The organism is Azotosporobacter soli (assembly GCF_030542965.1).
Taxonomy (GTDB): domain Bacteria; phylum Bacillota; class Negativicutes; order SG130; family SG130; genus Azotosporobacter; species Azotosporobacter soli.
The window spans coordinates 1-57,671 of record NZ_JAUAOA010000010.1 but is presented as its reverse complement, the minus strand read 5'-3'; the positions used below and the strand labels follow the sequence as shown (position 1 = coordinate 57,671).

Genomic DNA, 57,671 nt, shown 5'->3' with positions numbered 1-57,671 from the left:
AATTATAAAGAAAATTTACGTCAAGGAAGGGCAGCGCGTTTCCGCCGGCGAACTGCTGCTGGAATTCGATACGACAGTTACCGCGGCGGATTTGGAGCGTCTGAAGAAAGAAAGCGCCTATCTGCAGCTAGAAATCGACCGCTTGCTGGCCGAGCGCGACGGTTTGCCGTTTGTGCCGGATATGCAAAAATATCAGGGGATTGAAGCGAAAGATCTGGCCTATCAGCAAAGCTTGTATGGAAGTCGGCTGTCCGAGTACCGGACAAAGATGATGTCGGCGCAGGCGAACCTTGCGCAAAGCGAAGCGGCGCTACGTTCTGCGCTGGCTACACAGGATAAACAGGTCGGCTTATTCGCGATTGCGCAGGAAAAGGAACGGCGGATTGAGAGCTTAGTCAATGAAAATGCGGTGGCTACATTTACGCTGTTTGACCATCAGGCGAAACGGTTGGAGTTGCAACAGGACATCAGTGCGCAGGCATCAGAAATCAGCCGTTTGCAATGGGGGATTGTGCAAAGCCAGGAAGCGATTCAACTGACGCAGGCGGAACGAATGCGTGATGTGACGACGAAATTGGTCGATGATCAAAAGCAATTTCAATCCTACAGCGAAGAATTGAAAAAAGCTCAAAATAAAGATCTGCTGACACGCGTGGTTGCGCCGATGGACGGCCGCGTCAGCCAGTTGGCGCTGCATACGGTCGGAGGAATCGTGACGCCGGCGCAGCCGTTGATGGACATCGTGCCGGAAGATGCCGAATTGCTAGTCGAGGCTTGGGTTGCAAACAAAGATATCGGCTTTGTGCAAATCGGTCAAGCGGCGGAAGTGAAAATAGAGACGTTCAGCTTCCAAAAATTCGGTACGCTTGATGCAGAGGTAACGGACATCAGTCCCGATGCGACCGAAGACAAGGATAAAGGACGGGTGTATCGCGTGCTGCTGAAGCTGAAACGGGCCTGGGTTGAAGTGAACGGTAAAGAAGTGGCATTGACGTCGGGGATGACGGCGACCGGCGAAATCAAAATCAGGCAGAAGCGCGTGATCGAGTTCTTCCTCGATCCGTTCCGGCAGTACAAGAGCGAAGCGTTACGGGAGCGATAAAAATTGGCAGATGAAAATAATAAACAAGAAAAACTGATTGATACCGGTCTCAGCTGCCTGGTCGTTGCTGCAAAATACTACGGCATTCCGGCCGACGAGCAGCAGCTCAAACGGGCTTATGTTGTAGCCGGCAGCATGGATGCGCTGGGGATGGCGCGGGCAGCCAAAGAAATCGGCTTGAAATCGAAACCGATACAGACGGATCAGCGCCAGTTCGAGCGCTTGCCGTTGCCGCTCGTCGCACAATTGAAAAACGGCAATTATGTGGTAGTGCTGCGGCGCGAGGAAGACGGCAGCTTGGTGCTGTTCGATCCGTACCGGCCGACGCCGTTTTTGCTGCCGGCGGCGAATTTTGCCGGTGCCTGGAACGGCACGGTGGTGTTGTTCACGCGGCGCTGGACCGAAGAGGCGAAGAAGCGCTTATTCGGGATTCGCTGGTTCTTGCCGATTGTTTGGCGATACCGGCAGCCAATGTTTCAGGTGTTGTTTCTGTCGTTGGTGCTGCAGCTATTCGGTCTGGTCAGCCCAATGTTTACGCAAATCATCATTGACAAGGTACTGGTGCATCGCAGTGCGCCGACGCTCGATGTTCTGGTTTGCGGCATGGTGTTCGTGTCGCTGTTTCAAACCTGGATTCAAGCGCTGCGCAGCTATTCGTTTACGCATACGACGAACCGGATAGACGTGATTTTGAGCACCAAGCTGTTTCGTCATATCACGGCGCTGCCAATGAAATATTTTGAACAGTGGCAGGTTGGCGATATTGTGGCGCGCGTGCGCGAACTGGAGAACATCCGCCAGTTCATTACCGGCACGGCGCTGACGGTCGTGCTGGATGCAGTGTTTGCTTTGATTTACATTGTGGTGATGTTTACATACAGCAGCTATCTCGGGCTGGTTGCGCTGGTGATTTTGCCGGCGTATGTGCTGCTGAACCTGGTTGTCACGCCGATCTACCGGACGCGGCTCAACGAAAAATTCAACGCGGCCACTGACAGCCAAAGTTTCATGATTGAAGCGGTGACTGGGATTCAAACCGTTAAATCGCTGGCGATTGAGAATCAATTTATCCAGAAGTGGGAACGGCTATTGGCGCGTTATATCAAGAGCGCGTTTTCCACTGCCAATCTGGCCAATGTAGCCGGCAACATCGGCTCGTTGATTCAGCAGATTTTCACGTTGGCCATTCTTTGGCTGGGCGCGTTGCAGGTGATGCAGGATAAATTGAGCGTCGGCGAATTGGTTGCATTTCAAATGCTGGCCGGGCAAGTTGTCGCGCCGATTCTGCGGCTGGTCAATCTGTGGCAGAATTTCCAGCAGACGCAAGTGTCGATTGACCGGTTGGGCGACATTATGAATGAAGGCGCGGAGCCTTCGTTCAATCCGAACCGGACGACGCTGCCGGCGATCTCCGGCGAGATTGTATTTGACCGTGTCGTTTTTCGCTATCGCAGCGATCTGCCGGAAGTATTGGCTAATCTCAGCCTTCGAATCAAAGCCGGTAGCCGGATCGGCATTGTCGGTCGTTCCGGTTCCGGCAAAAGCACGCTGACCAAACTGATTCAGCGGTTGTACGTGCCGGATTCCGGCCGTGTGATGATTGACGGCGTCGATCTGGCACAAGTCGAGCCGGCGTGGCTGCGGCGCCAAATCGGCGTGGTGTTGCAGGAGAATTTCTTGTTCAACGGTACAGTGCGCGACAACATTGCGGCGGCGCGGATCGGCGCAGCGGACGAAGAAGTGACGCAAGCCGCAACCATCAGCGGCGCGCACGGGTTTATTGCCGAGATGCCGGAGCAGTATGGCGCGCTGGTTGGCGAACGCGGCGCGGCGCTGTCCGGCGGACAGCGGCAACGGGTGGCGATTGCGCGGGCACTTCTCACCGATCCGAAAATATTGATTTTCGACGAAGCGACCAGTGCGCTGGACTGCGAATCAGAAAAAATCATCATGGACAATTTGGCACAGATTGCCGCGGGTCGCACGCTGATTATGATTGCGCATCGACTGGCAACGGTGCGCGATTGCGATACGATCTTCGTAATGGAGCGCGGCCGGTTGGTCGAAGCGGGAACGCATGAAGAGCTGCTGGAACTGCGTGGCTATTATCACGAGTTGTATATGCAGCAATTTGCGTAAGCTATGATGCTGTCTCAATGGGCGTTTGCCGGTTGGGACAGCGTTCTTTATATGCGGATGCGAACGGTGCGCTGACTGTTTATGGAAGCAGGCAAGGCGTGTTATGCAGAAGAATAGGAACAAATGGGATGATTTGTTATGAAAATAACACTTGCCAGTTTCAGGGAAATTCTTTATAATCAAAATGTAAATTCGAAATAAACGGACAACTCGGAATTGTTTGCGAGTTCCGACAGACGCAAGCGCCTGTTGCTTTTTGCTCGTGAAAGACTGTCTGGTCAGTCAGTTTATACTCTCAACTACATACATATACAAGTGCAAGAGAACAAGAAGTGTGCGCAGGTTCATTCGGGCGGCGCGTCCAGCGACGACGCCGACAAGGACCTGTTTTTTTTGCGCCCATTTTCATTGTTGTTCTGTTGCCGAATGCTGTTGTTTTGTACGCGGCGCCGCGTTCAAAATAGAAAATGACGAGGAGTGAAAGGGGAACGAATAACGCGTAGGGGTTGGGTTGCAAAAAAGAGAGGAGAGTGCGGGATGATTATTAAAAGTTTGGCGGATCGCTTGTTTACGGATTTTAAAAGCGATGTAAAAGGGTTGGCTGAAGATTTGGGCGACGTGGTTGGGGGCCAGGTTTCCCGGGTTGTGCGGCAGGGCCCGGTCAAAGTGATCAAGGATGTGGTCGAAGATGCCGGTCATGCCATTTTCGGTCAGGACGGGCCGCATCCGATTCGCGACGCGGTCAGCTTTGTCGAAGGCGTCGGAACGATTGCGGCCGATACCGCGATCAATATTTTCAATGCACTGCCGGGACACGGCAGCATGCCGGTTGTCGAGACGCTGCCTGGCAGCATCAATGCGGAACCGAATAAGGTGATTGCGGACGCTCACTATCACAGCGAAGCGTCGCTCGGCGATCTGTCCTGGCTGATTTACAAAGCGAAAATGGTGACGAACACGCAAATTACTGATAAATGGAAACTGTACAATGACGTCGAAACGAGTCATGGCTACAACAGCCGCACCTACATTGACGAAGCGAACAAACAGGTTGCTATTACGCTGGAAGGGACGCAGCCGAACAGCAAGCTGAGTCCGCTGTGGCTCAGCAAGGACGGCTTGACGGATCTGGAGATCGGTCTCGGCGTGATTCCGCCGCAAATGCGTGAAGGGTACGAGGCATTCAAAAAAATCGTTGCCGATGTGGAAAACAAATTTGTTGCGCAGGGCTACGGTCTGTCGGTGGCCGGCCATTCGCTTGGCGGCGGACTTGCGCAGCTTCTGTCTGGTATGTACTTCATCGATACCGGCAAAGCGCTGCCGACAGTTGCGGAGGCCGGCCCCGGCATGTTGCGGCAATTGGAAATGTATGCAGAACAGCAATTGTTGGCCGGCGAAACGATTCATTTGCCGACTGGTGGAACTTACAAACTGCATGCCGGAACGCTGCTGCAGCGCGCCAACGAGGCAAAAGCGCTTGTAGCCGGATTTAAATCGGAAGACTTCAGTAATGTGGTAAATCTGATTACCGATCTCGATCCAGTCGGTCACGTCAACTATAACGTGGATCCGAGCAAAGACGGCCATGTCGGCGTCGATATCATCGCACCGCATTTCCTGACCGCGCGTGAAGATTTGCAGGACATCGAATACGTTGCGCTGAAGCCGGTCAATGAACAAAACATTACGACGCCGTCGACGATGCCGCATGATCCGTTGGGGATTATGGATGGACTTCATGACATCAGCGCGACGCGCTTTGATCGCCATGAACCGGATCAATCCGATGCGCTGTGGTCCGGCACTGCGGTCGGTCTGAAGGATTTTGACGGAGATATCGGTCTCGGCACAGCGGTATTTCGCGATTACGGGCCACCGAAGAAAGTATGGACGGGGTCGGATCTGACGATTGCCGAAGTGAAGCTGTTCGCCGATAACAGCAACAGCGTGATCAACGTGAAGAATGCGGTGCATGGCAAACAAAACGCCGCTGTGTTTACGCGCGACGGCAATCACATTGTGTTCGGCAGCGACAATGGCGATCAGATCGTCAACGGTGCCGGCAACCAGACGATTTATGCAGGCAAGGGTGACAACTACATTTACGGCGGCAGCGGCAACAGCCTGATTTACGGCGGCGGCGGTCACGATATCATTTATGCCGGCAGTGGCAATAACGTGATTGTCGGCGGCAGCGGCGACTCGCTGTTGTTTGGCGGAACAGGCAACAATACGTTTGTTTGGTCGGCCGGCAACGACATCATTCGCGGCGGAAGCGGCAATGACACGATCACAGTCAAAGCCGGCGCAAGCGGCGACACGCAAATCAAATGGGAACGAAATTTCAAAAATTTCGGCAACGATATCGTGAGCATTGAAGGGGCAATGGAGAAAACAGGTCACCTGACATTTAATTTTGTCGATGAGATTCGCTTTGGCGACATGCAGTGGTCGCAAAATGGCGCGGACATTGTGATGACCGACAACAAAGGCGACAAAACGGCGACGGTTACGTTCAAAAATGCGCTGGACATGTTTGCGGCAAATGACAATCAACTCGACTTTAAATTTACAAATGGCCGGTTGTATCAAGATGATGAATTGTATCATGTGCGGGCCGGCAAAAATGTTGCCGCCGATGCAAGCGGCGCGTACAAGGGCAGCATTTTGATTGGCACGGCGGACGGCAGCGTGCTGACGAGCGGCAGCGGCAATGATTTGCTGTTCGGCGGCAAAGGACACGATGCGTTCGTATTTGAAAACAATTTCGGACATGATCAGATCGCGGTCAGCGATGCCGACGATACTGTGCGCTTCAACCAAGCGTTTAATGTCGATGAGTTTTCGCTATTGAAAAAAGGCAATGATCTTGTCATCGATTATCAACAGCGCGGTTTGCCGCGCGTCAATGAATTGATGATCAGCAATTGGGCCGTCGGCGATAAAGTAAATCAATTTTCATTCAGTGACGGTCTGTACAAAATTGATCACAATCAATTCGTAAAAGTGTCGTAAGAGAACTGAATGGTGCGGCAGGCAGGCGGATTTGCCTAGATGCCGCACCATTACTGTTTGTGTTTAATGAAAAGACAAATGCTTTCGTGTTAGCGTGATTACGAGACAACCAGGCAAAATACCATTGACAAAGTTGACGCTGCGTGATAGCATACTACTCAAGGAAACTGAATAGCGCCTTTAAACTGGTCCTGTGAGGCCGGAAAGGAGACATACTTCAAGGGAATTTTCTATGCCTTCTTGTGCCGCACGCGCCAAGAAGGTATTTTTTTATGCCGCCGCGCTGTTGATTGACAATGACAGCGCGAACCTGATAGTATATATATAATCTGTTTTTGTATAAATAAACAGCTTATGGCGACAGGTCGGCATGAAAGACCCTTCATATTAAGTCGTTTAAGGTGATTCGGAAAGGTCGGGGAGGATGTTTATGCAAGGTGTCTTATCCGGCTGCAAGGAGTTATTCATATTTTAGGAGGGGTTGGCATGGCAAAAGGTAACGTGTCGCTGCGCGGCAAAGACATTCTGGGATTGGAGACGATGTCGCAGGCTGAAATCGAATTGGTGTTGGATACGGCAAAGGAAATGAAAACGATCATTGACCGCGATATCAAGAAAGTGCCGACATTGCGCGGCAAATCGGTCGTAAATCTGTTCTTTGAACCGAGCACGCGTACGCGCACCTCGTTTGAACTGGCCGGAAAATATCTCGGCGCTGATGTGGTGAATATTACGACGAGCGCCAGCAGCCTAGTCAAAGGCGAAAGCTTGCGTGATACGCTGTATACGGTTGAAGCGATGGGCGTCGACGCGATTGTGATGCGTCATGAAGCCGAAGGCGCAGCGCAGTTTGCGGCGGGGATTTCAAAAGCGGCAATCATCAATGCCGGTGACGGCGCGCATGCGCACCCGACGCAAGGATTGTTGGACATGTTTACGATTCGCGAGCAGAAACAATCGCTGAGCGGTTTGAAAGTTGCAATCATCGGTGATATCCGCCATAGCCGCGTAGCTCGTTCGAATATCTGGGGCTTGACGAAAATGGGTGCCGAGGTGCATCTGTTCGGGCCGCGCACGCTGCTGCCGCAAGAATTGGAAGCCTGCGGCGCGCACGTACACAAACGAATTGAAGATGCGCTCGACGGCGCGGATGTCGTCAATGTGCTGCGCATCCAGCGCGAACGGCAGCAAAAAGGGTTGTTTCCGTCGGCGCGCGAATATGCGCGGCTGTTCGGAATCAACCAAAAGCGGCTGGCGCTGGCAAAAGAAGATGCGATTGTCATGCATCCGGGACCGATGAATCGTGGCCTGGAAATTGCGCCGGATGTGGCGTATGGTGCACGCTCGCTGATTCAAGAACAGGTCAAAAACGGCCTGGCGGTACGGATGGCGCTGTTATTCTTAGTACTGATGGGAGGGAAACAAGTTGAAACACTTGCTTAAGAACGCAACGATCATTAATCCGGCCGGAGAATTTTCCGGCCGCGGCGATATCCTGATTGAAGACGGAAAAATTGCGGCGATCGGCAACGCGCTGCAGGATGCTGCGGCGACGGTGATCGACTTGGACGGGAAAACGGTTGTGCCGGGCTTGATCGACATGCATGTCCATCTGCGCGATCCGGGGCTGGAGGCGAAAGAAGACATTTATACAGGCACGCGTGCGGCGGCCGCCGGCGGTTTTACCTACGTCGCCTGCATGCCGAACACGAAGCCTGTTGTTGATCAATCGATTCTGGTTGAAGGGATTTTGAGCCGGGCGGCGGAATGTGGCGCAGCCAAGGTTGGCGTGATCGGTGGCTTGAGCAAAGGGCAGTGCGGTCAGGAACTGGCGGAAATTGGTGATATGATCGCATCCGGCGCGGTGGCGATTTCCGATGACGGCCATTGCGTCGGCAACGCAAAATTGATGCGTACGGCTCTCGAATATACCAGCATGTTTGACAAAGTGATCATTTCGCATGCCGAAGAAGAATCACTGGTCGAAGAAGGCATTATGCATGAAGGAGCGGTATCGGCCAAACTGGGGATGAAAGGCCGTCCGGCCGTGGCCGAAGACATTGCGGTCGCCCGCGACGTATTGCTGGCCGAATTCGTCGGCGCACCGGTGCATATTGCGCATATCAGTTCAAAGGGTGCGGTGGAACAGGTGCGCAGCGCAAAACAGCGCGGCGTGGCGGTGAGCGCGGAAGTGACGCCGCATCATCTGGCGCTGACCGACAGCGAAATAGAGCGCTTCGACACGGCGTTCAAGGTGAATCCGCCGCTTCGTTCGCTCGATCATCAAGACGCGCTGATTGCCGGACTGAAAGATGGTACGATTGAAGTAATTGCCTGCGACCATGCGCCGCATGCATTTGAAGAAAAAGACGTCGAATTCAAGACGGCGCCGAGCGGCTTTACTGGTCTTGAAACGTCTCTGGGCGTGGTGCTCGAAGAATTGCATCACAAACGCGGTTTCAGCCTGGAAGACATTGTGCGCTGGATGTCGGTCAATCCGGCACGGGTGCTCGGAATCGACGGCGGAAAAATCATTGTCGGCGCGGCGGCGGACTTGACGGTGATTGAACCGGATACTGTCTGGACGGTTGAGCCGGAGAAGTTTTATACGCGCGGCCAGCATTCGCCGTTCAAAGGACGGAGCTTGCGCGGCAAGGCGGTGATGACGATCGTCGACGGACGGATTGTGATGAAGGATGGCGAGGTGACGGTATGAAAGGAAAATTGATCTTAGAAGACGGCAGCGTATTTCACGGCGAATTGCTTGGCGCGGCAGAGGCGATCGGCGAAGTCGTGTTCAATACCGGGATGACCGGGTACCAGGAAATCTTAACGGATCCGTCGTATTGCGGCCAAATCGTGACGCTGACATATCCGCTGGTCGGAAATTATGGCGTCGCGGAACGGTTTCAACAGTCGCGACAGTCATTCGTGAAAGGCTTTGTAATCAGCGAATTGTGCGATCATCCGAGCAACTGGACGATGGAAGGTACGCTCGGCGAGTATCTGCTGAAGAATAAAATCCCCTGTCTGCATGGCGTCGATACGCGTGCGGTAACGCGCAAAATCCGCTCAACCGGCGCGATGCGCGGGATCATCGTAGCGGCGGAACTGGAGGAGGCGGAAATCGCCAAACGTTGGCAGCAAACGCTGTCGGCCGATGTCGTCAAGGAAGTGACGACGCCGCAGCGCTATGAAATTGCCAATGACGGACCGCATGTCGTGGTAATGGATTTCGGAATCAAGAAAAACATTCTGCGCTCGCTGGCCGAGCATGGTTGCCGCCTGACGGTGGTGCCGGCCGATACCAGCTATCAGGAGATTCGCGAACTGCAGCCGGACGGCGTATTCCTGTCGAACGGCCCCGGCGATCCGAAGGCGGTGCCATTTGCGATTGAAACGATCCGCGCAATGATCGGCCGCTGGCCGATGTTCGGGATCTGCCTCGGTCATCAACTGCTGGCGCTGGCGTTCGGTGCGGACACCTACAAGATGAAGTTCGGCCATCGCGGCTCGAACCATCCGGTGAAAAATCTGGCTAGCGGCCGCGTGCACATCACGTCGCAAAATCATGGCTACGCCGTGCGCGAAGAATCGCTGGCTGACAAAGGGCTCGTCGTGACGCATCGCGCGGTGAACGACGGCAGCGTCGAAGGAATGAAGCATCAACTGCTGCCGGTGTTTTCGGTGCAATACCATCCGGAAGCCGCACCGGGCCCGGATGACAATGTGTATCTGTTTGAACAATTTATGGAACTGCTGGCTAAGGAGGTCGCATTATGCCAAAAAAACAATATCTGAAAAAAGTATTGGTGATTGGCTCCGGTCCGATCATCATCGGACAGGCGGCCGAATTCGACTACGCCGGCACACAGGCTTGCCGCGCGTTGAAAGAAGAAGGACTTGAAGTTGTTCTCGTCAACAGCAACCCGGCGACGATTATGACAGATGCGAATATTGCCGACCGCGTATATATTGAACCATTGACGGTGGATTTTCTCGAAGCGGTCATTGCAAAAGAGCGTCCGGATGGATTGCTGGCGACATTGGGCGGGCAAGCCGGTCTGAACCTGGCGGTCAAGCTGCATGAAGAAGGGATTTTGAAAAAGTTTGGCGTCGAGCTTTTGGGCACATCGTTGGAAGCGATCAAAAAAGCGGAAGACCGCGAACTGTTCAAAGAAACGATGGAAAAAATCGGTCAGCCGATCCCGGAAAGCACGATTGTCGAAGATGTGGCCAGCGCGCTGCAGTTTGCCGGCGAGATCGGTTTTCCGCTGATCGTGCGCCCGGCCTATACGATGGGTGGCACCGGCGGCGGTATTGCGCAAACGGAAAAAGAACTGACGGAAATCGTCACGCGCGGTCTCAAGCACAGCATGATCGGTCAGGTACTGATCGAACGCAGCGTTGCCGGTTGGAAAGAAATCGAATATGAAGTGATGCGCGATGCGGCGGACAACTGCATCGTCGTCTGCAATATGGAAAACATTGATCCGGTCGGCGTGCATACCGGCGACAGCATCGTCGTGGCGCCGTCGCAAACGCTGACCGACCGCGAATACCAAATGCTGCGCAGCGCATCGCTGACGATCATTCGCGAACTCGGGATTGAAGGCGGCTGCAACGCGCAATATGCGCTCGATCCGAAAAGCGAACGCTACATCGTAATCGAAGTCAATCCGCGCGTCAGCCGTTCCAGCGCGCTGGCGTCGAAAGCGACCGGCTATCCGATTGCCAAAGTAGCGACTAAGGTTGCGATCGGCTACCATCTCGACGAAATACCAAACGCGATCACCGGCAAAACGATGGCCTCGTTTGAACCGACGCTTGACTATGTTGTAACGAAATTCCCGCGCTGGCCGTTCGACAAATTCAATTTTGCCGATCGTGAACTGGGCACGCAAATGAAAGCGACCGGCGAAGTGATGGCGATTGACCGCAGCATTGAAGCGTCGCTGCTCAAGGCGATCCGTTCGCTGGAAATCGGTCTCAACCATATCGAGCTGCCGGCGCTGGCCGAGCAAAGCGTTGATGAAATCCGCAAGCTGCTCAAGGAAACCGACGATGAACGGCTGTTCGTCGTGGCCGAAGCGCTGCGCCGCGGCATTGACGTGACGGAAATCCATGCGGTAACCGGCATCGATCCGTTCTTCCTGCACAAAATCAACTCGATCGTGCTGTTGGAAGCGGAACTGGCGACGCGCGGCTGTCTGCCGGAGCTGCTGGAAGCGGCGAAGAAAAAAGGGTTCGCCGACCGTGCGATTGCTCGCCTAGTCGACAAAAGCGAAGACGAAATCCGCGTGCTGCGCAAACAGCTTGGACTGACGCCGGTCTACAAGATTGTCGACACCTGCGCGGCCGAATTTGAAGCGACGACGCCGTACTATTATTCGACATACGCGCAGGAAGACGAGGTGGCACCATCGACGCGTAAGAAAGTGCTGGTTCTCGGTTCCGGTCCGATTCGGATCGGGCAGGGCGTCGAGTTTGACTACTGCTCGGTTCATTCGGTCTGGGCGCTCAAAGAACTCGGTTTTGAAACGATTATCGTCAACAACAACCCGGAGACGGTCAGCACCGACTTCGATACGGCCGACCGGTTGTACTTCGAACCGCTGACGACGGAAGACGTAATGAACATCATTGACAAGGAACAGCCGGAAGGCGTGATTGTGCAGTTTGGCGGCCAAACCGCAATCAATCTGGCCGGACCTCTGGCGCGCGCCGGAATTCCGATTCTCGGCACCAGCGTTGCCGACATTGATCGCGCGGAAAACCGCGAAAAATTTGAAGAACTGTTGGAAAAACTGGGCATTGCGCGGCCGCGTGGTACAACGGTCGTTGATGAGCAAGGGGCGGTCGAAGCCGCAACCGCCATCGGCTATCCGGTCGTCGTTCGTCCGTCCTATGTGCTTGGCGGCCGGGCAATGGAAATCGTGTACGGCGAAGCGGATCTGCGCAACTACATGCGCTATGCGGTCAAGGCGTCGCCGGAGTATCCGGTGCTGGTCGACCGCTACATGCAGGGCAAAGAAGTGGAAGTCGATGCGATTTCCGACGGCGAGACGGTGCTGATACCCGGCATCATGGAACATGTCGAACGGGCCGGCGTCCATTCTGGCGACAGCATCGCGGTATATCCGCCGCAAACACTGGCGCAGGACGTGTTGGATAAAATCGTCGATTGCACGAAGAAACTGGCCGGCGGATTGGCGGTCAAAGGACTGATCAACATCCAATACGTCGTGGTCGACGGCGCAGTCTATGTGATTGAAGTGAATCCGCGTTCGAGCCGCACGATTCCGTTCCTCAGCAAGGTCACGAACATTCCAATGGTCAATTTGGCGACGCGCGCCGCGCTGGGCGTGAAAATTGCCGACATGGGTTACGGCGAAGGCTTGTTGCCGGCCAAACCGTATGTTGCGGTCAAAGCGCCGGTGTTCTCGTTTGCCAAGATGCAACAAGTCGACATTTCGCTCGGGCCGGAAATGAAATCGACCGGCGAAGTGATGGGCTCGGACTATCATTATGCGCGTGCGCTGTATAAAGCGATTGTCGCAGCCGGAATGAACGTGCCGGAACGCGGCAACATCTTGTTCACCGTCGCCGACAAGGACAAGGCCGAAGCCGGCGTGCTGGCCAAAGGCTTTGATGAACTGGGCTACCATCTGATTGCGACGAGCGGAACTGCGGCGTATCTAAGCAGCCTGGATCTGGAAGTGAATGTGGTTCATAAAGTGCATGAACTGAAACCGGATATCATTCAAATGATTAAGACCGGAAAAATAAACATGGTCGTCAACACGCTGACGCAAGGCAAGGAGCCGGAGCGTGACGGCTTTAAGATTCGTCGTGCGACGGTTGAACACGGCATCCCCTGCCTGACGTCGATGGATACTGCAAAAGCGGTGCTTAAAGTGCTGCAATTCATGCGTGAACGCCGGCTGGTCTATGTGTTGGCGCTGCAGGATTATGTCGGAGGAGGGGACGCGCTTGCCTAAACGGCTGCTGCACGGAAAAATCGTTGCCAACGAATATGTGGCGACTGGCATCAAACGGCTGATTATCGAAGCGAAAGAACTGGCGGAATTGGCCGTTCCCGGCCAATTCCTGCATCTGCGCTGCCGTGAAATCGGCGCGGACCCGCTGCTCAGGCGTCCGATCAGCATTTCGGACATTGATCGGGCGGTGGGACGGTTGACGCTACTCTATAAAATCGTTGGCAAAGGCACGGCGCTATTGGCGCAGCTGGAGGCCGACGAATGGGTCGATTGCATGGGCCCGCTCGGCAACGGTTTTGCGCTGCGCGGCGAAAAACCGCTGCTGGTCGGCGGCGGCATGGGACTTGCGCCGTTGGTGGCACTGGCCAAAGCGCTTTGCCCTCGTCCGACCGAAATTTTGCTGGGCGGCCGCGGCAAAGAAGAATTGTTTTGGACGGAAGCGTTTGCTTCCAGCTGTCAAAATGCACATCTGACAACCGACGACGGTTCGGCCGGCCTGAAGGGGACCGTGGTCGACCTGTTGCCGCAACTATTGGCCGCAGGCGGCTATGATTCCGTTTATACTTGCGGACCGCGGCCGATGATGGAAAAAATCGCTGCGTTGGCCAAAGAATACGGGATCGATTGCCAGGTATCGCTGGAAGAATATATGGCTTGCGGCGTTGGCGCCTGCCTGGCCTGCAGCTGTGCGAAAACGAACGGCGGCCGCGCGAAAATTTGTCTGGACGGACCGGTGTTTGACGCCGAGGAGGTGTTCGGATGAAGCAGGGAGATTATACGCAAAGCGAACAGAACGAACGGCTGGCGGTGACGGTGGCCGGAATCCGGATGAAAAATCCGGTCATGGTTGCATCCGGCACATTCGGTTTCGGGTTGGAATATGAAGACTACGTTAATTTGAACGAACTCGGCGCGCTGGTCGTCAAAGGAACGACGCTTGCGCCACGCGCCGGCAACGGCGGACGGAGGATCGCCGAGACGCCGGCAGGGATGCTTAATTCGATCGGCCTGGAAAATCCAGGCGTCGATCAACTGATCGAAACGATTTTGCCGAAACTGTCCGGCTATGATGTGCCGGTGATCGTCAATATTTCCGGCAACACGTCCGACGAGTACGGCGAATTGGCGGCGCGCCTTGACTCTACGCCGATTGCGGCGCTAGAACTGAACATATCCTGTCCCAATGTCAAGCAAGGTGGTATTGCGTTCGGCACCGACCCCGAAATGGCGGCCAGTGTCGTCGAAGCGGTGAAAAAGCGCACGTCGAAACCGGTGATCGTCAAGTTGTCACCAAATGTGACCGATGTGACGCAAATTGCCAAGCGCGTCGAAGCAGCCGGTGCCGATGCGCTGTCGCTGATCAATACGTTGCTGGGCATGGCGATTGATGTGCGCAGCTGGCGGCCGCGCCTCGGTAATGTCGTCGGCGGCCTGTCCGGCCCAGCGGTGAAGCCGGTCGCGTTGCGAATGGTCTGGCAGACGGCGTCTGCCGTCAACATTCCGATCATCGGCATGGGCGGCATCATGACCGCTGAAGACGCGGTCGAATTTTTGCTGGCCGGTGCAAGTGCGGTATCGATCGGCACGGCCAATTTCGTCAACCCGCGCGCAGCTGTCGATGTTGCTGTCGGAATCGGCGACTATCTCACAGAACGCGGTCTGAATCAAGTCGGCGATTTGGTCGGCAAGCTGATCGTGTAACAAGACGGTTTAACACGAAAATTGTAGGGGTTGTCTAAAAAACAATTTTTAAAAACGAAACACAGAGGGGCAAGGGATGAGAGGAAAACGAAGAGCTGAGGCGATACATATCGCCCCAGCAAAAAAACAATAATAATCCCTCTTCGAAACCCACATTTCCCTCTTACTCCTCTGTGTATAGTTAAATTGTTGCAAACGTGCATTTGAGGTAATCACCAATGGAAGAACGGGAATAGTTATGGTCAATGAAAAAGGAGGCGGAGCGGATGGCGGATCAACGGTTGATTGTGGCGCTTGATACAACGGATAGAGCGCGCGTGGAAGCTCTGGTCGGCGAATTGGGAGAGTTGGTCGGTTATTATAAAGTGGGTATGGAATTATTCTACAGCCAGGGACCGGACATCGTCCGCTGTCTGCGGCAACAGGGAAAAGAAGTGTTTCTCGATTTGAAACTGCACGATATTCCGAACACCGTGGCGCAGGCACTGCGTCCGCTCGTCGGTCTTGGCGCGACGATGCTCAATTTGCATGCGTCCGGCGGCACAAAAATGATGAAAGCGGCGGCGACGGCGCTGCGCGAGGAAGCTAAGCTGCGCAATGTGCCTTGTCCGAAACTGATTGCAGTTACGGTGCTGACCAGCATGGATGCAACAGAATGGGAATCGTTGGGCTGCGTGCGTGAAATAGCCCAGCAGGTTAGTGAATTGGCGAAAATGGCGCAGGCGGCCGGATTGGACGGCGTTGTCGCATCATCGCAAGAAGCGGCGTTGATTCGCAAGGCGTGCGGCGATTCGTTCGCAATCGTAACGCCGGGAATTCGTCCGGCTGGCAGTGCGACGGACGATCAGGCGCGAATTTTGACGCCTAGAGAAGCGATTGAGGCTGGAGCCGATTACTTGGTTGTCGGGCGGCCGATTACAGCTGCACTAGAGCCGCGCAAAGTGGCGGAAGATATTTTACGCCAAATGAAGGAGGGAAAGTTATGAACGAGGCGGAAGTGAAAAAGTTGTTCATTGAAACTGGTGCGATCATGGAGGGACATTTTCTTTTGACGTCTGGTTTGCATAGTGCGATGTACGTCGAAAAATTTCAGGTGTTGCAACATCCGAAATATACCGAATGTCTCTGCGCTGCATTGGCCGAGCGCTTTAAAATGGCTAATGTCGGTGTCGTGATTGGTCCGGTGACAGGAGGTATTCTTCTTGCACATGAAGTAGGCAAAGCGCTCGGTACGAGGGCGATCTTTACTGAACGAGTCGACGGGAAGATGACGTTGCGTCGAGGTTTTTGCATCGAACCGGGAGAACGAGTTTTGGTTGTCGAAGATATCATCACTACCGGAGGCTCGGTTGATGAGGTTATTGAAGTTGTCAAAGCGCAAGGCGGCGAACTCGTCGGCGTCGGCGTACTGGTGAATCGTAGCGGCGGCAAGGCGACTTTTGAGGCTCCGCTGGAATCATTGCTGGACCTGACGATTGAGGCCTATTCGGCAGAAGAATGTCCGATGTGTAAAGCCGGGGAACCGATGACTAAAAGAGGTAGTCGTAACATTAAATAGATAAAACAGTGATAAATTTACATAAAAGATAAAAAAGCATCTTGTCAGGTTATTTTACTTATGGTAATATAGATAACGTAGCAAGTGGCCCTGTGGTGTAGCGGTCTAACATGCCGCCCTGTCACGGCGGAGATCGACGGTTCAAATCCGTTCAGGGTCGCCATTTGCGGAAATAGCTCAGCGGTAGAGCATCGCCTTGCCAAGGCGAGGGTCGGGAGTTCGAATCTCCTTTTCCGCTCCATTTAGGGGTATAGCTCAATTGGTAGAGTAGCGGTCTCCAAAACCGTTGGTTGAGGGTTCAAGTCCTTCTGCCCCTGCCAGAATTCCAAGGGATTTCTCAAAAGAGAGATCCCTTTTTGTCTGTAGCGATTGAAAGCGGTAAATATATTAAATGCAGGTGGCGCAATGGATAAGAAAATGAATCGTTGGAACGAAAAACTAGTTACTGGTTTATGGCAATTGGGCAACGTTGTTTTCGCAATGCTGGTAGGCCTATCGTTTATGATGGAAAAAAGCGGTGAAATGACAGTCAAAGGGCTACTGGTTCTGGCTATGTCGGTCTTGTTGCAGCGTTATGTCTGCGCCTGGATTTTCAAAAAATAGTCAGTTCTTTTATTTTTCATAAGGTTTTCATATAGCAGGGAGCTTAATGGAATGATTGTGAAATGGAAAATCGGATTGGACATAGGTTGTCCCGAGTGATATACTCAAGCGTGGGTTTATGCGTCACAGAGTTTCTCTGTGACTTTTCTTGTTTATGAAGAAGAAATGATGGGCAGCAGGTTTTCCTATTAAACTAGCGAATTATATAACATTGAATGAAAGGAGGATACAATGAGCGAACAGATCGAAACGCAGGAATGGCCTTTTTTAAAAGAATTACCGACAACGGTGCTCGGCTTTTCTTTGGACTTACAAGAGCAAAAACTTGCAGGGCGAACCCAGTTGTTTAGTTACCAGGATGATAAAAAGCGACTAGGCTTTTCTGCAATGTATGATAAAAATACAAAAGAATACAGTATCAGACGTAAAATTGGTTTAACCGAATTCTGCGATATTGACTTTTGTACAGAACAGTTACCTAGATTTGAACAGCTTTTGCAGGAGCGAATGCAAGAGAGTATGAGGCAAATGAGTAATTTTGACGAAGCTTTATTGGATTCCATCGTTATTAAGAAAGAGATACTGCAGTGGGGGCGAGAACTTGAGTTGTCCGCGAAAAGCCACGGCTTCTTATTGTTTGTCGAGCCTTGTCGCCCGGTTAAAGTGATCAATGGATCCTATATGGTGCTGGATTATAGTGACTTTTTAAATGAAAGTAATTTGGTGGTATATTATAATATGTTTCGTGATGACTTTTTTGCCGAAATTAGAATTCATCGTTTGCCGGAAATGACAACTTTATTTGATGCGACAACAACAAAGGAACTCGATGTGATAATAAAGCAGCATTTGGAAGAGGTGTTGCAGTATATGCGGGGGAAAATTGACAATGAGACAGCTGTGTAGAGGAGAGGTGAAAAATGGCTAAAATCTTGGTCTGCGATGATTCTGCTTTTATGAGAATGATGTTAAAAAAAGTACTGATTGAACAGGGACATGAAATCGTCGGAGAAGCTGGCGATGGAATGGAAGCTGTCGCTCAATACGAAAAATTACAACCAGAATTAGTGACGATGGACATAACGATGCCTAAAATGGATGGCATAGAGGCAGTGAGGCGGATTCATGAATTAAATCCGGTAGCGCGGATTGTTATGGTTACTGCTTTAGGGCAAAAGGCCATTATCACTGATGCGCTGAGAGCGGGAGCGGCAGATTTTATTGTTAAACCCTTTGATCCGGAAAAGGTCGCCTCTATAGTGAAGAAAGTACTAGATTTGGATGCGGTATAATCAAGGTGGGAATTTTGTTGCAAAGATAAAATTATTATGGTAACAAAAAAGTGTTGACAATACATTGTGCGATGACCTATAATAGTCAATGTGATTGGTTAACGGCCCTGTGGTGTAGCGGTCTAACATGCCGCCCTGTCACGGCGGAGATCGACGGTTCAAATCCGTTCAGGGTCGCCATTTTGCCACGGTAGCTCAGTCGGTAGAGCAGAGGACTGAAAATCCTCGTGTCGACGGTTCGATTCCGCCCTGTGGCACCATCATTTGCGGAAATAGCTCAGCGGTAGAGCATCGCCTTGCCAAGGCGAGGGTCGGGAGTTCGAATCTCCTTTTCCGCTCCATATTCGAGGCGACATAGCCAAGTGGTAAGGCAGAGGTCTGCAAAACCTCTATTCCCCAGTTCAAATCTGGGTGTCGCCTCCAAATTTAAATTTATATGTTTAATATAGAGGATGCCTAGGCAATAGCCTATCTGCAATGCGAGCGTGGCGGAACTGGCAGACGCAACGGACTTAAAATCCGTCGGGTAGTGATACCCGTGCCGGTTCGATTCCGGCCGCTCGCACCACTGTTCATTTTTTCTCCTGACTAGTCAGGAGTTTTTTAGTATTCATTTTCATGAAAATTTTGAGGGGGGTCTTCAATGGACGATATACGTGAGGCCGCTTTAGAATTGATAGAAAGCATTCGTAATTTAACGATTGCCGAAATAATGAAGGAAGACATGATTCAGGATATTATGGCGGTAGAGAAAGTCTTATGCGAAAATGATGATAAAAATAAAGTCCATCAGATTGTGGCCGGTTTGAATGGTAGTATGATAGCGTTTTTGGATTTTTCTAAGCTTATGAAGCCTTATGAAAAATGGAAAAAAGCCGTTGGAGCGGTATTGTTTAAATAGAAAACGACCGTTTGCTCACAGCAGCAGACGGTCGTTTGTTTTGCAAATATCGTAAGCCGTTTTCATTAAGGAAGTAATGCTGGTAGGAATGGCGGAGAGAAGTCGCGAATTGCAATAAGTAGGAAGATAATTCCGGCTAGGAACATTAAAATGGCACGCTGAAGATTTGCGTTGGCTTTATAGGACAAGAATGCAGCTCCGATCAGTGTGATGCCAAGTAGAATGCCTCCGGCAAAAGAAGCCAGATTAATGAGTGCTGAAAAATCGAACATAATAATAACTCCTTTTTAGATAGAATTAGACAAGGATTGGTTTTACAAATGGACGAATATAAACAAGGGCGATTATTGATAGGAGGAATAAGCATGCTAGAGTGTGAGAAGGTGTATCACGGATTCAAGGTGCGTAGTTGCGAATTAGTTGAGGAACTGACGGCCCGCTGCTATATGTTAGAACATGAAAAAACCGGTGCACGTTTATTATATGTGGAAACCGGAGATGATAACAAGGTCTTTTCAATAACCTTTCGCACGCCGCCGACTGATAATACGGGGGTAGCTCATATTTTAGAGCACAGCGTATTATGCGGCTCACGTAAGTTTAAACTGAAGGAACCATTTGTTGAACTGGTGAAAGGTTCGATGAATACGTTTCTAAATGCGATGACCTTCCCTGACAAAACGATGTACCCGGTAGCCAGCCGCAATGAAAAAGATTTTCGCAATTTAATGGATGTATATTTGGATGCGGTGTTTTTTCCGCAAATTTATGATCGGCCGGATATCTTTAAGCAAGAAGGCTGGCATTATGAATTGGATTCCGTAGATGATGACGTGAATTATAAAGGCGTTGTTTATAATGAAATGAAAGGCGTCTTTTCATCGCCGGATACAAGATTGGAACAAAGTGTGATGGAAGCGTTGTTTCCGGATACTACGTATGGTTTTGAATCGGGCGGGGATCCTAAATGTATTCCTGAATTGAATTATGAAGACTTTCTGGATTTTCATAAGAAATTTTATCACCCGGCGAATGCTTATCTGTATCTATATGGCAATATGGATATCGAAGAAACATTGGCGTTCATTAATGCAGAATATCTGCAGCATTTTGAAGCGATGCCCATTCAATCGAATATTCCAAAACAAGTTGTTGAAACGGAACAAATTCGCCAAGCTGGATATCCGATACCGGAAAGTGAAGATGCATCGGGTAAAACATACCTTAACATGAGTTTTGTTGTTGGCGAAGGCTTTGATGCTGAGTTGACACTTGGCATGCAATTGTTAAACTATATATTATTGGATAGCCCAGCTGCGTCGATTAAAAAAGCTCTTATTGCGGCGGGAATCGGCAAAGAAGTCAGCGGTGCCTATGCTAAGAGTTTACTGCAGCCGGTGTTCAGTTTTATTGTCAGCGGTGCAGAAAAAGATGACTGCGAAAAATTTCGTACAGTGGTCTTACATGAATTGAAGCGGTTGCGTGAGGATGGCATTGATCTAATGCTAAAGCAAGCGGCGCTGCATCGACTCGAATTTTCTTTGCGTGAAGCAAATTTTGGCAGTTACCCCAAAGGATTAATTTACAATATCCGTTGTATGGATAGTTGGCTCTATGACGCTAATCCGCTGTTGCATCTTAGCTATATGCAGCCGCTAGAAAAGATTAAACGCGAAGTGGCGAATGGCTACTTTGAGCGTTTGATTGATACGTATTTTCTTGCCAACCAGCATCGAGTTACCGTGGTGCTGTCACCGGAGCCTGGGTTGCTTGATGTGGAGGCTGTGCAAGAACGAGCACAACTTTCAGAATATAAATCGATACTTACGCAAGAAGAGATCGTAGCATTGATAAACGATTCGGAAAAGCTGCGTAGCGAACAAGAAAAGCCCGATTCGCCAGAAGCACTGGAAGCAATTCCTTTACTGGCAATAGGTGACATAAAAAAAGAAATTGATCAATATGATAACCGGGTTGAACAATGGAATAACAGTACCGTTGTTCAGACATATTGCGATACGAGAGGGATCGTATATTGTAATCTTTATTTTGATTTGAGTCAGCTTGACAAACAGGATGTTTCATTCGTTTACTTATTGGCAGAATGCCTTGGTAAAATTGATACAGGCAAAAGTAGCTATGAAGACCTGGTCAGTCGAGTGGATTTGTGCTGTGGTGGAATTGATTACGGAATCAAAGTCTACACGAATCACTCTAACCACAGGCTTTTTCAAGGGAAAATGGTGGTCAGGACGAAGGTTTTAGCGGAGAAAATAAGTGAGGTTACGGCCTTGCTCCAGGAAATATTGTTAGAAAGTTTATTTGAGAAAGAAGAACGTTTGTATGAAATTGTTCGTGAGTTGAAGGCGGACTGGCAGACGAATTTGTTTCGACGCGGTCAACAGTTGGTAAGTAATCGCGTTTTGTCTTATTTTTCAGCTGCGGCTCAATTTAGTGAAGGTGGTGCACTTGATTTTTATCATTTTCTTTGCCAAATTGAGAAAAAATGGGAGCAGGAAAAGCAAGCCGTTGTTGAAGGCTTGAAGCGGATTTCCCGAGGTGTGATTACGCGGGAAAACTTGACGCTGGGAATTACTTTGGAAGAGAATAAAGGCCCATTACTTGCAGTGACGTTTAATGAATTCATAGCCGCGCTGCCGAACAAAGCTGAGAAGTCGGTACCGGATGCAAAAATGAACAGCAATAAAACGACTCGCAATGAAGGTCTTCTGATGCCGGCGCAAGTTCAATACGTCGTCAAAGCGGCAAATTATCGTGATTTAGGATACCAGTACACCGGCAGCATGAAGGTATTGGAAACGATACTTCGTTATGATTATTTTTGGACAAAAATTAGGGTGCAAGGCGGCGCTTATGGTGCCTTTGTTCGCTTCGATAGAAATGGGAATATGATCTTTGGCTCATATCGTGACCCTAATTTACTGGAAACGTTGGATGTATATGATCGCACGGCTCAATACCTGAAGACGTTTTTGCTCAGTGAGCGCGATATGCTGAAATACATAATTGGTACGATGAGCCAAATGGACATGCCGCTGACTGCCCAACAAAAAGGTGAACAGGTTGAAAATTGGTATTGGAGAAACATTGACGACGAAGAACGCCAGCGAGAGCGCAATGAAATCCTTGCGACGACACCGGAGGATATACGGGAATTAGCCGAGCTCATTCAAGCGGCCATGGCGGAAGATTATCTTTGCGTTATGGGCAATGAAACCGCGATCCGTGATGCAGCAGACCGCTTTGAAAAACTAATTGATATCGGGCTGTTTTAGCTTAAAAGAATATTGTTTCTCATTATTCGGTTTCTAGCAATAAAGAAAAAAGGTGTCTCAAATAAGGCGGAAAGCCTATCTGAGACACCTTTTTTACTAAAGATTAGTATTCCCAGAAAATCCGTTGAATTTCAGCCGGATCATTGGTTTTAGTCAGTGCCAGCATCAGCAGGATGCGAGCTTTTTGCGGGTTCAGTGTATCAGAAGCCGAGAAGTGCAGAGCATCATCATTTGCTTCACCGTTGCGTGCAACGATGCCGTTGCCGGTACGCGAACTTCTGACGATCGCAATGCCTTGTTTTTGCGCATCAACCAGCGCGTCTTTGACCGGGTTTGCCAGACTGCCGTCGCCGACGCCCGCGCAAACAATGCCTTTTGCTCCAGCGGCGACAAAGGCGTCAACAGCTACGCGGCTGACATTGGCATGTTCATATACGATATCGACTTGTGGCAGATCTGTCAGGTTGCGTACGTCGAATTCGGATTTCGTGGTGTGCTTGCGAGTGCTTTCTTTATAGAAATGCGCTTTACCGGCTTGCATATAACCGAGATAGCCAAGTTCCGGTGCGCGGAAGGTGTCGAGCAATGCGGTGTTGGTCTTGGTTACTTCACGTGCGCCGTTGATTGCATCGTTCATGCAAACCATGACGCCTTTGCCGCGCGCTTCTTTGCTGCCGGCAAGAATTACGGAGTTGTACAGGTTCATTGCGCCGTCAGCGCTCATCGCCGTAGGCGGGCGCATTGCGCCGACAATGACAACCGGTTTGTTGCTTTTTACAACAAGATTTAAGAAATAGGCCGTTTCTTCGATCGTGTCGGTGCCGTGTGTTACGACAATTCCGTCTACATCATCGGAAGCGAGCAGTTCATTGACGCGTTTGGCCAGTTTCAGCCAAACTTGGTTCGTCATGTTTTCACTGGCGATTTGCGAAATCTGTTCGCCGCTGACATTGGCAACTTGCTTCAATTCAGGAACGCCGTTGATCAATGCATCAACCGGGAACACTGCTGCGGTGTAGCCGACCGTAGTCGTGCTGCTGGCGCCGGAACCTGCAATCGTTCCGCCGGTGGCCAGAATTTTCACGTTGGGCAGTTTGGCCGGGGTTTCAGCTGCAAAACCGACTTGCATGCTGAACATGAGGAGACAGACGAGAGAGAGAAGTGTGACGTACCGTTTCTTCATAAAACCAACTCCTTTAATTAGAATATTGAGTAGTTTCAAACTACTCAAACAATATATTATCATACTTTAGTGTGAAATAAAAAACGAATAAGACGCAAAAAATCGCCTTAGATTGATAATTAACGCACATAGATATGCATAATGAATACAAAACTATCGACAGCTAATTTTTATAGAAACGATGTCCGCTGTTAAAAGACAGCCATTGCAAAAGCCAAGTACGATCAAAGGAGAAATATAAGAAAATTTGTTACACGTATACATGGATTTATGAAAAAAACTGCTGGACAATTGATTATGATAAAGTTATAATACGTAACATAGTAATAATATTTAGAGTCAATGGCGACTCCCGTGTATCACCAACTTGGTTGAGACAACGGGAGTTCTCTGTTTTTCCAGCGGTAATTCATTTTCATCATAAAATTAAACTGGAGGGGTATGTAATGAGTGAGTTGTTGTATCTGGTTCCGGCGGGTAAATATCAAAAGCAAGAATTGGTGGAGTTGTTAAAAAATCATTCCGAAATCAAATTCGTTTCGCTGGTCGGCATCGACTTGGCAGGCAATGATACGGATGAAAAAATCCCGATGTCGTTGTTCCTAGACGACATGGATTCCTTTGTCAATGGCGGCGCAGTTCAAACCGACGGGTCGTCGGTTGTGCTGACCGGCATTGCAACGCTGAACAATGCCAAAGTGGACATGCTGGCCGATATGGATGTGAACTGGTTCGTCGATTACAATCATGAACATTTCGATGAAGAAACCGGCAAACCGGTCGGCACGCTGCGCATTCCATGCTTCTTGGTTCATAACGGCGTGCGCGTTGACTCGCGTGCTGTGTTGGCGGACAGCTTGGCGTATGCAAAGGACGAGCTGATGGCCTTGTTCAAAAGCAATCCCAAAGTTGCCGGTCTCAGTCATATTGATGCCAGCGAAATCGAAGACATCATCTTCACGTCGGCAACAGAATTGGAATTTTGGGTAAAAACTCCGGCTAACCGTGCGGAAGTAGGCGAATTGTCAGCATCACAAGTCATGCAGGAACAATATTGGCAGCGTACGCGCGGCGAAGTTCGGACGGCGATGGAACAAGCCGTCATCATGCTTGAAAAGTACGGTTTGGAGCCGGAAATGGGGCATAAGGAAGTCGGCGGCGTAAAAGCGCAAATTGATGAAGGCGGTCGACTGAGTCACGTTATGGAACAACTCGAAATCGACTGGAAATTCTCGACCGGCTTGCAAACGGCCGACAATGAATTGCAAGCCCGAATTGTCGTAAAAGAAGTTTTCCGTGCAAACGGGTTGGAGGTCAATTTTAAAGCGAAACCGATCATCGGCGTTGCCGGCAACGGCGAACACACGCACATCGGTCTGGCAGCGAAATTAAAATCCGGCAAAGTCGTTAACTTGTTTTCGCCGGAAGACATGAAAAAGGATTTCTTGAGTGCAGTTGGTTATGGCGCAATTATGGGCGTTCTGAAGCACTACGAAGTAGTCAATCCGTTCATTTCTTCGACCAATGATTCGTTGAATCGTCTAAAGCCAGGTTTTGAAGCGCCTGTTTGCATCGTTACGTCGCTTGGACACACTCCGGAAGTCCCCTCGCGTAACCGTACAATTTTGGCCGGTCTGGTTCGAGACATCAACAATCCGCGCGCAACGCGTTTTGAAATGCGCTCACCGAATCCGTTCACCAATACATACATTGCATTGGCGGCGATTTATCTGACCGTATTGGATGGCGTAAAAGCAGCTGTCGAATCGGGCAAGGACACGAACGGGTTGCTTGCTGAGTTGTCGAAGGAAGCTGGCGAGACCGGATTCTATCTAGACAAAAATCGTGCGTATCGTAGTGAGCATGACGTGTTTGATGATTACAGTGATGAGGAACGGGCGCGTTTGTTTGGTAAACCACCTGCTACTGTTTGGGAAAACATGCAAGGAATTTCTCAATATCCGGAAAAAGTAGCTGCGATTACGGCAAGCAAGGCATTCAGCAGTGCTATTATTGACGCTTTTGTTGCAGGCGCACTGGTTCGCTGGAAAACAGAAATTCTGACTCGCATTATCCCGGATAATCTTGAAGTGGTAAGAAGCTGCAAAGCTTGCAGCTTAGCCGATGCTGGCAATGAAGTGGATGCAACCAACTGGAAGGCTGTTCAATCTTTGCGTAGTGAACTTGCTAAAGACAGTGGTGCGCAAAAATCGATTTTTACGCAGATTAAAGATGCGATTACTAGCTGCGACTATGAGAAAGCCTCGGAATTGCAAATCCTTATGACAGAAAAAATGGGTCAGCTGATCATTGCTTACCAAGAATACAAACGTAACTTGATTTAAAAAAACAGAAGAAGCCTGCAAAGCAACGAAGTGCTTTGCAGGCTTCTTCTGTTTTTTCTATTTAAGAGCAGCTTTAACCGCTTGCAGAGCCGATTCGTAATTCGGTTGATCGCCAACATTCGGCACATATTCAACATGACGGACGATGCCGGCGGCGTCGATGACGACAATGCCACGGGTAAGCAATCGGAATTCATCAATTACAAAACCATAATTTAGGCCGAAGTTAAGATCCTTATGATCGGAAACCGTGTGCACATTTTCAATGCCTTGTGTGGCGCAATATTTTTTCAAAGCAAAAGGAAGATCAACGCTGATAGAAATGATTTTCACGTTTGGCAATTTTGCGGCTTCTTCATTGAACCAACGTGTTTGCATATCGCACACAGAGGTGTCGATAGATGGAACGACACTGATGATACGGATATGGCCGGCTGTGCTTTCTAAAGTAAACGGAGTCAAATCCGTATTCAAAGCAGTAAAATTTGGTGCAGAAGTACCGATTTTAACTTCAGTGCCGACCAGGGTAACGGGATGGCCGCCGAACTTTACGATTCCATTACGCTTATTCATAACTAAACACTACCTCCTAGGTATATTTTATATAAATTATCGTAGCATAATAAATAAAAAAAGTAAATGATAATTATTATTTATTAATTCCCAAAGGAATTTGACGATTCACGTCGAAAGATGATAAGTAATATCATATGGAAGGGCAGGCGATATTATGAGAGAAAAACTGTTCAGCGATGTAGAAGGATTACGGATAGCGATGGAAATTGAGGCGCGCGGCATGGCTTTTTATCAAAAAGCGTATGAGCATGCACAAAAGCCAGAACATAAGGATTTGTTCTTGTTTTTAAAACACGAGGAAGTTGCTCACTATGAGGCGTTTAAGTCTATGTATGAACAAATAAAAGCGCAAGATGGTTCGCAGGATACGGAGTATTTGTTTGATCAGGAATCTTCACGTTACTTGACGGTCTTGGCTGAAGGACATGTTTTTCCTGCAAGTGATACGGCTGCGACTGCCGTTGCTAAAATGGATTCTTTAGAAGAGGTACTCAAATTAGCGTTGCAGGCGGAAAAAGATTCTATTTTGTTTTATGACGAGCTTGCACGTCAGTCTAAGTTTGAAAAGGCCAAGAAAATTTTCAGTAAGCTCAAAGAAGAAGAACAAACGCATGTAGTTAAACTGCGTGAAATTATTAAAGGTTGGGCATAACGAAAAACCGTCTCAAAAGAGTTATATCGATTGAGGCGGTTTTTCCTATTCGCTTTTTTACTAAGCGAAGTAGATAAACGAAATAATAGTTTTGTTTTTAGTTGTTGCAGGATCTTTCAGAGGAAATGGTAAATTAAACTAGGCATAGAGGTCTGAAAGAAAAGGAGGAACGATCAGATGGCAAAAGCAATTGGAAAAAGAGCGATACAGAGAAGTGAAGTGGATAAAGTCAATCGTACGGCGATGATGATTGGCGGCTGTGTTGCAGGAGCCATTTTGGTGGTCGTTATACTATCTTTCCTCACGATATGAAGCGATAACTAATAGATAACAATTATTGACGAAGCAAAAACAATTTGATACAATTATTTTTGTTATAGTTTTAGAGGATGAGAGATGGAGGTTTGGTTATGGAAATTAAAAAGGATTTATTAGAAAAAGGGGCTATACTGCAGCGGGACAAAAAAACATTTGCGATTGCGCCGCATATCCCGGGCGGTATCATCTTAGATTCCAATGTGTTAAGAAAAATTGCTGATGTTGCTGATAAGTATAATGCGAAAGCGTTAAAAGTCACTAGTGCGCAAAGAATTGCCATTGTGGGGATCGAAGAAGCGCAAATTGATGCAGCGTGGGCAGAACTAGATATGGATAAGGGAAGTGCGATTGGTTTATGTGTACGAAGCGTTAAGATTTGTCCGGCAACTCATTTTTGCAAACGGGCACAACAAGATGCCGTAACATTGGGTCTAGCTCTTGACGAACGGTATCATGGCATGGCACTGCCGTCAAAATTTAAAATTGGCGTATCCGGCTGCATGAATTCCTGCAGTGAAAATGCGATCAAAGATCTTGGGCTGATGGGAACACCAAAGGGTTATAGCATTTTTATCGGCGGCAATGCCGGCGTGAAACCACGACTTGCGGATCGTCTCATGGATGCTGTGCCTCAGGAAGAAGTTATAGCAGTTGTAGATAAGATTGTTGATTATTACAAGAAAAACGCTAAGACAAATGAACGAATGGGAATGATGATTGAGCGGCTCGGATTTGAATCTGTGAAAGCGGCAATCCTCGGTTGAGTTAAAAGGCAAAACAGCAGAGCTTGTTTTGCCTTTTTGCAAACTGATAAGAAAGGGTGACGGAGATGGCTGGAGAATGGCTTTGGATTGAACGTGAATTGAAAAAGTTAGCTGAATTTAGTGTAGGCAACAAAGGAATCAGCCGGCTTGCTTTTTCGCCCGAAGAGAAAGCGGCTCGTCTTCATATTGAATCACTCATGCAAGAAATTGGCATGCAGACGCGTGTGGATGCAGCAGGAAATTTGATTGGCAGATTGGAAGGGCGCGATAGTGGTGCTGCGGTAGTTGCGACCGGTTCGCACTTGGACACGGTTCCAGAGGGGGGCAGACTGGATGGGGTGCTAGGGGTGCTGTGTTCGCTTGCCGCAGTTAAGGCTGCTGCTAAGCAAGGTGAGCTGCGTCATCCGGTAGAATTGATCGTGTTTTCCGGTGAAGAGCCTAGTCGTTTTGGCCTCGAGGCCATTGGCTGTAAAGCGATGGTTGGACTTGCGGATCCTGGAAATTGGCAAAAATTGAAAGATGAGACAGGTACAAATCTGAAAAATGCTTTTGAAGAATTTGAATTAGCGTGGGTGGATATTCCGAACGCAACACGAAGTAAAGGTGAAATTAAAGCGTTTTTAGAAGTGAATATAGAACAGGGCGGTATTCTTGAAAAGGTTGGCATGTCATTAGGGATGGTTGAAGAAGGCGTAGCGCCGATTCGATTTAAAATTGTGGTAGAGGGTTTGGCAGCTCATACTGGCGTTACGCCGGTAGAGGAACGTCAAGATGCGTTGGTGACGTCGGCAAAGATGATTCTCGCCGTGCAGGAAATTGCACAAGAACACTCGGGAGAAGGAATTATTGCAACAATCGGGCAGCTGAAGGTTTCTCCTGGTGCAATCAATGTGGTTCCAGGACAGGTTGAAATGTGGGCGGAAATATGCGGGCGAAATGGCGAAAGTGTTATTGAATGTTTGCAGGAGGTCAAAGATGCAATTAGTACGATCGCCGAGGAAGAAGAGACGACTGTGTGCATTGAAATGTTGTCGGCAGATCGAGCGGTGCGATTATCCGAAACAATTATTGAATTGATAGAGGATTTATGCCAGGTCAAAGGAATTAGATGCAAACGACTTGAAAATGCTTCCGGGAAAAATGCGATGCATATGGCGCGGATTTGTAGTGCGGGCTTATTGGTCTTGCCCGTTAGAGGAACCATTAATGAACAACTGGTGGAGTCTTCAGAAATTGAAAATGCTGTTGAAGTGATGACGGAAGCGTTGATGAGGCTGGCGCAATAATTGTTTAAGAGAAAGTCGTCGGGTTGATTTTTGACTTGTGAAAAAATATATAGTAAAATATTGAATACGCCGAATCCTATGATAAGGTACGGGGGAACCAATAATTGGGGTGAATTCGCATCGCGAAAGGGCAAATTTCTACTACTTCTCTTTAGCCCGAACCCGTCAGCTAACTCCGGAGGCGATAAAGAAAGAGAGGTGTGTTTCTGTTGAAAAAAAACGCCTATCTCAGTATGCTTGCTGCATGTTTGGTGCTAACGGTTTCGACTTCCGCTGATGCGGCTTCTTCCACATCACAAGTAAAAGCGGCAGCTGTTGGGAAAACATCAACGGTGCAAGCGCAACCGACAGTTGTGGATGACGGTACTGTTCGTTTGGGGATGCGGGGAGAAGAAGTTAAAATTGTTCAGCGCCTTTTAGCGGAAATGGGATTTTACGTTGGAGATATTGATGGTATTTTTGGCAATGGCACGCTGCAAGCGGTGCGAGATTTTCAAACGGTCCATAACCTGATTGCGGATGGCGTTGTTGGCAAAGAAACATTGGCAACAATGAAACGGAGCGAGGCCTCGGGTATTTCAACGAGCCGGTTCAGCCGCTCGTTGACTATGAGTGCTTCAGCGTATTCGCGCTTTGATGCGGGAAATTCGGATTATACTTGCCGCGGTAACTTGCTGCGCAAAGGTTTAGTAGCGGTTGATCCTAATGTTATTCCGCTTGGGACGAGATTGTATATTCCTGGTTATGGCTATGCTATTGCGGACGATACTGGTGGAGCGATTCGAGGCAATAAAATTGATCTGGCTTTTGATAGTCATGAAGAAGCGATTCAATTTGGGCGACAACGAATTACCGTGAATATTTTGGATTAAGAAGATAAAAATAAAAAATGCGCAATGGAATTTCAATTCCATTGCGCATTTTTTATCAGAAACAGGATTTGCAAAAGAAAAGCGCTACGTAGCCAAGAGAGCTGCGTAGCGCTTGTTTTATAAAATGGTGGGGTTAGGCGGACTCGAACCGCAGACCTCTTCGATGTCAACGAAGCGCTCTAACCAACTGAGCTATAACCCCTTGAACGAGATTAATTATATTACGGTAAACAAAAAAAGTCAATGCCTTTTTTGAAAGTTTTATTGAAAGACCTTCCGTTTATCGAGTTATGCTTGTTCCAGCAAATGAAAAAAATAAAAACGCAACATGACTGTCGTAGCATGCGGCGTCTATCTTGAAGATGGTGGGGTTAGGCGGACTCGAACCGCAGACCTCTTCGATGTCAACGAAGCGCTCTAACCAACTGAGCTATAACCCCTTAGCAAGATTAATTATATTACGGTAAACTTAAAAGTCAATCTTTTTCTTAGGGAAAGAACGAGTCTGCAAGAATAAAAAGAGGTAAAATTCTGATTTTAAGCGAAAGTAATTGGTAGTATCATCTATGAATCATATAGTTTGCAGTGCATTTGCGCCAAGTGCGTGAGGAAGGAAGTGCTATGATGACAACGATATTATTGGTGCGTCATTGTGAAGCGGATCATCATGTCAATGGATTGACTGGCGGTTGGACAGATACCCATCTCACAGAACGCGGCAAGAGGCAGGCGGAAGCTGTTGCTTCAAGAATTGCTGCGCTGTGGAGTGGTGAGCCTTTTTCACTCTACACAAGTGATTTGCATAGAGCGAAAGAGACTGCGGATGCCATCGCCAATCGATGCAAAGTGAAAGCGATTTCAACGATTGCGCTGCGAGAAATGAATAATGGCAAAGCGGCCGGTTTGACAGAAAAAGAGGCGCATCGGATTGCGAATCAGACTACCGATCATGATCTGCTTGATTGGCGACATTATCCGGGGAGTGAAACCTGGCGCGAGTTTAACCGCCGGGTTGAAGAATTTCTTGACGAAATTGAAAATTGTCAAAATAATCGTATGGTAATTGTTGCACATCGTGGAACGTTAATCAATGTCGTGATCTGGTGGCTCGCATATCGGCTTGACGAGCATAAAAAGCTACCTGTTTCGTTGACGGCGGCGCCAGGCTCAATGTCGCTCTTAAGCTGCAATAAATGGGGCGAAAAGACGATTGAATATATGAATGATTTCAGCCATATTAGAGGTCTTTAGTTGAAGAAGGTCTGTCAGATCTGTTTGGTTATTGTACCGAGTAGACGGAGTATGCGTCCGAATTTGTAAGCGGAAAAGATCAAAAGACAAATGGGAGGTGCGGTTATGAAAAAGGCGGCAGCCATTCTTGTCTGCTGGCTTGGAATATGTGGGGCGGGATTTGCGGAGTCAATTGCCAATCTGGATATGACCAATGTAGAAAAGGATCTTGGCAATGGTTCGCGCGTCTTCTGGTTATACGGCAACACATTGCCAGGACCGACCATTGTTTGCAAAGTAGGTGAAAGCATAACGATCCGTGGTGTGAATGGTCTTACAGGGCATAGTAATATTCATTGGCATGGCCTGTCTATTCCCAACAATCAGGACGGCATGATGAAAAATATCATCGCAGGGGAACGTTTTTCTTTCGAATTCACCCCAGAAGAAGCGGGTACCTACTGGTACCATAGCTTTAAAAATCCGATGGCGCAGCAAATGGAAATGGGACTCTACGGAGCTTTTATTGTAAAACGAGCGGAAGATGATAATTACCAAGGCGACCATACTTTTATTATTGGCAAGCATTATGGCGTTATGCCGAGCAGCAGCCATAACCCAAATGGCATTGGGTTGCTGATTAATGGACAAGCGGCGAATGGCGTCACGCCTTTGATGGTAAAGACGGGAGATGTGCAAAAGGTTCGCTTTATTAATGCAATGACGGAGGGCGCACTTTCAATAAAAATGACGGGGCATTTGTTTCGCGTCACGCACATGGATGGATATGGCGTGTTTAAACCGTATGAAACAGGCGGATTTGAATTGTGGCCAGGTGAACGAATTGACGCTGAAATCAAAATGGAGGGAAAAGCCGGCGAACGTTATGAGTTGCAGTTGAATGATCGGACGATTATTCCTATTCTTTATGAAAAAGGCGGCAATAGCTCTGCGGCTTATGTCTATGTTCCAGAATCAATGCCGGATTGGTTGAAGAATCTTAGTGAGAAAAATGATTATACGTTAACGTTTGCCGAAGGTCTAGGGGAAGGAATGCGTCAATGGAACGTCAATGGAAAATCATTTCCTGATACCGACCTGAATAAAATCAATGTAGGCCAAGTGGTGCGCCTGCGCCTTTGGAATACGGATGCGACGGCTACACATGTGATCCACATACAGGGAACACATTTTTTAATCGTGGGCGAAAATGGCCGTACAAAAGAACCAGTCAGTTGGAAGGATACGGTTGCGATTCCGTCTGCGACCTACATAGATGTGGCTTTTGTCATGAAGGCGAAAGGCGATTGGATGGTGTACTGCCAGGAGGCCAAACATGCTGACGGTGGGATGATTACCGTACTGCGGGCTAATTAGTAAGGAGGCGTAGTATGCGGCGGATAGTTGCTGGGCCGTTACTGGTGACAGTGAATTGTATATTGACGATTGTGGCCGTCGCAGTTGACATCAAGTTTGAGCAACGTTTGAACGTGCTCTTGCTATTGGCGCTTCCGATAGCTTGCGTCAGTTGGTATGGATCGCAGAAACAAGCGGAATATGCCCTCTTATTCGTTGTTGGTTGGAGCGTTTATTGGGGGATCGGCGGCGACTGGATCGCATGGGTAAATCGCGTACTTGAAACCATTTCCATTGCGGCGATTTGGTATTGCGTTCGAGAGCTGCGTCTCTCGCTTGAACGAGGGAAGATATCGCGCCAGACCGATGAGATCACAGAGGTCCTGACACGGCGCTACTTTTTGCAGAAACTGTCGGAAGAAATGGAGCGGAGCAGGCGATATCAACGCTCGTTGACGGTGGTCAATTTTGATATCAGTAATTTTCATGAAGTGAATGAAGCGGGTGGTCAGGCGGAAGGTGACAAGGTGCTGAGAATGGTTGCTACGACGGTACGTGATCACTTAAGATTTGGTGATTGCATTGGAAGAATCGGCGCGGATGAGTTTGCTATATTGCTGCCGGAAACGGATAATGAGGCAAGCGAATATGTTATTCAAAAAATGAAACAGTTATTGGCAAAAGAGGCTCGAAAAAATTATTGGCCCATTGGTTTTTCGTTTGGTGCAATTACTTTCGGCGTAGCGCCGTCGTCAATCGAAGAAGTGCTTGATGCGCTTGATGAAGTAATGGCGTATGCAAAAAAAGATGGGAAGAATCATGTCCGTCATGATAAAATGTAATAATGGTTTATTATTTGACGAACAAGGAGATCATACTATGGATGAAAAACAAAAACTGATTCAATTAATAGAAGGACTCCCGGAAGCAAAACTTGCTGGTGCGCTACGCGCAATTCGAAAAATAGCAGGAGCGCAGCAAGACTGCGTAGAGACAGAAACGGAGAACGTTCTGCCGTTGCAGGAATTACTAACCGGGATGGTATATTCTCTTTCCAACACCCTATACGATCTGTCGATCGATGCGGAACGTAAAGGGGAAAAAGTCATGGCAAAACGACTTGAAGCCTATCGGAAAAAGGTTGCTGAAACTTGGGATCGCTATAAGGCTGTAAAACCAAATGAGAAGTAAAAACGAAAGGCTGTCGCAAACAATTGAGTTTGCAACAGCCTTTCGTTTCAAAACGGAGAAAAACCCATCTGAGACCAAAAAAAATGTTGGAGTGATTCGTATTGTGCCTGGATGATAGTTTGATGCTCAGATTCCCATTCTGCCAGTAATTGAAGTGTCTTTTTTCCCTCGGGGTCCTGAATTGTGGTGATTGCTTTCTTATAGAAATTGTGCAAATCTCCTTCGATGACCAACGCCATGCGTAAAGCTGCCAAATCGCTGCTGCGCTCGCTGAGCGGTAAGGTTGGCTCTGCTCCCTCGCCAGACTCATGGCGGTAAAAGATTTCATAAGAAGTTACGTTCTGAGTAAATTGTTCATTGGAAATGGCTGGTTTTTTCCAGGCGCCTTGTTCTTTGAGGCTCTGGATTTGTTCCGAGATATAGTTTTGGTGCATCGTTTCCCAGTCGGCAAGTTCAGTAAACATGGCTTTGGCATCGGCGTGGCTGACTTTTTTTGCCGCATCGCGAAAAAAAGTTTCGCCGGATTTTTCCATGGACAGAGCAAATTCAAGAATTGCTAACGCTTGCTGCATGGCAGATACCTCCTAAAAATGTCTTTTCCTTTACTTTGATTTTTCACCATGAGAAGTAAAAGTCCTGCTGAGGAATCTGTCTTTATTTATTATGCAGGAAAAATTATTAGAAAAAAAGAAGAGGTTCGTAAGCGTGTAACTGATTCGGGGGGGATTACAATAAATCCCGAGGAGGCGAGTGTGGTGAAAATATTAATCGCTGGTGGCAGCGGATTTCTAGGCAAGGCTTTGGCTGCGCAGTTAACGGAGCAAAATCATGAAGTGGTCATACTGTCTCGCCGTTGCGGCAGCCTACGGGAAAGTTGTGTAAATTGGGGAAGTTTGGATGAGTTGTTTCTTTCGAACCTGGATGGTGTGATCAATTTGGCAGGGGAAAATATTGCCTCAGGTCGGTGGACGATGAGAAAAAAAGCAGCAATTGCAGCTAGTCGTGTCGAGACGACACAGACAATTGTGCGTTTGATGCGGCGGGCATACGATGAGTATGGTCGACAACCGAAGTGGCTAATCAATGCATCTGCAATCGGCTATTATGGTACGGACTTAGAGAAGACGTTTGACGAAAGTGATTCATATAGCCGTGATTTTTTAGCGGAGGTTTGCCGAAAATGGGAAGGAATTGCTCTGCAAGCGGAAGAAATTGGCGTGCGTGTCGTTGTTTTGCGTTTCGGTCATATTTTGGCTTCGGATGGTGGTTTTTTGGCTCGAATGGAACAGCCTTTTCGCTATCATGTCGGCGGTTATATCGGTTCAGGACGTCAATGGGTTTCGTGGATTCACCGTAATGATTTAGTGGCGATGGTGTTAACGGCCCTGGAAGATGATTCTTGGTATGGCGTATACAATGCATGTGCGCCAGAACCGGTGCGCATGGCTGAAATGAGCGAATTGATTGGGCTGGCCTTAGGTCGAAAAAGCTGGACGCGTTTGCCTGAGTGGATTCTGCGTCTGCTTTTTGGAGAACTAGCTGAAGATGTGTTACTGAAAGGGCAACGTGTTTTACCGGTTCGGGCACAGAAGAATGGGTTTATCTTTCGTTTTCCGAAACTGAGTGATGCGTTGGCCTTCATTCATAAGAGTAAGTAAAGAAGGTGAAATTATTGGCAGTATCACTCCCGTTAGCTAAAATTCTGAGCGGACAGGGAAAATTTACGGAGAAATTATTTTGCTGGATAAAATAGAATGATATAATTCAGATGAAGGTTTTGCACAACATGTTTTTGCCGTTGAGAGTTATCATTGAGAGACAACGCTTTCGGAACTGTTATTATGAAGGGACGAGAATTTGATGTATCAATTTCCGCTGGAAGAAAGTGAACGAATATTGCGCAAAAGTTTGGCGAGTATGACTACGGAAGGGGATTCTTTCAATGGCGCAATATATTTGACAAATGAACGGATTGTATTTGTTGGCTATCTGCTCGAGATTACGAATAAATATCTGGAGGAAGTGCCTCTTGAACATATTGAAGCAATCGCTCCAGCTACCTCTTTGTGGCTAATTCCAAATGCGATTGTGCTGAAAACGATACGCGGTCGGAGTCTGAAATTTGTCGTTGGCGGCCGAGATGCGTGGTTAAATGAAATTAAGCTGCAGCAGCGAAATATCGGCGTAAGATGATTGACTTTGTTGACAATCGTGATATATTATTAGAAAGAAGTAGATAATACTAGGTGATGATGAGGAATTGGCGGAAGAAAGATCACGCAGCAGAGAGAAATGCCAGGGCTGAAAGCATTTTGCGCATCGATCGCTTCTTGTTACCCCCTTGGAGCTGCGATCCGAAGGAGATGTCAGGCATCTTTGCGTAGGAGTTGCCGGTTTTGCCGACCGTTATCCTGTGCCGACTGAGGGGAGCTGAAATATCGGCTCAACTAGGGTGGAACCGCGGAATACACTTCCGTCCCTTTCGAGGGATGGGAGTGTTTTTAATTTTTATTAACTGAAAGGGGCGAGTTGATTATGGCGGGCAGTGTGAAAGTAACGTTGAAAGATGGTAGTGTGCGTGAGGTTTTATCCGGCACAACATTAGCGGAATTGGCATCAAGCATCAGCCGTAGCTTGGGAAAAGCTGTTTTGGCTGCGGGGATAAATGGTGAAATTAAGGATTTGAGCGATACGTTGACGGAGGATGTTTCGGTAGCTTTCTACACGTTTGAAGATGAAGAAGGGCGGCATGCATTTCGGCACACATCGTCGCACGTTCTTGCTCAAGCGGTAAAGCGTCTTTTCCCAGAGGCGAAATTTGCCATCGGGCCTGCGATTGCCAATGGTTACTATTATGACATTGATGTTCCGGAACCGTTTAAGCCGGAAGATTTAGCAAAAATCCAAAAAGAGATGGAGAAAATTGTTAAAGAAGATCTACCGCTTGTACGCAGTCAAGTCAGTCGTCAAGAGGCGCTAGACCTGTTTGCTGCGCAGGGGGAAATCTATAAAGTTGAGATCATTCAAGATTTGCCGGAAGATGCGGTGATTACGCTGTACCGTCAAGGGGAATTTCTGGATCTGTGTGCGGGGCCTCATTTGCCGTCGACCGGGAAAATCAAAGCGATTCAATTGCAGAGTTTAGCAGGGGCGTATTGGCGCGGTGATGAAAAACGAAAAATGTTGCAACGCGTTTATGGGACTTCGTTTGAAAAGAAAACAGAACTCGATGCTTATTTGCTGATGCTGGAAGAGGCGGCTAAGCGCGACCATCGGAAGCTGGGGCGTGAATTGGATCTTTTTAGTATCCAGGAAGAGGGGCCGGGATTCCCGTTCTTTCATCCGAAAGGTATGGTGGTTCGCAATGAGCTGGAAGCGTTCTGGCGTACGATTCATTTCAAATATGACTACCAGGAGATTAAGACGCCGATTATTTTGCATCAAAAATTGTGGCAGCAATCGGGACATTGGGATCATTATCGGGAAAACATGTATTTCACGTCGATTGATGACGAAGGGTATGCGGTAAAACCGATGAATTGTCCTGGCGGCATTCTTGTATATCGTAGCCAGCACCATAGCTATCGCGATTTTCCGCTCAGAACGGCGGAACTTGGACTCGTGCATCGGCATGAGATTTCCGGTGCGTTGCATGGTCTGATGCGAGTACGCAGCTTTACGCAGGATGATGCGCATATTTTCCTGCTGCCGTCGCAGATCAAGGCGGAAATCCAACGAACAATCGGCCTATTTAAGGAAGTATATAGCGTATTCGGCCTCTCCTATCATGCGGAACTGAGCACGAAGCCGGAAAAAGCGATGGGCGCGCAGGAAATTTGGGATTTAACGACCAATGCGTTGAAAGAAGCGATGGATGAGATTGAAATGCCGTACCGTATCAATGAGGGAGACGGCGCGTTCTATGGTCCGAAGATCGACTTTCATCTGAAGGATTCAATCGGTCGTACTTGGCAGTGCGGCACGATTCAACTCGACATGCAGATGCCGGAAAAATTCGACCTCACTTATGTCGGCGAAGACGGTCTTAAACATCGACCGGTTATGATCCATCGCGTCGTGTACGGAAGCATCGAGCGCTTCATCGGCATCCTGATCGAGCATTATGCGGGAGCTTTCCCGGTCTGGTTGGCTCCGGTTCAGGTCAAGATTTTGCCAATCACTGCGCGTCAGGCCGAGTATGCCGAAAAGCTAGCGGCCAGCATGAAGGAGCAATTCGTTCGTGTGGAAGTGGACAGTCGCAATGAAAAAATCGGCTATAAAATCAGGGAAGCGCAAATGGCTAAGATTCCGTATGTGCTTGTCGTTGGCGATAAGGAAATGGAATCGGGTCAGGTGGCGGTACGCAAACGTGGTGAAGGCGACTTGGGCGCGACGACGGTTGAATCGTTTATGCGTCAATTAAAGACTGATGTTGCGGAAAAAAAGATTTGAAAATCGCTTGACTTGTCAAATGGGAGCTAGTATAATTACTTATGCAAAGTAGAAGCCATCCGCTTCTCACCGCATGGCAGATTTGTCGATGTGGTCATTCAAAGAGTTGATATTCTTTGGTGCGGGTGGACTTTCCATCCGCACTTTTATTTTGTCGTAAAAGATATTGGAGGTGAAGGGCAATTAGCAAAGACAGCTTGAAGCTTAACGAGGAAATCCGCGCTAAAGAAGTTCGGGTTAACAGCAGTACCAACGAACAATTGGGCGTCATGCCGCTGAAGGAAGCTCTACGGTTAGCGATGGAGCAGAACATGGACTTGGTAGAAGTTGCACCTACTGCAAAACCGCCGGTCTGCCGTATTATGGATTATGGAAAATTCAAGTATGAGCAACAAAAGAGGGACAAAGAGGTCAAGAAAAAACAACGCACTGTCGTTGTTAAAGAAGTAAAGGTTCGTCCCAATATTGAAGATCATGACTATGAAGTTAAGTTTAAGAATGCGGTTCGCTTTCTTGAAGATGGCGATAAGGTCAAACTGACTGTCATGTTCCGGGGGCGTGAAGTTTCTCATCCTGAGTTAGGCAAGAAGGTGCTCGACCGTATGGCGGCTCAACTGAAGGGCATGGATATGGTTATTGTTGAACGTGAGGCCAAGCTAGAGGGTAAGAACATGATTATGATATTGTCACCTAAGGTGCATAATTAGAAAGGGGATCATCTAATGCCTAAAATGAAGACACGCAGAGCAGCTGCTAAACGTTTCAAAGTTACCGGTAGCGGTGAATTCAAACGTTCTAAAGCCTTTAAGAAGCACATTCTGGAGAAAAAATCTCCTGCCCGTAAGCGCAACCTGCGCAAAGCTGGATTGGTTAGCAAGTCTGACCATGAAAGAGTAACCAAAATGCTTCCTTATGCATAAATAAGGTCGTCATTTAGATTCGAAAATATATTTAAGATAGTTTGAGGAGGTAGTTCACCGTGCCAAGAGTGAAAAAAGGCGTTACTGCACATAGACGCCACAAGAAGATTTTGAAACTTGCTAAGGGCTATCGTGGTTCTAAGAGCAAGCTGTTTAAAAAAGCCAACGAAACTGTAATGAAGGCGCTGTATTATGCACGCCGCGATCGTCGCGCTAAAAAAGGCGAATTCCGCAAACTGTGGATCGCTCGTATTAACGCAGCGGCTCGTATGAACGGCATTTCCTATAGCCAACTGATGAACGGTCTGAAAAAAGCCGGCATCGAAGTCAACCGCAAAATGCTGGCTGATCTGGCTGTTACCGATATGAACGTATTTGGTCAACTGGTTGCTGCTGCTAAGGAACAACTGAAATAATTAAAGATAAAAAATAGAGTTAGCGCAAATTAACTTGCGCTAACTCTATTTTTTATTCCTTGAATTGGCAGGTTTTTCAGAATGTTTAGCGAAGTTTGAGGGTAGAGTTCCAAATAAGACAAAGGAGGTTATGTGTCATGTCTTTAGTAACAATGAAAGAGTTGCTTCAAGACGCGCAAAAGCGGAGATATGCCGTGGGTGGTTTCAATGTTTTTAACTTAGAGACCCTTGGTGCCGTGGTGGAAGTGGCAGAAGAACTTAAAACCCCTTTGGTGCTGGGAATTACGGAACGTTTTTTCAAATTTGTCGATGTTGAAACATTAAGTGCGGCAATGGTGAAAGCTGCGCAAAAATCAAATGTTCCGATCGCGCTTCATTTGGACCATGGCCACACATATGAAGGGATCATGAAAGCGATTCGTTGGGGCTATACTTCGGTTATGTTTGACGGATCGGCGTTACCTTTGGATGAAAATATCAAACGGACGAAAGAAGTGTCTCGCATAGCCCATTCCCTTGGAGTTTCAGTAGAAGGGGAATTGGGCTATATTGGTTGTTATCCGGAAAACTGTGAAATAGAAGCGCAGCAGTGCATCGATGCGGAGCAGGCGGCTATGTTTGCTGAACGAAGCCGGATTGATGCCTTAGCGGTTGCGGTAGGAAGCCACAATTCCGCGATGCGCCAAGATAATGGGTTGAATTTTGAACGGGTGCGCGCACTGACTGGAAAAGTTGAAATTCCGCTTGTGATGCATGGCGGAGCGCGTCTTTCACGAGAAGATTATCTTGGGTCGATTCAAGTTGGTATTTCAAAAATTAATATTCCGACGGATACTTCGATGGTAGCGGGAGATAAACTGCGTGACGAACTGGCCAGGCATCCGAAAGCAAACTATATTCATCTGATGACCGTAGTGAAAAAAGGCGTCAAAGAGTCGGTCCGCAAATACATGCTGCATTTTGACTGTATTTCAAAAGCGATCTGAGAATGATGAAAGAAAGCGAAAGGAGCTTGGTGAAAGCGCAAGCACTTTCGCTTTCTTTATTTATTATGTATAATGAAAACTTGAGGTGATCGTATTGTCAGTCGATGCTAATCGAAAAGTTATTGACCTTGCGGATTTGTCGCAATGGAAGTTGACGCCATATCAAATACTGGTTATTGGTTTTGCCGCGGTAATAATAATCGGGGCGCTGCTTTTGATGTTGCCGGTGTCTATAAAGGAAGACGCGAACTTATCATTTATTGATGCTCTCTTTACGGCAACATCAGCCGTGTGTGTAACGGGATTGGTTGTAGTTGATACCGGAACTTATTTTTCCACCTTTGGACAAATGGTTATTATTAGCCTTATTCAAATCGGCGGCCTGGGAATTATGACGATGGCAACGTTGATGGCTCTTATAATGCGGCGCAAGATACAATTGAAAGAACGTTTGCTGATTCAAGAATCGTTAAATCAGCTTACAATGTCTGGCGTTGTTAGACTCACAAAGAAGATCATTATAAACACATTGTTGATTGAGTTTATCGGCGGAACGATTTTGGCGATTCGTTGGTATAAGGACCTGGGCGCAACTGGTGTTTATTTTGGATATTGGCATGCCGTGTCCTCTTTTTGCAACGCTGGCTTTGATTTGTTTGGAGACTTTAGGAGTTTAACTCAATATGTGGATGATGTAACGGTCAATTTGGTGGTGACATCTTTGATTATTCTTGGCGGCATTGGCTTTGCGGTGATTTTTGAAGTTTGGAGCTTTAGAAAATGGAAAGAGTTTTCCTTACATACTAAGCTGGTGCTGGTGGTTACGTCTGGATTGCTTGTCGTTTCAACATTGGTTATTTTTTTGCTTGAATATGCAAATCCGGCAACACTAGGTCCCCTATCAAGTGGGGCAAAGTTATTAGGCAGCTATTTTCAGGCTGTAACAACGCGGACTGCAGGATACAATACACTTGATATTGGTGCACTACAAGACGTGACTCTGTTCTTCATGGTGATTCTGATGTTTATCGGCGCGTCACCGGCATCTACAGGCGGAGGAATTAAGACGACAACGCTGGGGATTATGATTGCTGCAATTTGGGATATGATGCGCGGACGGCGTGACGTGGAACTGTTCGAGCGAAAAATCTCATCGACTTTAGTTTATAAAGCGTTTGCTATTTATTTTATATCAGCTACGTTAGTCATAGTTGTGACAATGCTGTTAAGCATTACGGAAAAAGTTTCGTTTTTAAAACTGCTGTTTGAGGTTGTTTCGGCTTTTGGCACGGTGGGTTTGACGACGGGTATTACGCAAAGTCTATCGCCGTATGCCAAATTCTTATTAATTGTAACCATGTTTGCAGGAAGAGTCGGACCGGTGACGCTGGCATTGGCGCTTGCGATGAAGAGTTCGCGTACGAAAATTCAATATCCGGAAGGAAAAGTAAGTATCGGCTAGGGGAGAGAAACAATATGAAAAAAAAGAATAAACAGTATGCCGTCATCGGCTTAGGCCGCTTTGGAACTAGCGTTGCGACGACTTTGTATGAAATGGGATATGAAGTTTTGGCGGTTGATAATGACGAGAATAGAATTCAGGAATTTAGCGATCAAGTTACGCATGTCATTCAGGCGGATACCACTGATGAGGAATCCTTGATTGCATTGGGCATACGAAATTTTGATGTGGTTATCGTAGCCATTGGTGAGAATGTACAGGCGAATATTTTAACAGCCCTACAAGTTAAGGAAATGGGGGTTCCCTATGTCGTAGCAAAAGCGAGTAATTCACTGCACGGAAAATTACTGCAAAAGATAGGTGTTGACAGGGTTGTTTATCCTGAACGCGATATGGGAAAACGCGTGGCGCATAATTTGGTGTCCAATAGCGTTCTTGATTATATTGAATTGTCGCCGGAACTTAGCATCGTAGAAGTTTCCGCACCGAATAAATTATATGGCAAGACGCTCATGGAAACAGATTTGCGGGCTAAATATGAAATAAACGTGGTTGCGATAAAACGCGGCGATGAATTGATTGTATCGCCATTACCGACAGAGCGATTTGGTGCGGAGGATATCATTGTGGTGGTTGGCAGTCGAAACGGCATTGAAAAATTGGAGGAGATGGTGTGAATCAAGTGATAACTAGTCTGCAAAATACGACGGTAAAGCTAGTTGCTGCATTGCATGCGAAAAAACAGCGAGATAAGCTTGGTCTATTTATTGCAGAAGGGATACGCCTCGTAGAAGAGGCGGCTGCAGAATGGCCGCTGCATTGCTTTGTGTATTCTGAAAAACTGCTTCTTCAGCCGCGTGGCGTGGCTTTGATTTCGACATTGGAAGAAAAAGGCGTACGTGGTTTATTGGTCAGTGATGCTGTTTATCAAAAAATAAGCTTGACGGAGAGTTCGCAGGGCGTTTTAGCGCTTATACCAAAGCGTGTAACAAAGATGACGGATTGGAATGCTGAGCAACTTGGTTGCATCGCCGTTTTAGATGAAATCCAAGATCCGGGGAACGTAGGCGCCATCATCAGGACTGCAGCGGCGGCAAACTGCAGCGGTGTTGTTCTGACTTCTGGCTGTGCAGATCCTTTTTCTGATAAAGCGGTTCGTGCAGCGATGGGGGCATTGTTTAAGATCCCGGTAGTAGAAAATGTAGCGCGTGAAGAGCTGAGTGCCTATTGCCGTGAAAAAGGGATCCGCCTCATTGCCACCTGCTTGGAAGGCGCGACTTCTTATGAAAAGTTGAATTATATGGGCCGTAATGCAATCATTTTCGGCAATGAAGGTAGTGGAGTTCATGCCGAGTTAATTAAAGTTAGTCACGACAAGATTAAAATCCCTTTATATCATGAAGTGGAATCGCTTAATGTTGCGGCGGCCGCCGCTGTGATTTTGTATGAGGTGTTACGTCAGAAGGAAATTCAGATTGCTTGTAATCTGCAACCTGATATGCTATAATTTCCTCGATAACCTTGCCTTATCTTGCAGAGAAAGGGTGTGATCCCTGATGTTGACCCCGGAAATTTGGTGGAGAATCTTTGAAGCTACGGGATCGATTACTGCTTATATTGGCTATCGGAAACTTATTTTGCATTAGTAGTGAACTTATTGCTTGTAACTTAACAGGTGTCTGTGATGAAAGAGCGAGTATGCGGTAAGCCGTTTGTACAGGGAGAGAGTGCCGTTGATTGAGAGCCTCTTCAAATCTTTAAGCAGAAATTCCCTCTGGAGCATCTTATTGAAGGCCTATGCTGCGTAGATAAGACGTTTTCCGCGTTAAGGAATTAAGAGAGTATCGTTTTAGGGTGGTACCGTGGGAAAAACTCCCGCCCCTTGTAGGGCAGGAGTTTTTTTATTTTTATGCAAAATGCTGATGGCAACGATGGATGCAAGGTAATTTTAAAAAGGAAGTGAAGAGAGTATGGAACAAGAGCTGATCTTGTTGCAGCAAGAAGCGCAACAGGAAATTGAAAGTGCTGCGACGGTAGCGGCTTTGAATGAAACCCGCATAAAATATCTAGGGAAAAAAGGACAACTGACCACGGTAATGAAAGGGATGGGCAAACTGTCTTCGGAAGAGCGTCCAAGAATCGGCCAGGTTGTCAATGAGGTACGCAATAACCTGGAAGAATTGATGGAAAAGAAAGGTGCACAGCTTGGCAAAGCAGAGTTAGAAGCGAAACTAGCGACAGAGAAAATTGACGTTACATTGCCGGGCCGAACGATTGAGTTAGGGCACGTCCATCCGCTTACGTTGACGCTCGATTTGGTAAAGGGCATCTTTAAAAATATGGGCTTTGCGATTGCTGAAGGGCCTGAAATCGAAGAAGATTATTACAATTTTGAAGCGCTCAATTTGCCGCCGGATCATCCGGCACGAGATATGCAGGACTCCTTCTATGTAACATCCAACCTTTTGCTGCGCACGCACACCTCTCCGGTTCAAGTACGTACAATGAAAGCCGCCGAGCCCAATTCTCCGCTTCGTATCATTGCACCGGGCAAAGTGTACCGCTGTGACTATGATGCAACGCATTCACCGATGTTTCATCAGGTCGAAGGCCTTGTTGTTGATGAAAATATCAGTTTTGCTGATTTAAAAGGAACATTGGAAACGTTTATTCATGAGGTATTCGGCAAAGACGTTGGCGTCCGCTTCAGACCGAGTTATTTTCCTTTTACAGAACCTAGTGCAGAGGTAGATATTTCTTGCGTAATGTGCGGCGGTAACGGGTGTCGCGTTTGTTCGAACACCGGCTGGCTTGAAATATTGGGTTCAGGGATGGTTCATCCGAAAGTCCTTGAGATGGGCGGCTTTGACCCGGAAAAGGTAACTGGTTTTGCATTCGGTATGGGAATTGAGCGAATTGCTATGTTGAAATATGGAATTGATGATTTGCGTCTGTTTTATGAAAATGACATTCGCTTCTTACATCAATTTCGTTAGTAGAAAGGAGTTTTAAAATGCAAGCACCCATCAGTTGGTTGAAGGAATATGTTGAATTTGATCAGACTCCGGATGAATTGGCACATCAACTCACGATGGCCGGCGTTCCGGTAGCGACGATCCATTATCCGGCGCAGTCTGTCAATAATGTGATAACCGGTCGCATCATCGAAATGAAAAAGCATCCTAACGCAGACAAACTTTCAATTTGCACAGTGGATGTCGGCAGGGCAGAAACGCTAACCATTGTGACTGGAGCTGCCAATGTCCGCGTTGGTCATGTAGTGCCAGTTGCAACGGAAGGGGCGGAGCTTCCTAACGGAGTAACAATTGCTCCGACGGAATTGCGTGGCGTGCGATCCTTTGGCATGCTGTGCTCCGGAGATGAATTGTGCTTGAACAAGGAACTCGTGTCAATCGAAATACCTGATGGCATCTTATTGTTGCCGCAAGAGACTGCTATTGGCGTGGATGTTCGGACTGCAATGGGGTGGGATGATGCGATTCTTGAATTTGAACTTACTGCGAATCGGGCAGATTGCTTCAGTATTAAAGGAATCGCTCGAGAAATTGCCGCGTTGAATAGCACAAATCTGAAAGCGACAATTCTCAATGTAAGGGAAAACGAAGCTGTTTCCAGCAAATCGCAGGTTTCAATTGAAATTGAGGAAAAAAAGCTTTGCAGCCGTTTTGCGATACGTGTACTGCAAAATATAAAGGTTGGCGATTCGCCGCAATGGCTGCGTGATCGACTGCACAAAGCAGGTATGCGTTCAATCAACAATGTAGTTGACGTGACTAATTATGTAATGCTTGAATTGGGTCAACCATTACATGCCTATGATCAAAATATGATTGCCAAACATAGATTGGTCGTGCGCAAAGCACATCAAGGGGAAAAACTCACGACGCTCGATGAGGTGAAGCGTGAATTAACAAACGATATGTTGGTTATTGCCGATGAAGTGCAAGCAGTAGGGATTGCGGGCGTAATGGGTGGTTTGGCTAGCGAAGTGACTGCTTCAACCAGCACGATACTGCTTGAAGCGGCAGCGTTTGACGGAACGAGCGTTAGACGTACGGCGCGTGCGCTTGGTTTGCGTTCAGAAGCATCTTCGCGTTTTGAAAAAGGCGTTGATGTTGCAAACCTGACCCGAGCATTGGACCGGGCTGCGCAGTTGTTAGAAAAAGTGGCGGCAGCTCAAGTAATGGAAGGCATTGTGGAAGAATATCCTGAATTTACATTGCAGCGTCAATTGGAATTGATTCCTCAAAAGGCAAATCGATATCTTGGTACGGCAATGAGTGAACAAGAAATGGCGGATATTCTAAAGCGTCTAGGGTTTGAAATTGTTTCTGCCGCAACGGATAAGATTAGCGTGATTGTTCCTGCATGGCGCGGCGATGTCACGCTGGCTGTCGATTTATATGAAGAACTGGCGCGAATATACGGTTTCGATCGGATTGAAGCTAAGGCGCCGCGTGGAGAAATGGTTCGAGGCAGTGAAAGCGTACGTCAGAGTGTAATTAGCCGACTTAAACAGTGTCTTACAGCAGCTGGGATGGATGAAACGATCAGTTTCAGTTTTTCGCATCCAAGCGTGTTTGATAAACTAAATTTAGCGGAAAATGACCGGCAGCGCCAAGCCGTTCCATTGCTGAATCCGATAACGGAAGATTTTCCAATCATGCGTACGACGTTACTTGCGAATCTTTTGGAAACTGCAGTGAAGAATCTGTCGCGACGCAATGATGACTTAAAATTGTATGAAGTGGGTGCGGTGTATCTTCCGAAAAATCTGCCGATGAGTGAATTGCCGAGCGAACCTTGGCGGCTCAGCGGACTGCTTATCGGTCGACGCAATCCGGTGGCATGGTGTTTGAATGATGAAAATGTCGATTTTTATGATGCGAAAGGCATTGTAGAAAAATTGTTGCAGTCCGTTGGATTGAACTTTACTGTCGAGTCTACTGCCTGCCCGACATATCATCCAGGACGTAGTGCGGTCTTCATTGTTGGCGGCGAAGAAGTGGCTTGGGTTGGTGAACTTCATCCGCTCGTTTCTGAACGGTTTGACATTGATAAACGCGTGTATCTATTCGACATTGATTTGGATAGAGTGATCACGCTGCTGACTGAAAAAATTGTTTATCAAGCATTGCCTAAATTTCCGTCTATTCAGCGCGATTTGGCCATTGTTGTAAAACGCGATATAGAAGTGCAGGGGATTTTGACATTGATCAAAAAAGAAGGCGGTCCGTTATTGACGGAAGTACGATTGTTTGACGTCTATACCGGCGAACAAATTGACAATAGGCTGAAAAGTTTAGCAATTTCGATAATTTTCCGCGATCCGAGCAAGACTTTGTCGGAAAGTGACATTGAAGGTCACTACGAAAACATCTTAGTCCGCTTGGAAGAGAAATATGGAGCCGAGTTACGAAAATAACCTTGGTTTGTCCTTGCTTAAAGCACAAAAAACTCTTTACCAGAGTAGTTTATTATGCTATTCTGTTAACAGGGGAGGCAAGGATACATGCACGTGGTTTTTGTGCAGGCCTGTCCAAACTGGACAGGCCTGCTTTTTATCATGAGGCATTTATCCTGCAAAGAGATACTGCGACTATAAAAAGGAGAGAGGTGGGTATTTGAATGAGCTATTTACGGACTAAAAGTATCGAATCCATGTTAGAAGGTGCAGAAAAGAAAAGTCTCAAAAAATCCCTTGGAGCCCTCGATTTAGTCATGTTGGGCATCGGTTGCATTATCGGTACTGGTATTTTTGTTTTAACTGGTATTGCTGCAGCCAAATATGCCGGACCCGGTATTATGATTTCTTTTGTCATGTCTGGCCTTACCTGCGCCTTTGCCGCTTTAGCGTATGCTGAATTGGCTTCAGCGGTTCCAATTGCGGGCAGTGCATACACATACACCTACGCAACACTAGGAGAAATTGTTGCCTGGATTGTAGGCTGGAATTTGGTTCTTGAATATTCGGTTGGATCGGCAGCGGTTGCAGCCGGATGGGCCGGTTATGTAGGCGGCCTTCTAAAATCAGCAGGAGTTACATTGCCGTTGGCTTGGACAGCAGTACCGGCCGATGGCGGCATTGCGAATTTACCCGCTATTGGAATTTGTCTGTTTTTGACCTTCCTCTTGGTTCGCGGCACGAAGGAGACGGCTAGTTTAAACCGCATCTTAGTATTTATTAAATTAGCGGCTGTCTTTATCTTCCTGGCTTTGGCCGGTCCGAAGGTAAACCCTGCTAACTGGAGTCCGTTGATGCCGTTTGGTTTCTCCGGCGTTGCAGCGGGTGCCTCGATTGTATTTTTTGCTTACATCGGATTTGATGCGGTTGCAACGGCTTCGGAAGAATGTCGCAATCCGAATCGTGACCTGCCGATTGGCATTATTGGCTCACTTTTAGTCTGTACTGTACTTTATATCGCAGTTGCGGCGGTTCTTACCGGCGTTGTTCCTTACAGTGAATTAAATAATACGGAGCCGGTCGCTTACGCATTGCGTGCAATTGGTTATAACTTTGGTTCGGCCATGGTTGGTACTGGCGCAATTTGCGGTATTACTACGGTATTGTTAGTGCTTATGTACGGTCAAAGTCGTATTTTCTTTGCAATGTCGCGTGATGGCTTGATTCCCGCTGGTATTTGCAAAGTTCATCCAACTTATGGAACTCCTTATATCATCACGATTATCGCCGGTATTGCCGTTGCGCTGATCGCCGGATTCCTGCCGATAGGAATTATTGCCGAACTGACTAATATCGGTACGCTGTTTGCCTTCGTCGTCGCTGCTATTGGCGTTGCGGTATTGCGTGTGAAGCAACCGGATCTTGTTCGACCCTTCAGATGCCCGATGGTCAATGTCGTAGCACCGCTGGCGGTTCTAAGTTGCGGTTATCTGATGTATAATCTGCCGATGGATACTTGGATTCGTTTTGCAGTCTGGAGCGCCATTGGTTTTCTAGTCTACTTTGCATATGGATACAAGAATAGCACATTGAACAAAGATAATCGGGCAGCCTAATTTACTGATAAAAAGAGGAGTTCGCTCCTCTTTTTATTTTTTTAGGGCAGGAGTTGTTTGCTACGAGTCGAATTGTATCTTATAAAACAGATAGAAATCGGGTGGCGCAAATATGCAAAAAGATGCAAGTGTTGAAAAAGAGCGTAAAAAGAATAAAATAACCGTAGAAATATTTGGCGAATTATATGCACTGAAGAGTGATGGTGAAATTGATCAAGTCATGAAAGTGGCTGCGCTAGTAGATACCCAAATGAAACGCGTATCGCGACAGAACATACGGTTGTCTCCGGTCAAAGTGGCTGTATTGGCAGCACTTAACTTAGCAGAAGAATATGCTCAATTAGAAAACGACTACAAACAACTACTGAAAATGGTCAAAGAAGAAGGTCAATCATGAATGGATAAACACGCTTCTATGTTTTGCGTAGAAGCGTGTTTTTAAATTTGTGTTCTTAGAATAGCTACTATATAATGTAGAAATGAATTAATTGCATGATTGAAAAGCAAAAGAAGGAAAAGGTGATTTAAATGGCGGAATTATTAGCTCCGGCAGGCAGTTTTGATGCACTTCGCGCAGCTGTTGAAGCAGGGGCCGATGCGATATATTTGGCAGGCAAAATGTTTGGCGCTAGAGCCTACGCGGCAAATTTTGATGACGAAGAATTGGCGAAGGCGGTTCGTTATGCTCATTTGCATAACGTTCGAATATATGTGGCTGTGAATACACTGCTCGATGAACGGGAATTTTCAGCAGCGCTTAAGTATATTGATTATCTTAATGAAATCTGTGTGGATGCGCTAATCATACAGGACTTAGGACTGGCGGCGTTAGTAAAGGAACGTTTTCCCGACTTACATCTGCATGCGAGTACACAGATGACCGTGCATAATCAAGCGGGCGTTCAATTTTTAGCGCAGCAGGGATTTAAGCGCGTAGTGGTGTCAAGAGAGATGGCTTTGGCTGACATTGAAGCAATCTGTCATGCGACAGATACTGAAATTGAAGTATTCATCCATGGTGCGCTTTGTATATCCTATTCAGGGCAATGTCTGATGAGTAGTATGATTGGCGGACGAAGCGGCAACCGAGGGCGTTGTGCGCAACCGTGTCGTTTGCCGTATAAGCTGCAAGACAAGCAGGGAAATGATCTGTTGGCAAATTGTGCGGCAGGTAATTATTTACTAAGCCCTAAGGATTTGAATTCACTACGCTTACTCCCGGAGATGGAACAAGCGGGGGTCACTTCGTTTAAGATTGAAGGACGGATGAAAAAGCCGGAGTATGTGGCTGTTGTAGTGGAATCGTATCGCAAAGTAATGGCCAATCCTAAAATTGTTAAAGATGAGGCCGCCTGTCGCAAAATTGAGATGAATTTGGCGCAAATTTTCAATCGGGATTTTACGAGCGATTATTTAATGGGCATAAAACCAACTTCTGATTTTATGAGTCATCAAAGACCCAATAATCGCGGAATAAAGATTGGCCGCATTTCGGGCTACGATCATGCAGCAAAAAGAGTCAAGATTAAGCTCGACGAAGCCGTTGTCAAAGGCGATATTATTGATATTTGGGTAAGTGTTGGCGGAAGGGTCAGCTTGACGCTTGATGAATTCACCTGTGACGGGTACAGTCGTGAAGAGGCTGAAGCGCAAGAAGAAATTGAATTGGCTGTGCCTCAACCAGTGCGGATGAATGATCGCGTATTTAAGGTATTTGATCAACGTTTGATGCAGCATGCAAGAGAATATTTTGAAAAGGAAAAAAATCAGAAACGCGTTTTTATTCGTGCAAAAGTTATCATTGAAGAAGGTAAAGCGGCAATACTTGAATTGAGCGATAAAGACGGAAATATTGGGAAAGCATGTACTGATTTTATTACGGAAAAGGCGATTAAGCGTGCAATTAGTAAAGAAACCGTTGAACAACAAATAAATCGTCTTGGCAATACGATTTTTGCGCTGGATTTTATGCAAGTAGACATTCAAGAAAATGTAATGGTACCGGTCAGCGAGTTGAATGAACTTAGGCGACGCGCGGTAAAGCAGCTTGAAGAGGCGCGCCTTCTTCACTTTTCTCGTGCAGCGAAGCTGAATGAAAAAAAGTTTAGTAGCGCTGGGGGGAAAGGAATGCGTGAGAGAAAGGCGCCGCGTATTTCGATCCAGGTTTCTGATTTGGCAGATCTCACGCTCGCTGTTGATGAAGGGGCGGGGCGAATTATTTTCGGAGGCGAAAATTTTTCGCATCGTTTTTTGACGAAAGAAGAATATCGTGAGGCGGCCGCTTACTGCAAGACGCATAAATGTCAACTGATCATTGCAACCCCTAAAATTATTGCGGCAAAGAATTGGGATTCTTTTTTGCGCGAATTAGATTTGGCAAAAGAATATAAAGCGGATGGTGTTCTGGTCGGAAATCTAGGCGCGCTTGAAATTATGCGTCAGCAACGTGATATTCCTTATTATGCCGATTACTCATTGAATATCTATAATTCGCAGAGTGGCCTTTTTTTATCGCGTCAAAATTGTGCTGGCATCTGCTTGTCACCTGAGCTTACTTTTAACCAAATTAGCGAAATTACACGTAATATTCCTGCAGGGTTAGAAATGGAGTGCATTGTACATGGAAATTTGGAGTTGATGACGTCAGAGTATTGTATGAAAGGCGCGTTCGGCGGCTGCAAGAATTGCGGTGATGAAATATACTATCTGGAAGATCGCAAGGAAGAACATTTTCCGGTTGTGCGCGATCAATATTGCCGCATGCATGTCTTAAACGGCAAAACGCTTGACATGCTCGAGCACGTGGAACGCTTCAGCGAATTAGGAATTGACTGGATACGAATTGACGGGCGATATAAAGAACTGAAGCTTAAAGAAATCGTGAGAAAATATGTGACGGCGGCTGCGCAACGAAATGTGGGAAACTCTATTATTGAAAATGGAGGAAACAACACAATTACGCGTGGGCACTATTTTAGAGGTGTTTTATGACAAGGAAGGCAATGAGTGAAACCGTGCTGCGCGTTTTGGAGTATGACAAGATTCTGGAACGGTTGGCAGAAAAAAGCAGCACGCGTATGGGGCGGGAATTAGCGGAAAATCTTCACCCCAGCATTGAAATTAATGAGGTTTCGGACTGGTTGATGCAAACACAAGAAGCGCTAAGCGTGCTTATGGCAGCGCCCGGATTTGGACTCAGAGGGATATGGGATATCCGCCAAGCAGTAAAGCGGGCCGATGTCGGCGGCGTACTTGAAGCGCATGAATTGACGCAAATTCTTTCGACCGCGCAAGGGGCAAAGCGGGTACGGACTTTTTTTGTTGAAAAAAAACAAGTCGATACGCCGATTTTGACGGCACTGGCGGAAGAATTATGCAGTATGCGTCAGTTGGAAAATAAAATTGAAACATCAATAGATGATCATGGTAAGGTACGTGATGACGCCAGTATTGAGTTATTACGAATCAGACGTAACATTAAACGCCTGCAGGAAGAAATTAAAACAAAATTAGATCAGGTTTTACACAATAGCAATTTTCAGAAATACTTTCAGGACAATATCATCTCGATGCGCGGCGATCGCTATGTTATACCGATCAAGCAGGAATATCGCCACGTTTTCCCGGGCATTATACATGACCAATCTGCCAGCGGCGCGACGGTATTTATCGAGCCTATGCCTGTCGTGCAAATTAATAATGATCTCAAACAAATGTTGGCGGCAGAAAAACATGAAATTGAGCGAATTCTATTGATGCTTTCAGCCGCAGTTGCCGTTGAGGCCGATAATTTGAGCCATAACGGAAAGATATTAGCACACATCGATCTTAATTTTGCGAAAGCGCAATTGGCATTGGAAATGAAAGCACAACGGGCTGATATTAACAACGATAAACTGATTTCTATTAAACAAGGGCGTCATCCGTTGATTCCCTCTGAGAAGGTTGTACCCATTGATTTGGAGCTTGGAGGCGACGCTTCCATTATGGTTATAACCGGTCCGAATACGGGGGGCAAAACTGTTTGTCTTAAAACACTGGGCTTATTTGTTTTGATGACGCAGGCAGGCCTCTTTATTCCAGCTAATTTTGGCAGTTCAATCGGCGTGTTTCGTGCGGTGTTTGCAGATATTGGCGATGAACAAAGTATTGAACAGAGCCTGAGTACCTTTTCTGCCCATATGAAAAACATAGTCGGAATTTTAGGTGATGTTAATGAAGACGACCTAGTGTTACTTGACGAATTGGGAGCGGGAACAGATCCGGAAGAAGGGGCGGCGCTGGCGACTTCTATTTTAGAACACTTGCTTGCATTAAATTGCCGCTCTCTTGCAACGACGCATTACAGCGAGTTGAAAGCTTTCGCCTATATGACGCAAGGCGTGCAAAATGCTAGTGTCGAATTTGATATGGAAACGTTGTCGCCAACGTATCGTGTTTTGGTCGGCGTTCCGGGCAGCAGCAATGCATTTGCGATCAGTAAGCGTCTTGGTTTGCCAGGTTATATTGTTGATCGCGCCAGCATTCTGCTGGCGAAAGAACATCGTAATTTGCAAAACTTGCTTGCTGAACTGGAAAAAGAAAAAAAGGTATACCGGGAGGAAATGGAGCAGGCGGAAGAGTTGCACCGGGAAATGGCGGAGAACCATCGTTTGCTGCGGCGTGAAAAAGAACGGCTTCGCGAAAAGCAGGAAAAAATCATTCAAAAAGCCAAAGAGGAAGCCGAAGAATTAGTGCGTAGAACTAAAGTGGAAGCAGCGGATTTGATTAAACAGCTTAAAGACCAATTTAATGAAAAAGAGCGCCATAAACGCGATGCGACGATTGCAGGTGTTCGTAAAGGGTTGCGTGAATTGGATCCGTTTATTTTGGAAACCGAGACAGAAGAATTTGACGATGCCGACAACAGTCCTTTTCTTGTCAATGAAGAGATCGTAATCCCGAGTCTTGGACAAACAGGAATTGTTTTAGCGATTGAAGCAGGAGGAATTGTTGTGCAGGTTGGACAAATGCGCCTTACCATGCCACGAGCTCAATGCCGCCATAAAACGGAAAAACAGAGTGGTCCGAGTAAAAACAAATCCGATAGGCGTAAAAATAGCATGGTTGAACCTATGCAAATAAAGAGTGCAAATAGACAGCTTGATCTGAGAGGGTTATTGGTAGAGGAAGCGATTGAACGTCTGGATAAGCACATTGATGATGCAATCCTGTCTGGAAACCGTGATCTTTTAATTATTCATGGCAAAGGGACAGGAGCCTTGCGCAAAGGAGTCAGAGAATATCTGGCGGCTAACGCTTATGTCGAGAAATTTCAACTGGCTGAATTAAATGAAGGCGGCGACGGAGCAACTGTTGCTTGGTTAAAATGAAAAAAGAACGGCAACCACTAAAATTGTGGCTGCCGTTCTTTTCGTTTTTAAGGCTTTTTACCGGTATTGGGTGGCGGTGGTAGTAAATCATTTGATTTGTTACCGTTCGAATTACCCGATTTATCAGCATCAGCAGTTGGTTTTGTCTTTTTTCCATCTGGCGAACTTGGTTTTGTTGGTTGTGTTCCTTCAACAGGAACTTCGCCTAGTGCATCTTTTTCTTTTGGATCGACCACTTGCAGGCCGTCTGCAGCAGAAATAGGTGAAGTCACAACGCCGGAAGGTCGTGGAAAGTCTCGTGCTGGCACACCGGCAATCGCCTTACTCATGAACGTTCGCCAGGCTGTTGCCGGCAAGGTGCCGCCCGTCACTCCGTTTAAATATTTTTCATTGTCAAAGCCAAGCCAGACAGAGGCTACTAAATCTGGCGTATAACCTACAAACCAAGCGTCCTTATAATCATCAGTAGTGCCGGTCTTGCCAGCAGCCGGACGGCCGATGTTAGCTCCTGTTCCTGTGCCGCGCAAGATGACGCCGCGCAAGATATCCGTCAGGATGTAGGCGCTTTTTTCATTGATTACTGCGCGTTCTTTAGGCGTATTTTGCTCTAAAATTTTGCCGTTTCGATCAACGACCTTCAATACGGCTAATGGTTCAACGCGAACGCCGTTGTTAGCTAACACGCCATAAGCGCTGGCAATTTCAAGTGGTGTAACGCCGCGCGTCAAGCCGCCTAGTGACATGGCTAAGTTGCGGTCGTTTGTGGTTCCGTTAAGAACAAGAGTAGAAATCCCCATTTGTTGTGCATAGTAGAGCGGTTTATCAGGACCGACTTGTTGTGCCAACTTTACCGTTGGGATATTAAGAGAATGTTCTAAGGCGCTACGCATCGTTACTTTGCCGTGCAATTTTCCGTCATAGTTACTTGGTGACCATCCGCCAAAAGAAATAGGGGTATCTTCAATAATAGTTGAGGCATTAAGACCGCTTTCAATTGCAGCTAAATAAACGAACGGCTTAAATGCTGAACCTGGCTGTCTCTCCGCTAATACGGCACGATTGAATTGGTCGTTTCCACGTCCGCCAACCATTGCCTTGATATGACCGCTGTGTGGATCGATTGCAACCAAGGCTCCTTGTGGTTGGCTTAAACCATTTCCGTCAGTACGATAGACGGGTAAGGCATGAATTGCCTCCTCGGCAGCCGTTTGCATGTCGGTGTCAAGAGTAGTGTAGACTTTTAAGCCATCTTTATATACAGAATCGGCGCCGTATTTATCAATTAAATATTGTGTTACGTAATCGATAAAATAACTGGCAAAAGTATTGTTTGCCGGATTTGATTTCGCGGCCAATTTTATTTCGACATTGCGGGCTTTATTTGCCATGTCTGGTGAAATATATTCATACTTTACCATTTGTTCTAAGACAACGCCTTGGCGTTCTTTTGATGCTTTCATATTATTCAATGGTGAATAATAATTGGGGCTTTTGGGTATGCCAGCTAAAATGGCACATTCACTTAGCGTAAGGTCTTCAACATTTTTACCAAAATATACGATGGCGGCAGATTGAACACCATAAGCGCCTTGCCCGAAGTATATTTGATTTAAGTACAATTCCAAAATTTCACGCTTGCTATACTGTTGTTCAATTTGCAACGCTAAAAATGCTTCTTGAATTTTACGCTTTAAAGTACGATCCTGTGTTAAAAGTGCATTCTTAGCTAATTGCTGCGTAATAGTACTGCCGCCTTCGGCAAGGCCTCCGCCAGTAACATTCGACCAAACAGCGCGGAGGATACCACGAGGGTCGACGCCTAAGTGTTGGTAGAAACGAGCATCTTCTGTAGCGACAAAAGCATTTTGCAAGTCCTTGGGGATTTTATTAATGGATACAGGCACGCGATTTTCTACGGAGTGAATAGTGGTGAGTACCTTGCCTGAGCTGTCGTAAATCTGAGAAGATGCAGCCGGTCTGATTTCATCTTTTAAACTGGGCATAGAATGTAAGCTGGCAGTAACGAAGCCGAGCCCGGCACCGATAACAATAACAGCAATAATCACTGTTAATATAATGAACAGTTTTTTCCAAGGTCGCTTGCGAGGGCTTTTTTTGCTTGGTGTAGGATTCATCTCTTCCGTGTCCATATGGATAAAATAACCTCCCTTAAAAATAGACAACAGTCTGATTGTGATAAGTGATATTGAGCGAGGATAGCCGACTTATATTTTAGTTCATTCGCACGAAATTAGCAAATGATATCCGTGCAAAAATACAAGACGACTATATTTATATTGACGTATCTATTGAGGTTTTGAAGTAAGGAAATGAACTTTAATTAAAGTTGCTAAGATGCTCTTGCAAAGAATAACTCATTGACATAAATAAAACATGTGTGATATAATTTCGAAGTGAGTTATGAACTAACTCATAATGGTGCTCCTTGAAAACTGAACAATGTGGAAAAGAATGAAAAGCCAGATGTGCGGAGACGTCATCGCTTCGGTGATGATGGCTCAACAAACAATAATGTTTTTGTTATAAAGAGCTGATGAAGCTTCTTCATAATTTTATGGAGAGTTTGATCCTGGCTCAGGACGAACGCTGGCGGCGTGCCTAACACATGCAAGTCGAACGG

Annotated in this window: 47 protein-coding genes, 10 tRNA genes, 1 rRNA gene, 1 riboswitch and 1 other annotated feature (1 of these 60 running past the window's edge); of the genes, 51 read left to right on the top strand and 7 right to left on the bottom strand. The window is 47.2% G+C overall.

The genetic code is table 11. The features are described from left to right. The 23 genes from QTL79_RS10625 to QTL79_RS10515 form a co-directional block, all read left to right on the top strand. Window positions 1-1,102, top strand: partial view of an HlyD family type I secretion periplasmic adaptor subunit gene (locus QTL79_RS10625; RefSeq protein ID WP_346354946.1) — the 3' portion only. It extends 272 nt beyond the left edge of the window; only the last 1,102 of its 1,374 coding nucleotides appear in the window; its start codon lies beyond the left edge, outside the window; its stop codon occupies window positions 1,100-1,102. A 3-nt stretch (window positions 1,103-1,105) separates the two neighbouring features. Then, window positions 1,106-3,241: a peptidase domain-containing ABC transporter gene (locus QTL79_RS10620; RefSeq protein ID WP_346354945.1), complete on the top strand. Its 2,136-nt coding sequence runs from the start codon at window positions 1,106-1,108 to the stop codon at window positions 3,239-3,241. A 537-nt stretch (window positions 3,242-3,778) separates the two neighbouring features. Continuing rightward, the gene (locus QTL79_RS10615) at window positions 3,779-6,256 is read left to right on the top strand and encodes an alpha/beta hydrolase family protein (protein ID WP_346354944.1); all 2,478 of its coding nucleotides are present in this window, start codon (window positions 3,779-3,781) and stop codon (window positions 6,254-6,256) included. 486 nt (window positions 6,257-6,742) lie between these two features. Next, window positions 6,743-7,699, top strand: coding sequence for an aspartate carbamoyltransferase catalytic subunit (locus QTL79_RS10610; RefSeq protein ID WP_346354943.1), 957 nt, complete (start codon window positions 6,743-6,745; stop codon window positions 7,697-7,699). Next, window positions 7,683-8,972 (top strand): dihydroorotase, encoded by a 1,290-nt coding sequence (locus QTL79_RS10605; protein ID WP_346354942.1) that lies wholly within the window; start codon window positions 7,683-7,685, stop codon window positions 8,970-8,972. The genes QTL79_RS10610 and QTL79_RS10605 overlap by 17 nt, the downstream gene beginning before the upstream one ends. Next, window positions 8,969-10,057, top strand: coding sequence for a glutamine-hydrolyzing carbamoyl-phosphate synthase small subunit (carA, locus tag QTL79_RS10600; RefSeq protein WP_346354941.1), 1,089 nt, complete (start codon window positions 8,969-8,971; stop codon window positions 10,055-10,057). The genes QTL79_RS10605 and carA overlap by 4 nt, the downstream gene beginning before the upstream one ends. Continuing rightward, the gene (gene carB / locus QTL79_RS10595; RefSeq protein WP_346354940.1) at window positions 10,036-13,257 is read left to right on the top strand and encodes a carbamoyl-phosphate synthase large subunit; all 3,222 of its coding nucleotides are present in this window, start codon (window positions 10,036-10,038) and stop codon (window positions 13,255-13,257) included. The genes carA and carB overlap by 22 nt, the downstream gene beginning before the upstream one ends. Next, entirely contained in the window at window positions 13,250-14,020 is a 771-nt protein-coding gene (locus QTL79_RS10590; protein WP_346354939.1) for a dihydroorotate dehydrogenase electron transfer subunit, read from the top strand. Before carB ends, QTL79_RS10590 begins: the two co-directional genes overlap by 8 nt. Next, window positions 14,017-14,958, top strand: coding sequence for a dihydroorotate dehydrogenase (locus tag QTL79_RS10585; protein ID WP_346354938.1), 942 nt, complete (start codon window positions 14,017-14,019; stop codon window positions 14,956-14,958). Before QTL79_RS10590 ends, QTL79_RS10585 begins: the two co-directional genes overlap by 4 nt. Before the next feature lie 266 nt (window positions 14,959-15,224). After that, window positions 15,225-15,944: an orotidine-5'-phosphate decarboxylase gene (gene pyrF / locus QTL79_RS10580; protein WP_346354937.1), complete on the top strand. Its 720-nt coding sequence runs from the start codon at window positions 15,225-15,227 to the stop codon at window positions 15,942-15,944. Further along, a complete protein-coding gene (gene pyrE / locus QTL79_RS10575) occupies window positions 15,941-16,516 on the top strand; it encodes an orotate phosphoribosyltransferase (protein WP_346354936.1) in 576 nt (191 codons plus the stop codon). The genes pyrF and pyrE overlap by 4 nt, the downstream gene beginning before the upstream one ends. A gap of 86 nt (window positions 16,517-16,602) precedes the next feature. Continuing rightward, window positions 16,603-16,679, top strand: a tRNA-Asp gene (locus tag QTL79_RS10570). 3 nt (window positions 16,680-16,682) lie between these two features. Continuing rightward, window positions 16,683-16,757, top strand: a tRNA-Gly gene (locus QTL79_RS10565). A gap of 3 nt (window positions 16,758-16,760) precedes the next feature. After that, window positions 16,761-16,836 (top strand) — tRNA-Trp (locus QTL79_RS10560). 85 nt (window positions 16,837-16,921) lie between these two features. After that, window positions 16,922-17,119, top strand: coding sequence for a hypothetical protein (locus QTL79_RS10555; RefSeq protein WP_346354935.1), 198 nt, complete (start codon window positions 16,922-16,924; stop codon window positions 17,117-17,119). A 231-nt stretch (window positions 17,120-17,350) separates the two neighbouring features. After that, window positions 17,351-18,025: a hypothetical protein gene (locus tag QTL79_RS10550; RefSeq protein WP_346354934.1), complete on the top strand. Its 675-nt coding sequence runs from the start codon at window positions 17,351-17,353 to the stop codon at window positions 18,023-18,025. A 14-nt stretch (window positions 18,026-18,039) separates the two neighbouring features. Next, window positions 18,040-18,411 carry a response regulator gene (locus tag QTL79_RS10545; protein WP_346354933.1) on the top strand — a complete coding sequence of 124 codons (372 nt, stop codon included), beginning with the start codon at window positions 18,040-18,042 and terminating at the stop codon, window positions 18,409-18,411. Between the two features lie 103 nt (window positions 18,412-18,514). Continuing rightward, a tRNA-Asp gene (locus QTL79_RS10540) sits at window positions 18,515-18,591 on the top strand. A gap of 4 nt (window positions 18,592-18,595) precedes the next feature. Beyond that, a tRNA-Phe gene (locus QTL79_RS10535) sits at window positions 18,596-18,671 on the top strand. 6 nt (window positions 18,672-18,677) lie between these two features. After that, window positions 18,678-18,752: transfer RNA gene (locus tag QTL79_RS10530), tRNA-Gly, on the top strand. 7 nt (window positions 18,753-18,759) lie between these two features. After that, window positions 18,760-18,834 (top strand) — tRNA-Cys (locus QTL79_RS10525). A 56-nt stretch (window positions 18,835-18,890) separates the two neighbouring features. Continuing rightward, window positions 18,891-18,979: transfer RNA gene (locus tag QTL79_RS10520), tRNA-Leu, on the top strand. 75 nt (window positions 18,980-19,054) lie between these two features. Next, entirely contained in the window at window positions 19,055-19,312 is a 258-nt protein-coding gene (locus tag QTL79_RS10515; RefSeq protein WP_346354932.1) for a hypothetical protein, read from the top strand. A gap of 65 nt (window positions 19,313-19,377) precedes the next feature. Here QTL79_RS10515 and QTL79_RS10510 read toward each other — a convergent pair whose 3' ends face one another. Beyond that, a complete protein-coding gene (locus tag QTL79_RS10510) occupies window positions 19,378-19,584 on the bottom strand; it encodes a hypothetical protein (protein ID WP_346354931.1) in 207 nt (68 codons plus the stop codon). Between the two features lie 93 nt (window positions 19,585-19,677). Here QTL79_RS10510 and QTL79_RS10505 point away from each other — a divergent pair, with 93 nt between their 5' ends. Beyond that, a complete protein-coding gene (locus tag QTL79_RS10505; RefSeq protein ID WP_346354930.1) occupies window positions 19,678-22,608 on the top strand; it encodes an insulinase family protein in 2,931 nt (976 codons plus the stop codon). A gap of 103 nt (window positions 22,609-22,711) precedes the next feature. Here the strand turns inward: QTL79_RS10505 and QTL79_RS10500 are convergent, their stop codons facing one another. Continuing rightward, entirely contained in the window at window positions 22,712-23,791 is a 1,080-nt protein-coding gene (locus QTL79_RS10500) for a type II asparaginase (RefSeq protein WP_346354929.1), read from the bottom strand. A 446-nt stretch (window positions 23,792-24,237) separates the two neighbouring features. Between QTL79_RS10500 and QTL79_RS10495 the strand changes: the two genes are divergently transcribed. After that, window positions 24,238-26,136, top strand: a complete 1,899-nt coding sequence (locus QTL79_RS10495; protein WP_346354928.1) for a type I glutamate--ammonia ligase — start codon at window positions 24,238-24,240, stop codon at window positions 26,134-26,136. 57 nt (window positions 26,137-26,193) lie between these two features. Here QTL79_RS10495 and tpx read toward each other — a convergent pair whose 3' ends face one another. After that, on the bottom strand, window positions 26,194-26,709 hold the full coding sequence (tpx, locus tag QTL79_RS10490) for a thiol peroxidase (protein ID WP_346354927.1): 516 nt from the start codon (window positions 26,707-26,709) through the stop codon (window positions 26,194-26,196). A gap of 157 nt (window positions 26,710-26,866) precedes the next feature. On the opposite strand from tpx, the gene QTL79_RS10485 reads away from it, so the two are divergent. The 5 genes from QTL79_RS10485 to QTL79_RS10465 all read left to right on the top strand — a co-directional run bounded on the left by QTL79_RS10485 (window position 26,867) and on the right by QTL79_RS10465 (window position 30,604). Beyond that, window positions 26,867-27,364 carry a ferritin family protein gene (locus QTL79_RS10485; protein WP_346354926.1) on the top strand — a complete coding sequence of 166 codons (498 nt, stop codon included), beginning with the start codon at window positions 26,867-26,869 and terminating at the stop codon, window positions 27,362-27,364. 177 nt (window positions 27,365-27,541) lie between these two features. Next, window positions 27,542-27,676, top strand: coding sequence for a hypothetical protein (locus tag QTL79_RS10480; protein WP_346354925.1), 135 nt, complete (start codon window positions 27,542-27,544; stop codon window positions 27,674-27,676). 98 nt (window positions 27,677-27,774) lie between these two features. Then, entirely contained in the window at window positions 27,775-28,446 is a 672-nt protein-coding gene (locus QTL79_RS10475) for a nitrite/sulfite reductase domain-containing protein (protein ID WP_346354924.1), read from the top strand. A 65-nt stretch (window positions 28,447-28,511) separates the two neighbouring features. Next, the gene (locus QTL79_RS10470; protein WP_346354923.1) at window positions 28,512-29,732 is read left to right on the top strand and encodes a hydantoinase/carbamoylase family amidase; all 1,221 of its coding nucleotides are present in this window, start codon (window positions 28,512-28,514) and stop codon (window positions 29,730-29,732) included. 57 nt (window positions 29,733-29,789) lie between these two features. Beyond that, window positions 29,790-29,931: riboswitch (cyclic di-AMP (ydaO/yuaA leader) on the top strand. A 10-nt stretch (window positions 29,932-29,941) separates the two neighbouring features. Beyond that, window positions 29,942-30,604, top strand: a complete 663-nt coding sequence (locus tag QTL79_RS10465) for a 3D domain-containing protein (protein ID WP_346354922.1) — start codon at window positions 29,942-29,944, stop codon at window positions 30,602-30,604. 125 nt (window positions 30,605-30,729) lie between these two features. Here the strand turns inward: QTL79_RS10465 and QTL79_RS10460 are convergent. Both QTL79_RS10460 and QTL79_RS10455 read right to left on the bottom strand, forming a co-directional pair. Then, window positions 30,730-30,806 (bottom strand) — tRNA-Val (locus tag QTL79_RS10460). A 161-nt stretch (window positions 30,807-30,967) separates the two neighbouring features. After that, a tRNA-Val gene (locus QTL79_RS10455) sits at window positions 30,968-31,044 on the bottom strand. A gap of 181 nt (window positions 31,045-31,225) precedes the next feature. On the opposite strand from QTL79_RS10455, the gene QTL79_RS10450 reads away from it, so the two are divergent. From QTL79_RS10450 to QTL79_RS10435, 4 genes are all read left to right on the top strand, one after another. After that, window positions 31,226-31,855, top strand: coding sequence for a histidine phosphatase family protein (locus QTL79_RS10450; RefSeq protein ID WP_346354921.1), 630 nt, complete (start codon window positions 31,226-31,228; stop codon window positions 31,853-31,855). Between the two features lie 105 nt (window positions 31,856-31,960). Continuing rightward, window positions 31,961-33,211, top strand: coding sequence for a multicopper oxidase family protein (locus tag QTL79_RS10445; protein ID WP_346354920.1), 1,251 nt, complete (start codon window positions 31,961-31,963; stop codon window positions 33,209-33,211). A 14-nt stretch (window positions 33,212-33,225) separates the two neighbouring features. Beyond that, window positions 33,226-34,032, top strand: coding sequence for a GGDEF domain-containing protein (locus QTL79_RS10440; protein WP_346354919.1), 807 nt, complete (start codon window positions 33,226-33,228; stop codon window positions 34,030-34,032). Window positions 34,033-34,069: 37 nt separating this feature from the next. Further along, complete coding sequence (locus tag QTL79_RS10435; RefSeq protein WP_346354918.1) at window positions 34,070-34,381, top strand: hypothetical protein; 312 nt, start codon at window positions 34,070-34,072, stop codon at window positions 34,379-34,381. Window positions 34,382-34,428: 47 nt separating this feature from the next. On the opposite strand, the gene QTL79_RS10430 is transcribed toward QTL79_RS10435, so the two are convergent. Next, window positions 34,429-34,953: a ferritin-like domain-containing protein gene (locus tag QTL79_RS10430; protein ID WP_346354917.1), complete on the bottom strand. Its 525-nt coding sequence runs from the start codon at window positions 34,951-34,953 to the stop codon at window positions 34,429-34,431. 183 nt (window positions 34,954-35,136) lie between these two features. Between QTL79_RS10430 and QTL79_RS10425 the strand changes: the two genes are divergently transcribed. The 16 genes from QTL79_RS10425 to QTL79_RS10350 all read left to right on the top strand — a co-directional run bounded on the left by QTL79_RS10425 (window position 35,137) and on the right by QTL79_RS10350 (window position 55,030). After that, window positions 35,137-36,039, top strand: a complete 903-nt coding sequence (locus QTL79_RS10425; protein ID WP_346354916.1) for a TIGR01777 family oxidoreductase — start codon at window positions 35,137-35,139, stop codon at window positions 36,037-36,039. Window positions 36,040-36,241: 202 nt separating this feature from the next. Further along, complete coding sequence (locus QTL79_RS10420; RefSeq protein ID WP_346354915.1) at window positions 36,242-36,574, top strand: GRAM domain-containing protein; 333 nt, start codon at window positions 36,242-36,244, stop codon at window positions 36,572-36,574. Between the two features lie 342 nt (window positions 36,575-36,916). Continuing rightward, window positions 36,917-38,833, top strand: coding sequence for a threonine--tRNA ligase (thrS, locus tag QTL79_RS10415; RefSeq protein WP_346354914.1), 1,917 nt, complete (start codon window positions 36,917-36,919; stop codon window positions 38,831-38,833). A gap of 40 nt (window positions 38,834-38,873) precedes the next feature. Beyond that, window positions 38,874-38,989 (top strand) — a sequence feature (ribosomal protein L20 leader region). A 41-nt stretch (window positions 38,990-39,030) separates the two neighbouring features. Continuing rightward, window positions 39,031-39,540 carry a translation initiation factor IF-3 gene (gene infC / locus QTL79_RS10410; RefSeq protein ID WP_346354913.1) on the top strand — a complete coding sequence of 170 codons (510 nt, stop codon included), beginning with the start codon at window positions 39,031-39,033 and terminating at the stop codon, window positions 39,538-39,540. A 15-nt stretch (window positions 39,541-39,555) separates the two neighbouring features. Then, complete coding sequence (rpmI, locus tag QTL79_RS10405) at window positions 39,556-39,753, top strand: 50S ribosomal protein L35 (RefSeq protein WP_346354912.1); 198 nt, start codon at window positions 39,556-39,558, stop codon at window positions 39,751-39,753. 59 nt (window positions 39,754-39,812) lie between these two features. Further along, window positions 39,813-40,169: a 50S ribosomal protein L20 gene (gene rplT / locus QTL79_RS10400; RefSeq protein ID WP_346354911.1), complete on the top strand. Its 357-nt coding sequence runs from the start codon at window positions 39,813-39,815 to the stop codon at window positions 40,167-40,169. A gap of 137 nt (window positions 40,170-40,306) precedes the next feature. Further along, complete coding sequence (locus QTL79_RS10395; protein WP_346354910.1) at window positions 40,307-41,155, top strand: class II fructose-bisphosphate aldolase; 849 nt, start codon at window positions 40,307-40,309, stop codon at window positions 41,153-41,155. A gap of 94 nt (window positions 41,156-41,249) precedes the next feature. Further along, window positions 41,250-42,617, top strand: a complete 1,368-nt coding sequence (locus tag QTL79_RS10390) for a TrkH family potassium uptake protein (RefSeq protein ID WP_346354909.1) — start codon at window positions 41,250-41,252, stop codon at window positions 42,615-42,617. A gap of 14 nt (window positions 42,618-42,631) precedes the next feature. Then, on the top strand, window positions 42,632-43,294 hold the full coding sequence (locus QTL79_RS10385; protein ID WP_346354908.1) for a potassium channel family protein: 663 nt from the start codon (window positions 42,632-42,634) through the stop codon (window positions 43,292-43,294). Then, the gene (locus QTL79_RS10380; protein ID WP_346354907.1) at window positions 43,291-44,124 is read left to right on the top strand and encodes a TrmH family RNA methyltransferase; all 834 of its coding nucleotides are present in this window, start codon (window positions 43,291-43,293) and stop codon (window positions 44,122-44,124) included. The genes QTL79_RS10385 and QTL79_RS10380 overlap by 4 nt, the downstream gene beginning before the upstream one ends. 463 nt (window positions 44,125-44,587) lie before the next feature. Continuing rightward, the gene (gene pheS, locus QTL79_RS10375) at window positions 44,588-45,613 is read left to right on the top strand and encodes a phenylalanine--tRNA ligase subunit alpha (RefSeq protein WP_346354906.1); all 1,026 of its coding nucleotides are present in this window, start codon (window positions 44,588-44,590) and stop codon (window positions 45,611-45,613) included. 17 nt (window positions 45,614-45,630) lie between these two features. Further along, window positions 45,631-48,063, top strand: a complete 2,433-nt coding sequence (gene pheT / locus QTL79_RS10370) for a phenylalanine--tRNA ligase subunit beta (protein ID WP_346354905.1) — start codon at window positions 45,631-45,633, stop codon at window positions 48,061-48,063. A 203-nt stretch (window positions 48,064-48,266) separates the two neighbouring features. Beyond that, window positions 48,267-49,658, top strand: coding sequence for an amino acid permease (locus tag QTL79_RS10365; protein ID WP_346354904.1), 1,392 nt, complete (start codon window positions 48,267-48,269; stop codon window positions 49,656-49,658). 112 nt (window positions 49,659-49,770) lie between these two features. Further along, a complete protein-coding gene (locus QTL79_RS10360; protein WP_346354903.1) occupies window positions 49,771-50,055 on the top strand; it encodes a cell division protein ZapA in 285 nt (94 codons plus the stop codon). 131 nt (window positions 50,056-50,186) lie between these two features. After that, complete coding sequence (locus tag QTL79_RS10355) at window positions 50,187-52,649, top strand: U32 family peptidase (RefSeq protein WP_346354902.1); 2,463 nt, start codon at window positions 50,187-50,189, stop codon at window positions 52,647-52,649. Beyond that, on the top strand, window positions 52,646-55,030 hold the full coding sequence (locus QTL79_RS10350) for an endonuclease MutS2 (protein WP_346354901.1): 2,385 nt from the start codon (window positions 52,646-52,648) through the stop codon (window positions 55,028-55,030). Before QTL79_RS10355 ends, QTL79_RS10350 begins: the two co-directional genes overlap by 4 nt. A 47-nt stretch (window positions 55,031-55,077) precedes the next feature. On the opposite strand, the gene QTL79_RS10345 is transcribed toward QTL79_RS10350, so the two are convergent. Continuing rightward, a complete protein-coding gene (locus QTL79_RS10345) occupies window positions 55,078-57,180 on the bottom strand; it encodes a transglycosylase domain-containing protein (RefSeq protein WP_428845474.1) in 2,103 nt (700 codons plus the stop codon). A 422-nt stretch (window positions 57,181-57,602) separates the two neighbouring features. On the opposite strand from QTL79_RS10345, the gene QTL79_RS10340 reads away from it, so the two are divergent. Next, window positions 57,603-57,671: ribosomal RNA gene (locus QTL79_RS10340) — 16S ribosomal RNA — on the top strand; the annotation flags it as partial.

Excerpts from the sequence above, each read along its gene's own strand:
- QTL79_RS10615 (WP_346354944.1), top strand. The coding sequence starts at position 3,779 with ATGATTATTAAAAGTTTGGCGGATCGCTTGTTTACGGATTTTAAAAGC.
- QTL79_RS10610 (WP_346354943.1), top strand. The coding sequence starts at position 6,743 with ATGGCAAAAGGTAACGTGTCGCTGCGCGGCAAAGACATTCTGGGATTG.
- carA (WP_346354941.1), top strand. The coding sequence starts at position 8,969 with ATGAAAGGAAAATTGATCTTAGAAGACGGCAGCGTATTTCACGGCGAA.
- carB (WP_346354940.1), top strand. The coding sequence starts at position 10,036 with ATGCCAAAAAAACAATATCTGAAAAAAGTATTGGTGATTGGCTCCGGT.
- QTL79_RS10585 (WP_346354938.1), top strand. The coding sequence starts at position 14,017 with ATGAAGCAGGGAGATTATACGCAAAGCGAACAGAACGAACGGCTGGCG.
- pyrF (WP_346354937.1), top strand. The coding sequence starts at position 15,225 with ATGGCGGATCAACGGTTGATTGTGGCGCTTGATACAACGGATAGAGCG.
- pyrE (WP_346354936.1), top strand. The coding sequence starts at position 15,941 with ATGAACGAGGCGGAAGTGAAAAAGTTGTTCATTGAAACTGGTGCGATC.
- QTL79_RS10555 (WP_346354935.1), top strand. The coding sequence starts at position 16,922 with ATGGATAAGAAAATGAATCGTTGGAACGAAAAACTAGTTACTGGTTTA.
- QTL79_RS10550 (WP_346354934.1), top strand. The coding sequence starts at position 17,351 with ATGAGCGAACAGATCGAAACGCAGGAATGGCCTTTTTTAAAAGAATTA.
- QTL79_RS10545 (WP_346354933.1), top strand. The coding sequence starts at position 18,040 with ATGGCTAAAATCTTGGTCTGCGATGATTCTGCTTTTATGAGAATGATG.
- QTL79_RS10515 (WP_346354932.1), top strand. The coding sequence starts at position 19,055 with ATGGACGATATACGTGAGGCCGCTTTAGAATTGATAGAAAGCATTCGT.
- QTL79_RS10510 (WP_346354931.1), bottom strand. The coding sequence starts at position 19,584 with ATGTTCGATTTTTCAGCACTCATTAATCTGGCTTCTTTTGCCGGAGGC.
- QTL79_RS10505 (WP_346354930.1), top strand. The coding sequence starts at position 19,678 with ATGCTAGAGTGTGAGAAGGTGTATCACGGATTCAAGGTGCGTAGTTGC.
- QTL79_RS10500 (WP_346354929.1), bottom strand. The coding sequence starts at position 23,791 with ATGAAGAAACGGTACGTCACACTTCTCTCTCTCGTCTGTCTCCTCATG.
- QTL79_RS10495 (WP_346354928.1), top strand. The coding sequence starts at position 24,238 with ATGAGTGAGTTGTTGTATCTGGTTCCGGCGGGTAAATATCAAAAGCAA.
- tpx (WP_346354927.1), bottom strand. The coding sequence starts at position 26,709 with ATGAATAAGCGTAATGGAATCGTAAAGTTCGGCGGCCATCCCGTTACC.
- QTL79_RS10485 (WP_346354926.1), top strand. The coding sequence starts at position 26,867 with ATGAGAGAAAAACTGTTCAGCGATGTAGAAGGATTACGGATAGCGATG.
- QTL79_RS10480 (WP_346354925.1), top strand. The coding sequence starts at position 27,542 with ATGGCAAAAGCAATTGGAAAAAGAGCGATACAGAGAAGTGAAGTGGAT.
- QTL79_RS10475 (WP_346354924.1), top strand. The coding sequence starts at position 27,775 with ATGGAAATTAAAAAGGATTTATTAGAAAAAGGGGCTATACTGCAGCGG.
- QTL79_RS10470 (WP_346354923.1), top strand. The coding sequence starts at position 28,512 with ATGGCTGGAGAATGGCTTTGGATTGAACGTGAATTGAAAAAGTTAGCT.
- QTL79_RS10450 (WP_346354921.1), top strand. The coding sequence starts at position 31,226 with ATGATGACAACGATATTATTGGTGCGTCATTGTGAAGCGGATCATCAT.
- QTL79_RS10445 (WP_346354920.1), top strand. The coding sequence starts at position 31,961 with ATGAAAAAGGCGGCAGCCATTCTTGTCTGCTGGCTTGGAATATGTGGG.
- QTL79_RS10440 (WP_346354919.1), top strand. The coding sequence starts at position 33,226 with ATGCGGCGGATAGTTGCTGGGCCGTTACTGGTGACAGTGAATTGTATA.
- QTL79_RS10435 (WP_346354918.1), top strand. The coding sequence starts at position 34,070 with ATGGATGAAAAACAAAAACTGATTCAATTAATAGAAGGACTCCCGGAA.
- QTL79_RS10430 (WP_346354917.1), bottom strand. The coding sequence starts at position 34,953 with ATGCAGCAAGCGTTAGCAATTCTTGAATTTGCTCTGTCCATGGAAAAA.
- QTL79_RS10420 (WP_346354915.1), top strand. The coding sequence starts at position 36,242 with ATGTATCAATTTCCGCTGGAAGAAAGTGAACGAATATTGCGCAAAAGT.
- thrS (WP_346354914.1), top strand. The coding sequence starts at position 36,917 with ATGGCGGGCAGTGTGAAAGTAACGTTGAAAGATGGTAGTGTGCGTGAG.
- rpmI (WP_346354912.1), top strand. The coding sequence starts at position 39,556 with ATGCCTAAAATGAAGACACGCAGAGCAGCTGCTAAACGTTTCAAAGTT.
- QTL79_RS10395 (WP_346354910.1), top strand. The coding sequence starts at position 40,307 with ATGTCTTTAGTAACAATGAAAGAGTTGCTTCAAGACGCGCAAAAGCGG.
- QTL79_RS10385 (WP_346354908.1), top strand. The coding sequence starts at position 42,632 with ATGAAAAAAAAGAATAAACAGTATGCCGTCATCGGCTTAGGCCGCTTT.
- pheS (WP_346354906.1), top strand. The coding sequence starts at position 44,588 with ATGGAACAAGAGCTGATCTTGTTGCAGCAAGAAGCGCAACAGGAAATT.
- pheT (WP_346354905.1), top strand. The coding sequence starts at position 45,631 with ATGCAAGCACCCATCAGTTGGTTGAAGGAATATGTTGAATTTGATCAG.
- QTL79_RS10365 (WP_346354904.1), top strand. The coding sequence starts at position 48,267 with ATGAGCTATTTACGGACTAAAAGTATCGAATCCATGTTAGAAGGTGCA.
- QTL79_RS10360 (WP_346354903.1), top strand. The coding sequence starts at position 49,771 with ATGCAAAAAGATGCAAGTGTTGAAAAAGAGCGTAAAAAGAATAAAATA.
- QTL79_RS10355 (WP_346354902.1), top strand. The coding sequence starts at position 50,187 with ATGGCGGAATTATTAGCTCCGGCAGGCAGTTTTGATGCACTTCGCGCA.
- QTL79_RS10350 (WP_346354901.1), top strand. The coding sequence starts at position 52,646 with ATGACAAGGAAGGCAATGAGTGAAACCGTGCTGCGCGTTTTGGAGTAT.
- QTL79_RS10345 (WP_428845474.1), bottom strand. The coding sequence starts at position 57,180 with ATGGACACGGAAGAGATGAATCCTACACCAAGCAAAAAAAGCCCTCGC.